67 protein-coding genes and 3 pseudogenes (1 of these 70 running past the window's edge) are annotated in these 51,910 nt (G+C 61.3%); 27 read left to right on the top strand and 43 right to left on the bottom strand.

Annotated elements, in window-relative coordinates:
* The first annotated feature begins 86 nt into the window (after positions 1-86).
* Positions 87-611: a DUF4142 domain-containing protein gene (locus AC1D0N_RS06355; RefSeq protein ID WP_477242527.1), complete on the top strand. Its 525-nt coding sequence runs from the start codon at positions 87-89 to the stop codon at positions 609-611.
* Between the two features lie 10 nt (positions 612-621).
* Positions 622-930: a cupredoxin domain-containing protein gene (locus AC1D0N_RS06350; RefSeq protein WP_477242525.1), complete on the top strand. Its 309-nt coding sequence runs from the start codon at positions 622-624 to the stop codon at positions 928-930.
* 52 nt (positions 931-982) lie between these two features.
* Here AC1D0N_RS06350 and AC1D0N_RS06345 read toward each other — a convergent pair whose 3' ends face one another.
* The 4 genes and pseudogenes from AC1D0N_RS06345 to AC1D0N_RS06330 form a co-directional block, all read right to left on the bottom strand.
* Entirely contained in the window at positions 983-1,852 is an 870-nt protein-coding gene (locus AC1D0N_RS06345; RefSeq protein ID WP_477242523.1) for a LysR substrate-binding domain-containing protein, read from the bottom strand.
* Between the two features lie 83 nt (positions 1,853-1,935).
* The gene (locus AC1D0N_RS06340; protein ID WP_477242521.1) at positions 1,936-3,057 is read right to left on the bottom strand and encodes a branched-chain amino acid ABC transporter substrate-binding protein; all 1,122 of its coding nucleotides are present in this window, start codon (positions 3,055-3,057) and stop codon (positions 1,936-1,938) included.
* A gap of 46 nt (positions 3,058-3,103) precedes the next feature.
* The gene (locus tag AC1D0N_RS06335) at positions 3,104-4,426 is read right to left on the bottom strand and encodes an aminotransferase class I/II-fold pyridoxal phosphate-dependent enzyme (RefSeq protein ID WP_477242519.1); all 1,323 of its coding nucleotides are present in this window, start codon (positions 4,424-4,426) and stop codon (positions 3,104-3,106) included.
* Positions 4,427-4,706: 280 nt separating this feature from the next.
* A pseudogene (locus AC1D0N_RS06330) lies at positions 4,707-5,480 on the bottom strand (crotonase/enoyl-CoA hydratase family protein); the annotation flags it as partial.
* An 81-nt stretch (positions 5,481-5,561) separates the two neighbouring features.
* Here AC1D0N_RS06330 and AC1D0N_RS06325 point away from each other — a divergent pair.
* Entirely contained in the window at positions 5,562-6,155 is a 594-nt protein-coding gene (locus AC1D0N_RS06325; protein WP_477242517.1) for a TetR/AcrR family transcriptional regulator, read from the top strand.
* Here the strand turns inward: AC1D0N_RS06325 and AC1D0N_RS06320 are convergent.
* Positions 6,152-7,378 carry an anion transporter gene (locus tag AC1D0N_RS06320; protein ID WP_477242516.1) on the bottom strand — a complete coding sequence of 409 codons (1,227 nt, stop codon included), beginning with the start codon at positions 7,376-7,378 and terminating at the stop codon, positions 6,152-6,154. The two genes, AC1D0N_RS06325 and AC1D0N_RS06320, sit on opposite strands and share 4 nt — an antisense overlap.
* Positions 7,379-7,958: 580 nt before the next feature.
* Between AC1D0N_RS06320 and AC1D0N_RS06315 the strand changes: the two genes are divergently transcribed.
* Entirely contained in the window at positions 7,959-9,029 is a 1,071-nt protein-coding gene (locus tag AC1D0N_RS06315; protein ID WP_477242514.1) for a sensor histidine kinase, read from the top strand.
* Positions 9,030-10,085: 1,056 nt separating this feature from the next.
* On the opposite strand, the gene AC1D0N_RS06310 is transcribed toward AC1D0N_RS06315, so the two are convergent.
* The 3 genes from AC1D0N_RS06310 to AC1D0N_RS06300 form a co-directional block, all read right to left on the bottom strand.
* Positions 10,086-10,610: a hypothetical protein gene (locus AC1D0N_RS06310; protein ID WP_477242512.1), complete on the bottom strand. Its 525-nt coding sequence runs from the start codon at positions 10,608-10,610 to the stop codon at positions 10,086-10,088.
* 414 nt (positions 10,611-11,024) lie between these two features.
* Positions 11,025-11,516 (bottom strand): pyridoxamine 5'-phosphate oxidase family protein, encoded by a 492-nt coding sequence (locus tag AC1D0N_RS06305; protein WP_477242510.1) that lies wholly within the window; start codon positions 11,514-11,516, stop codon positions 11,025-11,027.
* A 27-nt stretch (positions 11,517-11,543) separates the two neighbouring features.
* Entirely contained in the window at positions 11,544-11,717 is a 174-nt protein-coding gene (locus AC1D0N_RS06300; protein WP_477242508.1) for a hypothetical protein, read from the bottom strand.
* 405 nt (positions 11,718-12,122) lie between these two features.
* Between AC1D0N_RS06300 and AC1D0N_RS06295 the strand changes: the two genes are divergently transcribed.
* On the top strand, positions 12,123-12,416 hold the full coding sequence (locus tag AC1D0N_RS06295) for a hypothetical protein (protein WP_477242506.1): 294 nt from the start codon (positions 12,123-12,125) through the stop codon (positions 12,414-12,416).
* Between the two features lie 113 nt (positions 12,417-12,529).
* Here AC1D0N_RS06295 and AC1D0N_RS06290 read toward each other — a convergent pair whose 3' ends face one another.
* A complete protein-coding gene (locus AC1D0N_RS06290; protein ID WP_477242504.1) occupies positions 12,530-12,781 on the bottom strand; it encodes a hypothetical protein in 252 nt (83 codons plus the stop codon).
* A 235-nt stretch (positions 12,782-13,016) separates the two neighbouring features.
* Between AC1D0N_RS06290 and AC1D0N_RS06285 the strand changes: the two genes are divergently transcribed.
* Positions 13,017-13,391, top strand: coding sequence for a hypothetical protein (locus tag AC1D0N_RS06285; RefSeq protein WP_477242502.1), 375 nt, complete (start codon positions 13,017-13,019; stop codon positions 13,389-13,391).
* A gap of 169 nt (positions 13,392-13,560) precedes the next feature.
* Positions 13,561-15,405 (top strand): CHASE3 domain-containing protein, encoded by a 1,845-nt coding sequence (locus AC1D0N_RS06280; RefSeq protein ID WP_477243105.1) that lies wholly within the window; start codon positions 13,561-13,563, stop codon positions 15,403-15,405.
* 17 nt (positions 15,406-15,422) lie between these two features.
* Here AC1D0N_RS06280 and AC1D0N_RS06275 read toward each other — a convergent pair whose 3' ends face one another.
* The 4 genes from AC1D0N_RS06275 to AC1D0N_RS06260 all read right to left on the bottom strand — a co-directional run bounded on the left by AC1D0N_RS06275 (position 15,423) and on the right by AC1D0N_RS06260 (position 18,324).
* Entirely contained in the window at positions 15,423-15,596 is a 174-nt protein-coding gene (locus AC1D0N_RS06275) for a hypothetical protein (protein ID WP_477242500.1), read from the bottom strand.
* A 47-nt stretch (positions 15,597-15,643) separates the two neighbouring features.
* Positions 15,644-17,041, bottom strand: coding sequence for a PAS domain S-box protein (locus tag AC1D0N_RS06270; protein WP_477242498.1), 1,398 nt, complete (start codon positions 17,039-17,041; stop codon positions 15,644-15,646).
* Between the two features lie 271 nt (positions 17,042-17,312).
* On the bottom strand, positions 17,313-17,477 hold the full coding sequence (locus tag AC1D0N_RS06265; protein ID WP_258602338.1) for a DUF3309 family protein: 165 nt from the start codon (positions 17,475-17,477) through the stop codon (positions 17,313-17,315).
* A 277-nt stretch (positions 17,478-17,754) separates the two neighbouring features.
* On the bottom strand, positions 17,755-18,324 hold the full coding sequence (locus tag AC1D0N_RS06260; RefSeq protein WP_477242496.1) for a hypothetical protein: 570 nt from the start codon (positions 18,322-18,324) through the stop codon (positions 17,755-17,757).
* 206 nt (positions 18,325-18,530) lie between these two features.
* On the opposite strand from AC1D0N_RS06260, the gene AC1D0N_RS06255 reads away from it, so the two are divergent.
* From AC1D0N_RS06255 to AC1D0N_RS06235, 5 genes are all read left to right on the top strand, one after another.
* Positions 18,531-18,698 carry a Thivi_2564 family membrane protein gene (locus tag AC1D0N_RS06255; protein ID WP_477242494.1) on the top strand — a complete coding sequence of 56 codons (168 nt, stop codon included), beginning with the start codon at positions 18,531-18,533 and terminating at the stop codon, positions 18,696-18,698.
* Positions 18,699-18,750: 52 nt separating this feature from the next.
* The gene (locus AC1D0N_RS06250; RefSeq protein WP_477242492.1) at positions 18,751-19,092 is read left to right on the top strand and encodes a hypothetical protein; all 342 of its coding nucleotides are present in this window, start codon (positions 18,751-18,753) and stop codon (positions 19,090-19,092) included.
* A 110-nt stretch (positions 19,093-19,202) separates the two neighbouring features.
* Positions 19,203-19,382 (top strand): DUF3606 domain-containing protein, encoded by a 180-nt coding sequence (locus tag AC1D0N_RS06245; RefSeq protein ID WP_477242490.1) that lies wholly within the window; start codon positions 19,203-19,205, stop codon positions 19,380-19,382.
* A 39-nt stretch (positions 19,383-19,421) separates the two neighbouring features.
* On the top strand, positions 19,422-19,715 hold the full coding sequence (locus tag AC1D0N_RS06240) for a hypothetical protein (protein WP_477242488.1): 294 nt from the start codon (positions 19,422-19,424) through the stop codon (positions 19,713-19,715).
* A 195-nt stretch (positions 19,716-19,910) separates the two neighbouring features.
* The gene (locus tag AC1D0N_RS06235) at positions 19,911-20,378 is read left to right on the top strand and encodes a GFA family protein (RefSeq protein ID WP_477242486.1); all 468 of its coding nucleotides are present in this window, start codon (positions 19,911-19,913) and stop codon (positions 20,376-20,378) included.
* 87 nt (positions 20,379-20,465) lie between these two features.
* On the opposite strand, the gene waaF is transcribed toward AC1D0N_RS06235, so the two are convergent.
* A complete protein-coding gene (gene waaF, locus AC1D0N_RS06230; protein ID WP_477242484.1) occupies positions 20,466-21,584 on the bottom strand; it encodes a lipopolysaccharide heptosyltransferase II in 1,119 nt (372 codons plus the stop codon).
* A 174-nt stretch (positions 21,585-21,758) separates the two neighbouring features.
* On the opposite strand from waaF, the gene AC1D0N_RS06225 reads away from it, so the two are divergent.
* Complete coding sequence (locus AC1D0N_RS06225) at positions 21,759-21,902, top strand: hypothetical protein (protein WP_477242482.1); 144 nt, start codon at positions 21,759-21,761, stop codon at positions 21,900-21,902.
* Positions 21,903-22,038: 136 nt separating this feature from the next.
* Here the strand turns inward: AC1D0N_RS06225 and msrA are convergent, their stop codons facing one another.
* Positions 22,039-22,557: a peptide-methionine (S)-S-oxide reductase MsrA gene (gene msrA / locus AC1D0N_RS06220; RefSeq protein WP_477242480.1), complete on the bottom strand. Its 519-nt coding sequence runs from the start codon at positions 22,555-22,557 to the stop codon at positions 22,039-22,041.
* A gap of 129 nt (positions 22,558-22,686) precedes the next feature.
* Between msrA and AC1D0N_RS06215 the strand changes: the two genes are divergently transcribed.
* The gene (locus AC1D0N_RS06215; protein WP_477242478.1) at positions 22,687-23,472 is read left to right on the top strand and encodes a hypothetical protein; all 786 of its coding nucleotides are present in this window, start codon (positions 22,687-22,689) and stop codon (positions 23,470-23,472) included.
* Positions 23,473-23,492: 20 nt separating this feature from the next.
* Here AC1D0N_RS06215 and AC1D0N_RS06210 read toward each other — a convergent pair whose 3' ends face one another.
* The 7 genes from AC1D0N_RS06210 to AC1D0N_RS06180 form a co-directional block, all read right to left on the bottom strand.
* The gene (locus AC1D0N_RS06210; RefSeq protein WP_477243104.1) at positions 23,493-23,816 is read right to left on the bottom strand and encodes a hypothetical protein; all 324 of its coding nucleotides are present in this window, start codon (positions 23,814-23,816) and stop codon (positions 23,493-23,495) included.
* Complete coding sequence (locus AC1D0N_RS06205; protein WP_477242476.1) at positions 23,816-24,019, bottom strand: hypothetical protein; 204 nt, start codon at positions 24,017-24,019, stop codon at positions 23,816-23,818. Before AC1D0N_RS06205 ends, AC1D0N_RS06210 begins: the two co-directional genes overlap by 1 nt.
* Entirely contained in the window at positions 24,004-24,243 is a 240-nt protein-coding gene (locus AC1D0N_RS06200; RefSeq protein WP_477242474.1) for an ABC transporter permease, read from the bottom strand. Before AC1D0N_RS06200 ends, AC1D0N_RS06205 begins: the two co-directional genes overlap by 16 nt.
* A gap of 119 nt (positions 24,244-24,362) precedes the next feature.
* Positions 24,363-24,566 (bottom strand): hypothetical protein, encoded by a 204-nt coding sequence (locus AC1D0N_RS06195; RefSeq protein WP_477242472.1) that lies wholly within the window; start codon positions 24,564-24,566, stop codon positions 24,363-24,365.
* The gene (locus AC1D0N_RS06190; protein WP_477242470.1) at positions 24,563-25,252 is read right to left on the bottom strand and encodes a glycoside hydrolase family 108 protein; all 690 of its coding nucleotides are present in this window, start codon (positions 25,250-25,252) and stop codon (positions 24,563-24,565) included. The genes AC1D0N_RS06195 and AC1D0N_RS06190 overlap by 4 nt, the downstream gene beginning before the upstream one ends.
* Before the next feature lie 83 nt (positions 25,253-25,335).
* On the bottom strand, positions 25,336-26,070 hold the full coding sequence (locus AC1D0N_RS06185; protein ID WP_477242468.1) for a glycosyltransferase family 25 protein: 735 nt from the start codon (positions 26,068-26,070) through the stop codon (positions 25,336-25,338).
* A 135-nt stretch (positions 26,071-26,205) separates the two neighbouring features.
* Positions 26,206-27,141, bottom strand: coding sequence for a hypothetical protein (locus AC1D0N_RS06180; protein WP_477242466.1), 936 nt, complete (start codon positions 27,139-27,141; stop codon positions 26,206-26,208).
* A 968-nt stretch (positions 27,142-28,109) separates the two neighbouring features.
* Between AC1D0N_RS06180 and AC1D0N_RS06175 the strand changes: the two are divergent.
* Positions 28,110-28,334, top strand: a pseudogene (locus tag AC1D0N_RS06175) (CatB-related O-acetyltransferase); the annotation flags it as partial.
* A 152-nt stretch (positions 28,335-28,486) separates the two neighbouring features.
* Positions 28,487-29,371: a glycosyltransferase family 8 protein gene (locus AC1D0N_RS06170; protein ID WP_477242464.1), complete on the top strand. Its 885-nt coding sequence runs from the start codon at positions 28,487-28,489 to the stop codon at positions 29,369-29,371.
* Here AC1D0N_RS06170 and AC1D0N_RS06165 read toward each other — a convergent pair.
* Together AC1D0N_RS06165 and AC1D0N_RS06160 are read right to left on the bottom strand one after the other, a co-directional pair.
* A complete protein-coding gene (locus AC1D0N_RS06165) occupies positions 29,323-29,847 on the bottom strand; it encodes a DUF7338 family protein (RefSeq protein ID WP_477243103.1) in 525 nt (174 codons plus the stop codon). The genes AC1D0N_RS06170 and AC1D0N_RS06165 overlap by 49 nt on opposite strands.
* A pseudogene (locus tag AC1D0N_RS06160) lies at positions 29,847-30,014 on the bottom strand (DUF7338 family protein); the annotation flags it as partial. The gene AC1D0N_RS06165 and the pseudogene AC1D0N_RS06160, both read right to left, overlap by 1 nt.
* Before the next feature lie 93 nt (positions 30,015-30,107).
* Between AC1D0N_RS06160 and AC1D0N_RS06155 the strand changes: the two are divergent.
* On the top strand, positions 30,108-30,377 hold the full coding sequence (locus tag AC1D0N_RS06155) for a hypothetical protein (protein ID WP_477242462.1): 270 nt from the start codon (positions 30,108-30,110) through the stop codon (positions 30,375-30,377).
* Positions 30,378-30,861: 484 nt separating this feature from the next.
* Here the strand turns inward: AC1D0N_RS06155 and AC1D0N_RS06150 are convergent, their stop codons facing one another.
* Entirely contained in the window at positions 30,862-31,512 is a 651-nt protein-coding gene (locus AC1D0N_RS06150) for a hypothetical protein (RefSeq protein ID WP_477242460.1), read from the bottom strand.
* Positions 31,509-32,999 (bottom strand): phage terminase large subunit family protein, encoded by a 1,491-nt coding sequence (locus tag AC1D0N_RS06145; RefSeq protein WP_477242458.1) that lies wholly within the window; start codon positions 32,997-32,999, stop codon positions 31,509-31,511. Before AC1D0N_RS06145 ends, AC1D0N_RS06150 begins: the two co-directional genes overlap by 4 nt.
* Positions 33,000-33,170: 171 nt before the next feature.
* On the opposite strand from AC1D0N_RS06145, the gene AC1D0N_RS06140 reads away from it, so the two are divergent.
* Positions 33,171-33,605 (top strand): ester cyclase, encoded by a 435-nt coding sequence (locus tag AC1D0N_RS06140; RefSeq protein WP_477243102.1) that lies wholly within the window; start codon positions 33,171-33,173, stop codon positions 33,603-33,605.
* 558 nt (positions 33,606-34,163) lie between these two features.
* Entirely contained in the window at positions 34,164-35,063 is a 900-nt protein-coding gene (locus AC1D0N_RS06135) for an ankyrin repeat domain-containing protein (RefSeq protein WP_477242456.1), read from the top strand.
* A 151-nt stretch (positions 35,064-35,214) separates the two neighbouring features.
* On the opposite strand, the gene AC1D0N_RS06130 is transcribed toward AC1D0N_RS06135, so the two are convergent.
* The 4 genes from AC1D0N_RS06130 to AC1D0N_RS06115 form a co-directional block, all read right to left on the bottom strand.
* A complete protein-coding gene (locus AC1D0N_RS06130; protein ID WP_006334414.1) occupies positions 35,215-35,805 on the bottom strand; it encodes a flavodoxin family protein in 591 nt (196 codons plus the stop codon).
* 296 nt (positions 35,806-36,101) lie between these two features.
* Complete coding sequence (locus tag AC1D0N_RS06125) at positions 36,102-36,863, bottom strand: terminase large subunit domain-containing protein (protein ID WP_477242454.1); 762 nt, start codon at positions 36,861-36,863, stop codon at positions 36,102-36,104.
* Positions 36,760-37,110, bottom strand: a complete 351-nt coding sequence (locus tag AC1D0N_RS06120; RefSeq protein WP_477242452.1) for a hypothetical protein — start codon at positions 37,108-37,110, stop codon at positions 36,760-36,762. Before AC1D0N_RS06120 ends, AC1D0N_RS06125 begins: the two co-directional genes overlap by 104 nt.
* Positions 37,103-37,525 (bottom strand): hypothetical protein, encoded by a 423-nt coding sequence (locus AC1D0N_RS06115; RefSeq protein WP_477242450.1) that lies wholly within the window; start codon positions 37,523-37,525, stop codon positions 37,103-37,105. The genes AC1D0N_RS06120 and AC1D0N_RS06115 overlap by 8 nt, the downstream gene beginning before the upstream one ends.
* A gap of 69 nt (positions 37,526-37,594) precedes the next feature.
* Here AC1D0N_RS06115 and AC1D0N_RS06110 point away from each other — a divergent pair, with 69 nt between their 5' ends.
* The 5 genes from AC1D0N_RS06110 to AC1D0N_RS06090 all read left to right on the top strand — a co-directional run bounded on the left by AC1D0N_RS06110 (position 37,595) and on the right by AC1D0N_RS06090 (position 39,849).
* The gene (locus AC1D0N_RS06110; protein ID WP_477242448.1) at positions 37,595-37,927 is read left to right on the top strand and encodes a hypothetical protein; all 333 of its coding nucleotides are present in this window, start codon (positions 37,595-37,597) and stop codon (positions 37,925-37,927) included.
* A 467-nt stretch (positions 37,928-38,394) separates the two neighbouring features.
* The gene (locus tag AC1D0N_RS06105) at positions 38,395-38,841 is read left to right on the top strand and encodes a Ros/MucR family transcriptional regulator (RefSeq protein WP_477242446.1); all 447 of its coding nucleotides are present in this window, start codon (positions 38,395-38,397) and stop codon (positions 38,839-38,841) included.
* A gap of 46 nt (positions 38,842-38,887) precedes the next feature.
* Entirely contained in the window at positions 38,888-39,082 is a 195-nt protein-coding gene (locus AC1D0N_RS06100; protein WP_477242444.1) for a hypothetical protein, read from the top strand.
* A gap of 22 nt (positions 39,083-39,104) precedes the next feature.
* The gene (locus AC1D0N_RS06095; protein WP_477242442.1) at positions 39,105-39,476 is read left to right on the top strand and encodes a hypothetical protein; all 372 of its coding nucleotides are present in this window, start codon (positions 39,105-39,107) and stop codon (positions 39,474-39,476) included.
* A gap of 76 nt (positions 39,477-39,552) precedes the next feature.
* Positions 39,553-39,849, top strand: coding sequence for a hypothetical protein (locus AC1D0N_RS06090; protein ID WP_477242440.1), 297 nt, complete (start codon positions 39,553-39,555; stop codon positions 39,847-39,849).
* A gap of 27 nt (positions 39,850-39,876) precedes the next feature.
* Here AC1D0N_RS06090 and AC1D0N_RS06085 read toward each other — a convergent pair whose 3' ends face one another.
* Together AC1D0N_RS06085 and AC1D0N_RS06080 are read right to left on the bottom strand one after the other, a co-directional pair.
* Entirely contained in the window at positions 39,877-40,290 is a 414-nt protein-coding gene (locus AC1D0N_RS06085; protein WP_477242438.1) for a DoxX family protein, read from the bottom strand.
* Between the two features lie 331 nt (positions 40,291-40,621).
* On the bottom strand, positions 40,622-41,371 hold the full coding sequence (locus tag AC1D0N_RS06080) for a tryptophan 2,3-dioxygenase family protein (protein WP_477242436.1): 750 nt from the start codon (positions 41,369-41,371) through the stop codon (positions 40,622-40,624).
* 149 nt (positions 41,372-41,520) lie between these two features.
* Here AC1D0N_RS06080 and AC1D0N_RS06075 point away from each other — a divergent pair, with 149 nt between their 5' ends.
* Positions 41,521-41,988, top strand: coding sequence for an Lrp/AsnC family transcriptional regulator (locus AC1D0N_RS06075; RefSeq protein ID WP_477242434.1), 468 nt, complete (start codon positions 41,521-41,523; stop codon positions 41,986-41,988).
* A 173-nt stretch (positions 41,989-42,161) separates the two neighbouring features.
* Here the strand turns inward: AC1D0N_RS06075 and AC1D0N_RS06070 are convergent, their stop codons facing one another.
* From AC1D0N_RS06070 to AC1D0N_RS06050, 5 genes are all read right to left on the bottom strand, one after another.
* Entirely contained in the window at positions 42,162-42,359 is a 198-nt protein-coding gene (locus tag AC1D0N_RS06070) for a hypothetical protein (RefSeq protein ID WP_477242432.1), read from the bottom strand.
* Positions 42,360-42,462: 103 nt separating this feature from the next.
* The gene (locus tag AC1D0N_RS06065; protein WP_477242430.1) at positions 42,463-42,879 is read right to left on the bottom strand and encodes a hypothetical protein; all 417 of its coding nucleotides are present in this window, start codon (positions 42,877-42,879) and stop codon (positions 42,463-42,465) included.
* Positions 42,880-43,235: 356 nt separating this feature from the next.
* Complete coding sequence (locus AC1D0N_RS06060; protein ID WP_477242428.1) at positions 43,236-44,402, bottom strand: SdrD B-like domain-containing protein; 1,167 nt, start codon at positions 44,400-44,402, stop codon at positions 43,236-43,238.
* Positions 44,399-45,292 (bottom strand): HTTM domain-containing protein, encoded by an 894-nt coding sequence (locus AC1D0N_RS06055; RefSeq protein ID WP_477242426.1) that lies wholly within the window; start codon positions 45,290-45,292, stop codon positions 44,399-44,401. The genes AC1D0N_RS06060 and AC1D0N_RS06055 overlap by 4 nt, the downstream gene beginning before the upstream one ends.
* Complete coding sequence (locus tag AC1D0N_RS06050) at positions 45,276-45,635, bottom strand: hypothetical protein (protein WP_477242424.1); 360 nt, start codon at positions 45,633-45,635, stop codon at positions 45,276-45,278. Before AC1D0N_RS06050 ends, AC1D0N_RS06055 begins: the two co-directional genes overlap by 17 nt.
* 338 nt (positions 45,636-45,973) lie before the next feature.
* Between AC1D0N_RS06050 and AC1D0N_RS06045 the strand changes: the two genes are divergently transcribed.
* Positions 45,974-46,339: a VOC family protein gene (locus AC1D0N_RS06045; protein WP_477242422.1), complete on the top strand. Its 366-nt coding sequence runs from the start codon at positions 45,974-45,976 to the stop codon at positions 46,337-46,339.
* A gap of 14 nt (positions 46,340-46,353) precedes the next feature.
* Here AC1D0N_RS06045 and AC1D0N_RS06040 read toward each other — a convergent pair whose 3' ends face one another.
* From AC1D0N_RS06040 to AC1D0N_RS06025, 4 genes are all read right to left on the bottom strand, one after another.
* Positions 46,354-47,316, bottom strand: a complete 963-nt coding sequence (locus tag AC1D0N_RS06040; RefSeq protein ID WP_477242420.1) for a prohibitin family protein — start codon at positions 47,314-47,316, stop codon at positions 46,354-46,356.
* Positions 47,317-47,673: 357 nt separating this feature from the next.
* Positions 47,674-48,297: an HD domain-containing protein gene (locus AC1D0N_RS06035; RefSeq protein WP_477242418.1), complete on the bottom strand. Its 624-nt coding sequence runs from the start codon at positions 48,295-48,297 to the stop codon at positions 47,674-47,676.
* A 24-nt stretch (positions 48,298-48,321) separates the two neighbouring features.
* The gene (locus AC1D0N_RS06030) at positions 48,322-48,705 is read right to left on the bottom strand and encodes a Rieske (2Fe-2S) protein (RefSeq protein ID WP_477242416.1); all 384 of its coding nucleotides are present in this window, start codon (positions 48,703-48,705) and stop codon (positions 48,322-48,324) included.
* Positions 48,705-49,790, bottom strand: a complete 1,086-nt coding sequence (locus AC1D0N_RS06025) for an amidohydrolase family protein (protein WP_477242414.1) — start codon at positions 49,788-49,790, stop codon at positions 48,705-48,707. The genes AC1D0N_RS06030 and AC1D0N_RS06025 overlap by 1 nt, the downstream gene beginning before the upstream one ends.
* 170 nt (positions 49,791-49,960) lie before the next feature.
* Between AC1D0N_RS06025 and AC1D0N_RS06020 the strand changes: the two genes are divergently transcribed.
* On the top strand, positions 49,961-50,806 hold the full coding sequence (locus AC1D0N_RS06020) for a LysR family transcriptional regulator (protein ID WP_477242412.1): 846 nt from the start codon (positions 49,961-49,963) through the stop codon (positions 50,804-50,806).
* A 49-nt stretch (positions 50,807-50,855) separates the two neighbouring features.
* On the opposite strand, the gene AC1D0N_RS06015 is transcribed toward AC1D0N_RS06020, so the two are convergent.
* Entirely contained in the window at positions 50,856-51,239 is a 384-nt protein-coding gene (locus tag AC1D0N_RS06015; RefSeq protein ID WP_477242410.1) for a hypothetical protein, read from the bottom strand.
* 214 nt (positions 51,240-51,453) lie between these two features.
* Positions 51,454-51,910, bottom strand: the 3' portion of a protein-coding gene (locus AC1D0N_RS06010) for an EAL domain-containing protein (protein WP_477242408.1). Its footprint extends 1,643 nt past the window's final position; the window shows 457 of its 2,100 coding nt (coding positions 1,644-2,100); its start codon lies off the right edge, out of view; the stop codon is at positions 51,454-51,456.

The following is a 51,910-nucleotide window of genomic DNA, read 5'->3' as shown; positions in this document are numbered from 1 at the left end:
AACATTTGCCGCCGCTCCGCATCCAATGACCGTCAACTGAAAAACACGGCCCGGCGCGATCCCCGCGTCCGGGCGAAGGAGATGCAATGCTTATTCGTCGCACCACCGCCCTGGCCGCTTTGCTGTTGCTTGGCACTGCCCCGCTCGCTCAGGCCGGGGACAAGCCAACCGACCCTGTGATCGCCCACATCGCCTACACAGCCGGCGTCATCGATGTGGAAGCCGCCAGGCTGGCGATCGAGAAATCGAAGACTAAGGAGGTTGTCGACTTCGCCAACGACATGGTACGCGATCATGAAGCCGTGAACGTGCAAGCGCTCGACCTGGTCAAGAAGCTCAACGTCACGCCGGAGGACAACGCGACCAGCCAGGCGCTAACCACAGCGGCGGCCGCGGAGCGGGCCAAGCTCGCCAAGCTCGAGGGCGCTGCCTTCGACAAGGCCTATGTCGAGAACGAAGTCGCCTATCACAAGCAGGTCAACGGCGCGCTCGAAACCCTCCTGATCCCGTCAGCGGAGAACGCAGAGCTGAAGAGCCTGCTGGAGACCGGCTTGAAGATTTTCCAGGGGCATGAGCAGCACGCCGAACATGTCGCCGGCATGTTGAAGTAAGGACAGGAGCATGTCGAAGCGGTATCTGGGGATTTTACTGGCGTTGACCATTGGCATCGTTCCGGCACAGGCCGAAACCATCCAGGTCACCATCGACAAGCTCGTCTTTTCGCCAGCCGCCGTCGAGGCAAAGGTCGGCGACACGATCGAGTGGGTGAACAAGGATGTGTTCGCCCATACGGCGACCGTGAAGGGCGGCTGGGAGGTGATGATCCCGCCGAAGGCAACAGCAAGCCTGACGCTGAAGACGGCGGAAGCGGTCGATTATTTCTGCCGCTTCCACCCCAACATGAAAGGCCGTCTCGACGTGACGCCATGATGGTTTGAAACCGGCGGCGAAGCGATCGCTCTGCCGCCGGTTGTTGCAAGCTTCAGTCCTGGCTCGCTGCGCCCTGTGCAAGCAGCCACTCGATCATTTGCGCGGCCTGGGCGGGCGGGCGGTCCGGCGCCAGGATTGAGAGGCTGAGGCCGGTCGGGACGCGCTGCGGGAACGGCGCCACCAGCGAACCGGCGGCGAGTGCGCGCGACACAAGCGCCTCATGCCCCATCAGAACGCCGGCGCCGTCGACGGCCGCCTGCAACGCCATGCTGTAGAGCGAGAACTCGGAGCCGGACTCTATCGACGGGCCTTTCAGTCCGGCAGCCTCGAACCATAGGCTCCAGTCGCCGGTCCAGGTGGTGTCCCAAAGCAGCAGCTGCGATGAGAGATCCGCCGGCGTTTTCAGCTGCCTGGCGAGCGCCGGCGCGCAGACCGGAAAGATCACGTCGTCGCAGAGCTTGAACGCGCGGCTGCCCCCAGGGGCATGCCTGGTCAGGAAGATGGCGAGGTCGAAGGGTTCACGCCTGAAATCCGGCGGCTCCTCCAGCGCATGGATGGACGGGCGAAGGGCGGGAAGCGCAGCGCGAAGTGCCGGTAGATACGGAGCCAGCCAGAGCTGGGCGATGGATGGCAACGCTGCGATGCTTACCTGCGATTTCGGAGCCCAGATGCGCAGTTCCTGGACGGCAAGGCCCATGGCATCGAACGCGGTGGAGAAGGCAGGCAGGGCCGCGCGCCCAGCCTCGGTCAGATGCAGCCCCTGGGCATGGCGCACGAACAGCGGCGAGCCGAGCCATGCCTCCAGGGCCTTGACCTGATGCGACACCGCCGCCGGGGTGACGCCAAGCTCGTCGGCCGCCTTGGCGAAGCTTTCATGGCGGGCGGCTGCTTCAAAGGCGCGCAAAGTGTTGAGAGGCGGCATTCGAGGTCGCGGCGGATTTACGGCCATCGTCCGACGTTCCCGGAAAACGTCGGCGGCCGATCTGGGCCGCCGACGCGGTGTTTCTATTTGAGGGCGACCGGGGTCAGCTTGCCGTCGACCTTCTGCCACTCAAATACGACGAAGCCCGGCTGCTTGATATCCCCCTTGTCGTCATAGGAGATCGAACCGAGCACAGTCGAGATGCCGGCGCCGGAATGAAGATAATCGGAAGCGGCCTTAGGATCGTCGGCCTTGGCCTTGGCAATAGCCTCGGCAAGAATCTGCGTTGCCGCGTAAGCATAGAGGGTCACCGCCTCGGTGGGCACGTTTTTGGCCTTGAGATCCGCAACGGCGCCCTTGGCTTCGGCAAACGTTGCCGGGTCGGGGAACGACGTCATCAGGGTTCCAACAGCACCGTCACCGCCGATTGCGCCAAACTCGCTGTTGGAGATGCCGTCGCCGCCCATCAGGATGGTGGTGACGCCTTGATCGTGCATCTGACGCACGATCAGGCCTGCCTCCGTGTGCTGACCGCCATAGTAGACGAGCTCGGCGCCCGATTGCTTGATCTTTGCGACGAGCGGGCTGTAGTCCTTCTCGCCCGGGTTGACCTCTTCATGCAGGACCTCCTTGCCGCCACCGGCATTGTAGGCCTTGGCCATTTCATCAGCGAGGCCTTTGCCCGCCGTCGACTTGTCGTCGACGATCGCGATCTTCTTGTCCTTGAAGCGGTCGAGAACGAATTTGGCGGCGATCGAGCCTTGCTGATCGTCACGCCCGCACGCCCTGAATGCGTCCCACAGGCCGCGTTCCGTCACGGTCGGGTTAGTGGCCGTCGGCGTCACAAACAGAACGCCATTCTCCGCATAGACCTCGGAAGCGGGAATGGTGACGCCGGAATTATAGTGCCCGACGACATAGTGGACGCCATCGGCGACGAATTTGTTGGCGACCGAAACGCCTTGCTTCGGGTCGGAGACATCGTCACCGACCGACACGGAAAGCTTTTGTCCGAGAACGCCGCCATTGGCGTTGATGTGTTCGACTGCGGTCTCGACACCGACGCGGTACTGTTCTCCATAAGCGGCGTTCGGTCCCGACATCGGACCAGCGACGCCGAACACGATATCCGCCCTCGCGGCGCCGACAGCGGCGGCTGTCATTAGGGCAGCAGTCATCATCTGCACGATCATGCGCATTTTCATTCCCCTGTTTTTTAGAGAAAGGCGGGTTCTCCCGCCGCTTCAGGCGTCAGTTCACAAAGTGAAGCTTGTTGAACCGGCGCCGGAATGCCGTGACATCTGCCGCGACCTGTTCGCTGGCGTCATTGCCGCGCAGCCCCCTGGCGATGAGAGACGCGAGCTCGGGCATGTCGTCCTCGGTCATGCCCCAGCGGACGATCTCCGGTGTACCGAAGCGCAACCCGTTCATGTCGCCGTCGACGGCGTCTATGGGCAAGCCGATGCCGCAGGTCAGGATGTTGGCTAGCCGCAACTTCTTTGCCGCCGCCTGGCCACCACCGAACTCCGCCGCCTTGACGGCGAACTGGTGCGATGTCGTGTAGCCCATGCCGGTCGAAAACACCGGCAGGCCGCGATCGGCAAGGCTTTCGGCCAGCGCCTTTGCGGTCCGCGCCATCGTCGCGGCGTAGGCTTGGCCGTGGTCTTTCCAGTCCAGAAGCGTAATCGCCAAGGCTGCCGACTTGGCAGCATCGAAGTTGGCGGTCATGCCGGGAAATGCAATCTTATCGAGCTTCTCGGCGACGGCGGCGTCGTTGGTGACGATCAGCCCGGACGCCGGACCGCCGAGACTTTTGTAGGTGCTCATCGTCATCAGATGAGCGCCCTCCTCCAGCGGCTGCTGCCAGGCGTGTCCGGCAATCATGCCGCACAGATGGGCCGCATCGAAGAGAACCAGCGCGCCGACCTCGTCGGCGATCGCCCGGATCTCACGAATGGGATGGGGCAGCAGGTTGAGGCTGCTACCGATGGTTATCATCTTCGGCTGTACCGTCCTTGCCATGTCGCGCAATTTGCCGACGTGGACGGTGTAACCGTCGGCATCGACCGGAGCGGTGTGGATATCGAGCCCGTAGAGCCCGGCGCAGCCGGCCATATGGTGGGTTACATGGCCTCCGATCGCCGGCGACGGGACAATGATGCTGTCGCCCGGCCTGGCTGCAACCATGAAGGCATAGAGATTGGCGATCGCGCCGGAAGGCACTCGGATCTCGGCATAGCTGGCGCCGAAAACTTCGGCCGCGAGTTCCGCAGCGATCACTTCGATCTGCTCGATGCCCTCCAGTCCCATTTCATATTTGTCGCCGGGGTAGCCGAGCGACGGACGCGACCCCAGGCCGGAAGCGAGTGCGGCTTCGGCCTTCGGGTTCATCACATTGGTCGCCGGATTGAGGTTGATACAGTCGGCTTCGTGGATCGACCGATTCAGCTCGATGCCGCTATTGATTGCCGCCATGACGGCATCGGTCTTCTGAGCGCTCGTCGTCTGCGCCAGCTGCTGGGCGAACTCGTCGCAATGCGATGGAACCCAGGGCCTGCGAGCGAGAGCGACCATCGATGTCTCCATTGCCATTCGCCGATAATCCGGCTGCCAATAGCGCCTAAGGTGGAGCCGTCGGTCGCCATGACGCAAGCGAGTAGTTCTAGCGCCTAGGCTTAGAAAAGCTAGGTCTACCCGCCTCGCCCCTATTTGGAACGCCGCTTCCATTCGACATCGAAGGCCATGCGCCGGCGACGGCAGCGCCTTGGTCCTGTTCGGCAACCCGATCCTGCTCCAGCGACGCCCGCCTGGCTTCGTCCGGCCGGGTGATGTGGGTCCACGAGCCGTCACAGCCCGGCTGGCGGCGCGCGATCCAGGCGTCCAGCCCTTCGCGCAGATCGGCGGTCGGAGCCATGCGGGCGAACTGCTCGGCCTCGACAGCCAAGCCTTCGGCGATGCTCTGGTTCAGGCCGCGCGCCACCGCTGTGAGGATGCTGGCGACGGCCAGTGGTGAATGCCTGGAGATACGCCGTGCCAGGTCAAAGGCTGCCGGCATCAGCTCCTTATGCGGCACCACCTCGTTGACGAGGCCGAGGTCGAGGGCCCGGGGTGGCGGAAACCAATCGCCGGTTAAAAGCAGTTCGAGCGCCCGCTTGCGCCCGGCCAACCGCGGCAGGCGCTGTGTGCCGCCGAAGGTCGGCGGCATTGCGAGATTGATTTCCGGCTTGGCGAACAGCGCGCGGTCGCTGGCGATGGCGAGCGGCACGGCCTCAGCGATTTCGCAGCCGCCGCCGAAGGCAATGCCGTTGACGGCGGCGATGATCGGTTTGCGGAAGGCTTCCAGCCGCGCGGTCAAACGCTGGCCGCGCATAACGAAATCGCGTAGTGCGACCTCGGCCCCGCGTGCGACGCTGGCGGAGAATTCGTGGATGTCGCCACCCGCCGAAAACGCCCGTTCGCCGGCGCCGGTCAGGATGACCGCGCGGATGGCGCCATCGACCTCGACGGCATCGAGGATCGCCAGCAACCGGTCGATCAGCGCGTAGTTCAGCGCGTTGAGTTTTTCGGGACGATTGAGGGTGAGCACGGTTACCCCTTCGCGGGTTTCGCTCAGGACAAGATCGGTCATTGTTGTTTCCTTTCCAGATTGCCTCGGAAAAGGATCAGGCTTTCGATTGCATGTATATTCACTAGTCGGTATACATGACGCATGCCTGAAGCGCTGAGCCCCACACGCAAACGCATTGTCGATGCCGCGACTAGGCTCTTCTATGCCGAGGGAATCGGCCGCGTCAGCGTCGATGCCATCGCCGAGAAAGCGGGGCTGACCAAGCGGACGCTGTATTATCACTTCCAGAGCAAGGACGATCTGATCGCCGCCTACCTCGAAAGCCGCGACCAGCCCAATCTGAAACAGATGGCCGGCTGGTTCGAGGCTGCCGAAGGTGATGCCGACCGCAAGGTCGAGGCGATCTTCAGCAATCTGGCGCGGTCGGCCCGCCATCCAAAGTGGAAAGGCTGCGGCTTCCTGCGCACGGCGGCGGAACTCGCCTCGATGCCAGGCCACCCTGCGGTCAAGGCGGGATCGCGACACAAGGCAAACTTCGAAAAATGGCTGGCGGCAGAATTGTTGGGCCGCGGTATCGCCGAGCCGCAGATGCTGGCGCGCGAGATCGTGCTTTTGATGGACGGCGCCTTCTCGATCATGCTGGTCCATCGCAACCCCGACTATATCGAGGCGGCCGGGCATGCCGCCGCGACGCTGGTTCGGGCGAGATCCGGGACTGGAAACTCCAGCTCTTAGAACCCGTACGCCAGCCACGCGGTGCCCGCGGCAAGGGTGATCAGGGTCAGCGGCAGGCCTACCTTGAAGAAGGCGCCGAAACTGAGAGCCGTGCCGGCGCGCCGCGCCTGCTCGGCGACAATCAGGTTGGCGACCGAGCCAAGCAGCGTGAAATTGCCGGCCAGCGTCGAGCTCATGGCGACGACGAGCCACGCCCGTTCGGGATTTTCGAGGCCGGGGATGAATGGCCTGAGCGCCAGCACGGCCGGCACATTGCTCATGATGTTGGACAGCACAGCGGTGAAGCCGGATAGGCGCCAGACATTGTCCAGCCCAAGATTTTTTGCCGAGGCGATGATGTCGGGCGTCAGCAGCGTCTTTTCGGCGCCGGCGACGACCACGAACAGGCCGGCGAACATGAACAGCAGCGGCCCGTCGATCTCGTGGTAGATGCGCGCCGGCTTGATGGCGCGGGTGAGCAGCAGGATGGCGCCACCGATGAGTGCCGCCTTGGCGACCGGAACGCCGGCGAAGAAGGCGACCGCCAGCCCGATGCAGACGACAACCGCCTTCAGCACCTGCCCCGGCAGCATGCGGCCGCGATAGACTTCGGGGCTCAACTCGGCCGGCCGCTGGAATTCGGCGCGGTAGACGATGCGGACGAGGACGACGACGGCGACGAGGCCGAACAGGGCGACCGGCGCCAGGGCGGCCGAGAAGGCCGGATAGGAAATCCCCGACAGCGCGCCGATAACCATGTTCTGCGGGTTGCCGGTGATGGTGGCGACGCTGCCGCAGTTGGATGCGGTCGCGGTGGCGATCAGATAGGGGATCGGATTGCGGTTGATGACGCGGGTGACGTGAACGACGATCGGCGCCATCACCAGGCAGATGGCGTCGTTGACCAGGAACGCCGACAGCACGCCGGTCAACAGCGTCACCATCACCAGCAGCATGAAGGGCGCATGCGCGTGCTCGATGGCGTAGGCGCCGAGCGCCCGGAAGGCGCCCGACACTTTCAGGTGCGCCACCACGATCATCATGCCGAGCAACAGCGTGATGGTGTCGAAATTGATGGCGCGGTAGGCGTCTTCCATGCTCAGCGCGCCGATGGCGATCATCGCCGCTCCCCCGAGCAGCGCGATCCCTGCCCGGTCGAGACGCAGGCCGGGTATCCTGCCGATGGCGACGCCGGCATAGGTCAGGATCAGGATCAGCAAGGCCGCCGCGCCCGTCAATGTCATTGGCAGAACACCCAGTTCAAATCGGCCCGGCTCCGGGCGAGATCCCTCCCCGCCCGATCATTTCGTCCATGCAGCTTTAGCAAGGCCCCCGCAAAGTGAAAGCGCTGATGGCGACCGATCGTGAAAATCAGGGAGCAAATCGCCCGCCGCGACAGCCGATTTGCGCCAGTGAAACTTGCCGGCCGTCAGCCCCTTGGCTTTAGCCACGGCCAGCCATTATCGCTAGCTGGCTTACCAATATTTTCGGCCGTTCGGATGATTCAGATGGGCCAGAACGTTAAGAGGGAGCACCGGATTTCGGAGAGGAGGAAGCGATGCACCCGACGGAATGCCCGCGCTGCCATGGCGCCCGCAAGGTTTTCATATGCGCGCGATGGGTCGATTCGAAAGGACATTGCTGTCCTGGCGGGACACACCGGCTCAGTTGCCCCGGCCGCACCGTTGCTTGCCGGGAATGCGCCGGGCGGTGATGTTGAGCCGACAATGACTAAGCTGCATTCAATTCGCGACTCCGGCCCGGCAATGGTGTAATAGAAGAGGTTGAGCGGAGGCAAAAATGCCTCCAGATCGGCTTTGAGCCTTGTTCCACCCCATTGCGAATATCGAGGATGCGCAGACGCTGGCGCAGGCGATCGTCAATACGATCGTCGAGCCATTCCTTGTCCTTGACGAAAAGTTTCATGTGCTGGCAGCCAGCCGCTCCTTCTATCAGACCTTTAAGGTCGACCCCGAGGAGACCCACGGCGCCCTGCTCTATGCACTGGGCGACGGCCAATGGGATATTCCGGCACTGCGCCTGCTGCTGGAGACGATCATCCCCGAGAAGACAGCCATGGACGGCTTCGAGGTCGAGCATGATTTCCCCACTATCGGCCGCCGCACGATGCTGCTTAACGCCCGCAAGGTGCTCTACGATCACAGCTCGACTATTACCATTCTGCTCGCCTTCAACGACATTACGGCGCGACGCGCCATCGAGAAGGAAAAGGAAGAGCTTCTCGCCCGTACCGAGGATCTGCTGCGGCAAAAGGATGTGTTGCTGCGCGAGATGGAGCACCGGGTTGCCAACAGCCTGCAGATCATCGCCAGCATCCTGTTACTGAAGGCCCGCTCGGTCACCTCGGAGGAAACCCGCCAGCATCTGAAGGAGGCTCACCAGCGGGTGCTGTCGGTGGCCGAAGTGCAGCGCCATCTCCACACCGAGGCTGGTGTCGAAGAGATCGACGTCGTGTCCTATCTGTCCAAGCTGTGCATCAGCCTGGCCTCTTCGATGGTCGGCGATGTCCAGCCGATCGCGGTCAACGTCACGGCGGATGGCGGCAGGATTGACTCGCAAAAGGCGGTGAGCCTGGGGCTGATCGTCACCGAACTCGTTCTCAACGCGATCAAATATGCCTTCCCCATGGAGAAGGCGAAGGCGCTGATCCAGGTGACCTACGAGACCGATGGCAGCGACTGGAAGCTGACGGTTTCGGACAATGGCGCCGGCAAGCCCGCCAGCATCGTCGCCAGTGCGGGCCTGGGAACCGCCATCGTCGAGGCGCTGGTCAAGCAACTGGAGGCCAAGATCGAGGTCATCAGCGACAAGAACGGCACCAGCGTGTCGGTGACCAGGGCGACGTTCACTTCACGGGTGCCGCGCGCGGCGTAGCGTGATCCATTTCATGGCGGGGCGCCTTAGCCAAGTTGTCGGATCGGATTGCGCCAAGAGATGTCGGCGTACGCTCATGCAAGGGCGATGGGCCATTAAGGGCCAGATTCAGATTCTGGGCGGCTGTATCGCACCTGACACGTGAAGGGCCAAAGTTTTTGGTGATCCGTCGCGCCTGAGCCTGAGTGATCCCATGCTTCCTGGCGAAATAGGCGGGTTCATAGGGCTTTTGCACCGGTATCTCGCTTGCCAAGCCGCTCCGCGGCTAACGCCATCTTTTCCTGGCATCGACAGGCAGAGGGCGTCCTGCTCCAGGTCGAAACGTATAGGTGGCGGATGGATCTGGCTTGTGAGCAGGATGCCCAAATCCAAATGGTCCGCTGAAATCGCCTTCAGCCGGAGGATCGTTGGATAGTGACGGTTGTTCCGGAGATTCACCGACTGAACCGGTGTGGTTGTGATCTTCCATTTCGAACGCACCAGCTTGCTTCATTCAGCTAAAAAGATCGGCAGGCCGCCTGGTTCCCTCGATGTCGCCAGCATGGTTTCCAAAACCTTACAGCTTCGGCTGGGGAGCGAGCGGTTCGGGTGGCCATACCTCGGCGTCGACCTCGAAGTCGGCAAGGACTGCCAAGAATGTGCGAGCGGTGTGGGCCTCGCTGGCCATGCTTCGTCCTTCCAAAGGAACCAGAATGCCATGCGGATCGTTGATTGAGATAAAGTGACAGGCACGAGTGATGCCCTGTCCAGGGCAAGAGCGGCGAACGGCGAAACGGCCGGGCGCTCTCATGGAGGCTTATATGGATATCACCACAATTCTGGTCATCGTTCTCATTGTCTTGCTGCTGGGCGGTGGCGGCTTCTACGGTCGCGGACGCTGGTACTAGACGGGAAAGCAATCATCGGGTCCGGAACCTCTCGATTCCGCGCAAAGAATAGAAGAATACCGGAAGGCACAACCCAATGGACAACCAGCACAACAGCATTTTGGAGGCTCGTTGGCTTCTTGCCGTACCGCTTTCGCTTGTTCTCACGGTGCTGTTGGCCGGCTTGGTCCTAGCCTGATTCACATAGCCGTAGCGGCAAATCGTCATTCTTTCGCAGCCTAACACTAGCCGTTGCCAAATAGTCATAGGCTTGCAGCGATATCTCCCGGATATTGCCGAAGGATCGGGTTTCGTACACCCGATCGGCCCGCGCCCTCCGCCAGAGGCGCGGGCTTTCTTGTGTAGAAGCCCTGGCGCCGTCTTCCTGGTCGGCGCGTGTGACATCATCACCCACAACTTCGATATCGGCCGACGCCCCGTCACACTGGAGGGCGTCACCGAACGATGCCCGATTTGCACAGTAATAGTCTCTGGAAGGAACGGATGCCCGTATCGTCCGTTTATCCTCCGATACGCGCACGGTTTTGGACTGTGTTGCGTTTGGCAGGTTGAAAAGGAGAAGAAAATGGCTGACGGCCCAACTGTTGTTAATACAGGCGGTGGTGGAGGCGGAGGCACCACAGCCATCGCGATTGTTGTGGCGCTCATTGCGATAGCCGTACTGCTGGTTGTTACGGGTGTTATCGACATCCATGGCGGCCGCGGAGGCGACATCAATGTCAAGATCGACGCGCCTGCGGCATCAGCACCGGCGGCCCCAGCCGCACCAGCCCCGGCCGAACCTGCTCCCGCACCGGCTGCACCAGCTCCGGCTGCACCAGCGCCGGCCCCGGCTGCACCAGCACCGGCCAACTGATCGGCCGTTCCAACAGCCTTTAAAGGCAGAAGCGCAGCCCACCGGTGTCAAAGCCGGTGGGCTTTCCTTTCTATGCCGGTTGATCCGAATTCCGCAGGATCGTGCAGTTATCGAGAAACTATGCCTCGCATGGAACAAACGCCTCGCTGAGGTGTTGATGGATGGATCGAACCGCCCAAGCGTTCGGTCGTTAAAGAGCCCGCTTCCAATCCCCCGGAATGCGGGTTTTTTGCACCATCTCGGCTAGGTGGTTTAGCGATAGGCCTGCCGTCCCGAGATGGTCTCGATCGTGATCTGATAGAACAGATGGCTGCCGGTACCGGCCTGCGCCTCGCCAGGCTTCAGCGCGCCGGGCTCCCACCAATTGGCGTGCTTCTGCAGCAGCGACCAGGCAAATTGGCGATCATGGTCTGACGTGGGAGCCTGCTGGTCCCTGGCAGGAATCGTGCTGTCGAGAGCGGGCGCCTTGGGCAGGTCCTGGAACAGGCCCTCGACGACGACGCTCTTCCAGCCATGGACGCCGCCGACATCATCGACCTGCAGGCAGACATGCGGATTCTGGCGCATCCACTCGACCTTCTTGCCGAGCAGCGAGAAGCTGAAAATGAAATTGTCGCCGAAGGCGAAATGAATCGGAACCACGTAAGGCCGGTTATCTTTGACGCAGGCCAGGCGGCCAAGCCGGGCCGACTTCAACAAGGAAATGCATTCGGGCCGCGTCATCTCTGAGATGTTCATCGCCATTGTTCTTTCCGTTGCTGTTCGTCGACGTCAGGCACCACGATCGATGCGCCGGATGGCGCGTATCGCCTCGCCTTCGGCGACCCCGATCAATGCGTCGATGGCCTGGATCGCCTCGATCTGGCCGCGCGCCGCAACCGTCCTGCGTAAGGCGTGCAGGTCGTCGCGAATTTCGCAGAGCGTGGTTCGGATCGTGAGGGGCATGGGCCGCCTTCCAGGGACACAACAGCCTGAGGTAGCGATCGGTTCCGCCCGGAGTGGATTGACTCGCCAAAGCCCTGAAATGGCGTACGCTGAATCGCATTGGATTCAGCAGCCAGGGATCTGGTATGCGAACTCACCGGCCATGAAGGTGTCGACGAGACCATCGTCGACCGGATCGTTGGAAGATAGCGACTAGACGGCCGGCTAAAGATGCCGCGCGTGACGATCTGAGACCATCTGCCCGGCGATGGAAGATGTTCCGTTACGGAATAGATAATTCTCCTGATGCCATACCCAGCAATAGTATTCTCTCAATAGAGAAATTCGGGGAACCTTTGCACCAATGATCCGTTCTGCTTTCGATCGCTGCTTGGACGATCTCAACAGCAACAGGAGGAATTGATCATGAACTTCAAGATGATTTGCATGGGCGCGATGGCGCTTGCGATGACCACTGGTACGGCTCTCGCTGCCGGCACCACCGGGACTACCGCGCTCGATGATCCGGCAAAAATGTCGCCGTTCTTCACCGATGCCGGCATGAAGACCATGAAGTCGGCTGACGAATTCAAGGCCGCCTGGATGGCGATGAAGGAAGAAGACCGTGCCGGGATAATGAAGGAATGCGGCGACGAGGCGATTGCCAAGGAGCACGACAATTTCTGCAAGATGACCAAGCAGATCGGCGGCGCCAACTAACCGTCGGCTTCTTGCAGACGGAAAATGGCGGGCCTTAGGGTCCGCCATTTTTTCTCTCCGATACCGCCCTGGCATCGACGGATGCGCTTGCGCCCGCCTTGGCGATTGGCGGGCTAGTCTGTGCCGGACGATCCGTCGACGGCCCCCTCGCCGTTCGCAGCATTGGCCAGAATTCCAAAGTCTTGCGACTTGGTCCCCGGTCCTGCCGTCAGGAACCCGTCGGCATCGAGCCCGCGCCGCAGCAGCTCCCTCACGGCTGCCGACCGGCTCGGCATGCGCTTGTCAAAACGCCAGTTTTCCAGCGCCGCCAATTCATCGGCGGTCAGCATGATCTGCAATCGTTCCGGTCGTTCCAGTTCAGCCATCTGCGCCTCCAGCCGCCAAGACCAAAAGTACGGTGAGTTAGTATGTCCCTCACTACGAGTAAAATTAGTGATCTCTGGACAGGACGTCAAGAGCTGCTGATACGTCACCGTCACACAAGGCCAATGGTGAGGAACAGGCGTCACTTGCACAATCAACATGCTCTACTAAATACTTGATTTTATTTGATAAATTGTTTATTTTGCTTGCCATTCCAGCGCGGCCGGCGCATGGTCGATGGCGAGGGACAAACCATTCCAGAAAGGAAGGTTTTCCATGAGATATGGCTATTCGGCTCATCTGCGGGACGACGTCAATTCGGAGGTTCAGGCGGCATGGCGCTCCCAGGGAATAGTGAATATCGCTGTGGTGGCTGAGGCCATACGGCTGAAAAACCTTGCCGAGAACGTCGCACTCGAGGATATCGAGTACATGGTGATGCAGGCTGCCCAATTCTACGGAGCGGCCATGGAACTCGAAGGGCTGACCGCCATCGACGTGACGACCTTCAATCCGCTGTCCGAGGATGGCGTCACAATATTCGGCAGTCTCGATGCGATCGAAGACAGACCCATTGCGTACGATCGGCGCCCGCTGGATCAAATCCAATAGGCGGTGACCGTCACCTGACGCTCCCTGGCATCAAGCCTGTTGTGGAAGATCGTCGTCCAGCATCCTGCGGCCGCCCCTTGCGTTGGGCCGAGGCGGCCCTTACCACATGCATTCGGCGAGGATTTCCTATGGTACAGCATAGCAGATGATCACGAGGCTGCGGCGCGCGATGCGTTGGCAATCGCTTCCGCTCATCGTCGGCTTCGCCATCCTGGCGTTGATCGTTGGCTCGCGTGCCATGCTGGTGGAAACACAGAGCGCCAATCGCGCCGCCGCGCGCAATGCGATCGAATATCAGCAGTTGCTTGCCGGTCTGCTCTCGCTGGCGCAGGACGCCGAGACGAGCCAGCGCGGTTACCTGCTGACTGGGGAGAAATCGTACCTGGAGCCTTATCAACAGGCTGTGGCCGCAATTCCCGGACAACTCGCCCGCATCGACGAGATGACCGCCGGAAACCAGGAAACCGTCCAGCAGATCGATGGCATAAAGGACGCGCTGGCTCAAAAACAGGCGGAACTGGCAGAGACGATCCGCCTATACGAAAAAAACCAGGCGGCGAAGGCGCTGGAGATTGTCCGCAACGGGCAAGGCAAGGCCGCGATGGATCAGATTCGAACCAACATGGATACGATCAGACGCATCGTCAGCGCGACCCTGCACGCCAGGGACGCCCATACCGACCAGATTGAACGCTGGCTGCGCATCGGATCGTTCGCAGCACTGCTGGCGATTTTCGTGCTCGGCGTCTACACGGTCCGGGAATCGCGCCGCCGCTTCCGTGAGGTGGCTGTTGCCCAGGACGAGTTGACCCGCAAGAACACCGCGCTGACGAGAGAGATCCAGACGCGCGAGAAGGCCGAATCCCAAATCCGCCAGATGCAGAAGATGGAAGCTGTCGGCCAACTTACCGGCGGCATTGCCCACGACTTCAACAACATGCTGGCCGTGATTATCAGCGCCATGAACCTTGCCCAGCGCAAGCTCGCGCGCGGCGAAAACGATATCGACAAGTTTGTCGAGGCAGCGACTGACGCTGCGACCCGAGCCGCCAATTTGACGGCTCGGTTGCTCGCCTTTTCGCGCCAGCAACCATTGGCGCCGCAAATCGTCGACGCCAACCGGTTGGTAACCGGCATGTCAGATTTGCTGCGCCGGGCATTGGGCGAAGCGATCCGGATCGAAACGGTCCTGGCTGGCGGGTTATGGAAGACACATGCCGATCCGAGCCAGATCGAAAATGCTATCCTCAACCTGGCGGTCAATGCGCGCGATGCTATGGGTGAAGAGGGCAAGCTGACCATCGAAACTGCCAACAGCCATCTCGACGACTCCTATGCCGCCACCCATGCCGAGGTGAAAGCCGGCCAGTATGTGATGGTCGCGGTAACCGACACCGGCACCGGAATGACGCCGGACATCATCGCAAAGGCATTCGAGCCGTTTTTCACGACCAAGCCGATCAACAAGGGCACCGGTCTTGGTCTCAGCCAGGTCTTCGGTTTCGTCAAGCAGTCAGGCGGTCACGTCAAGATCTACTCCGAGCCGGGCGAAGGCACGACAGTCAGGATTTACCTGCCCCGCTTCTTCGGCGATGAAGAGACCGCACCCTCCGCCGGAACCGGAGAGGCAGTCGCCAGGCCGGCGACTGAAACCATACTGGTGGTCGAAGACGATATGCGGGTGCGGGTCTCGACAACCGATGCGCTGCGCGAACTCGGTTACACCGTTGTCCACGCCGGCGGCGGCGAAGAAGCATTGCAGAAACTCGGCGAGACCCCGGGCGTCGCGCTCCTCTTCACAGACATTGTCATGCCGGAGATGAATGGCCGCAAGCTGGCCGAAGAAGCCGTCAGGCGCATACCAGGACTGAAGGTGATCTTCACCACCGGCTTCACCAAAAATGCCGTGGTCCACAATGGCATTCTTGACCACGATGTGCATTTCCTGGCCAAGCCGTTCACCATCGAGCAACTGGCCGCGAAGCTGCGCGACGTGCTGAATGCAAAGGCATAAACCTTCTTCGATGCCTGCTATTTTGCCTGCTTCAATATCCGCGCCTCACGCAGCAACGATGGTCGATCTGTACCGATCATGGCGATGAGGTCGTGTGCCTGATCAAGGGTAATGCCGGTTTCCTCTGTCAGGATAAGAGCCAGTCGCTTCTCCTTCGTCTGGCGGACACTGTTTTGTCTTTCCTCAGCCATCGCAATCCCTTTGGTATCTACAACCAAGAGTGGAGGCGAAGGTTCCTTCAATCGATCGCGGTATCGAGTGACGTCTGGACGAAGCGCAACGGCGCTTCCAACGTCCAGACAACGCCTTGCTTTTGAAACTCCAGCTGTCCGGTGCCGCTGAGCGCTTGCGGCGCGACGCGTTTGAGGACGATTGATCCGAAGCCGCGACGCGTGATCTCGTCCAGCTGCGGCCCGCCGAGCTCCCGCCAGACAAGCCGGAAGGTGTCGGCGCCATCGGCGACAGTCTTTATGTCCCACTCGACCTCGACCTGTCCGCCATGACGCGACAGCGCTCCGTGTTTTGCCGAATTCGTGGCGAGTTCGTGGAAAGCAATGCCGAGATACTGCACGGCGTTCGGCTGCAGCATGATCACCGGTCCGGCCAGCGACAGACGGGCCTGCGCGGCGAAAGGCTTGATCTGCGCCTCGACCAGCTCGCTGACCGTTGCGCCGCGCCATTCGGCGTTGACGAGAAGGTCGTGGGATTGCGAAAGCGCCATGATGCGCTCCCGTACCTGTCCGAGGAAAGCCTCCGGCGTGCTCATCGATTTGCTGGTTTCGCGGATCATCGAGATGATGACCGAATACTGGTTCTTCACGCGATGATTAACCTCGCGCATGAGCAGGCGGATGCGCCGTTCGCTCTCCTTGTGAGAACTGATATCGCGCGCGATCTTGGAGGCGCCGATGACCCGGCCGATGCCGTCGCGGATCGGCGAGACCGTCAGCGAAACCGGAATGAGCCTGCCGTCCTTGCGCTGGCGGATTGTTTCGTAGGATGGCACCCTCTCGCCGGCGCGTATGCGGCTGATGATCAGGGCTTCCTCGTCGAGATGATCGACGGGAATGAGCATGGTCACCGGCCGGCCGATTGCCTCGGCAGGCGTGTAGCCGAACAGGCGTTCGGCCGCGTCGTTCCAGCTGGTGATAGTGCTGTTCAGATCCTTCGAGATGATGGCGTCCATCGTCGATTCGACGATCGCTGCCAACCGAGTGCGGGCTTCGTCGGCCTGACTCTGGCTGCGCAGATCGAGCAAGGTGTTGATAGCGCCAATCACGCGGCCCGCTTCATCGCGCAGCAGGACGGGATGAGCCTTGAAAGGAATGAGTTCGCCATTCGGCCGTTCGGCGATCGCTTGGCCCCAGCGGACATCGCGCTCTTCGAGCAAGGCGACCGCCATCGGACATTCGTCATGCGCCATTGTCCGTCCATCGAGATGACGCAGTTTCCAGGAACCGCACCACTGGTCCTCGCCAATGACGGGCCGATGCCCCCAGAGGTCGGCTGCGGCCTCGTTGAAGAAGGTGATGTGACCTTGTCTGTCCGTGGTGTAGACGGCGACGGGCATCGCCTGCAGCAAATCGACGGAAGGTACTACTGGAATCCCAGCGTCCGCTTGTTGGATGATGTTCACTTGTTCCCCGCCCGTACGTTTCTAACGGATTGCTACCACCGTTAAATGCACGTGAGGGGTTTGGGTTCCCGCCGCGCCTTTCGGCGCAGCGGGTTGCCAAGCTGCGGCGGCCCAACCCCAAACGCCGCAGCCCAACAACAGAAAGGAACCTATCCAGCCGGCCGCGGTCTATTAAATTTGACATATCGGAGTGGAAATCACCTCAACCGGTGAATGCAAAAAACCCGCCGCTCCCTTAGGCACGGCGGGCCTGAAATCGCTGCGAGGGACGCTAGATGCGTCCGAGTACGACCAGAATAATGACAATGAGGAGGACGAGGCCGAGACCGCCACCGCCATAATAGCCGGTGCCGTAGAATGGCCCGCCACCAAAGCCGCTGAAGCCGCCCAGCAAGGCAATGACCAGAATGATGATGAGAATAGTGCCGAGACCCATGGTGTTTTCCTCTGCCAGTTGGCGCTGTTGCAACAGGTGCGTTCCTCCGCCTGTTGATCAGCATAGAAACTCGCGAAGCGCGTTCCTGTTCCACCTGATGACACGGGCACGGCCCCGGGGCCAGAAAAGGGCACAAGAAAACGCCCGCTGGCCGGGAGCCAGCGGGCGATAGGCCTTTCAGCCCTTGACCGCCTGGAGGGACCCAGCGATCAGAGAAATAATGCACGGGGCGGGATGAAGTTGCGTCCGTTAGACAAGGAATTTGCCGGACAGCATCCTAGCGTGGAAATTCGGATTCAGAAGGGATCGACGCCTTTGCGGATTTCTTCCCTGTTTCTTCGGCCAAGGGAATTTCCGCGTCGCTTGACCAGCCCGCGGTCTCAGAGTCGCCGCGACGCGCGTCAGCGCCCGATCGTGTCAATATCGCGGTTGCCGCATCCTCCTGCGCCTGCCCAACCCGGGCCATGACCATGGTTCCACCGCCCCTGACATGCTCGGCGTAGACATAGGCATCGGCTTCATCGATGCCCGCAACGGCAAAGGCCTCCAGCACGCCGCCGGCCATACCGCCTGCCGCAGCGCCGGTCAGCGTCGATACCAGCCACCCGGCGCCGACAACAGGCCCAAGACCCGGAACTGTAATCGCGCCGATGCCGGCCAGAAAACCGCCGATGCCACCGACCGCGGCTCCGATACTGGCGCCTGTGGCGGCCGGACTGCCGCTGCGCTGCGAACCGTCCGGGGCTATGATGCTGATCTCATCTGTCGGGATGCCGGCACCCTCGAGCTCACGAACCGCGACTTCGGCGTCGCCATAGGTGTCGTACAGTCCAGCTATCGTTTTCATGTCGATTTCTCCCGGAGCGCGCAAAATCGGCGCGGATCCATGGACTCAAGCAACATGCGGACGAATTGTTCCATGAGGGCTATGAGAGAGGAGCGAACGGAAGCCATCCCGTGGCTGCGCCAGCGGCTTGAGGAACCAATCCGACGCTGCACCGTTTGCTGCAGCGTACTTCATGTTTTTTCAAAACAGCCAACGGAGTGAGGGACATGGCTTCATCAGTTCTCATCAGCATCCTGATCACCTTTCTGGTGATCATTCTTGTGCTCTATCTCGTCCAGCGCCTGCCGCTCGATGGCCGCACGAGACAGATCGCCCAGATCGTCGTCATCATCATCGGTATTATCTCGATGCTGAAATACCTGGCTGTCTTCTAGGAACCGAGCGGGGGCTGCGAGCGTTTCCACCTTACATCACAAGGAGAAACCAATGGCCGACACCCAAGCAGGCGCCGCGAAGGCGTCCGACGATATGCAGGATGCGATGAAGAAGCAGATCGCAGAGCTTCGGCGCGAGATCACCAAGATCAATCGCATGCTGTCCGAGCAAGCCGAAGAGGCTGCCGAGACCGCGCAAGGCTGGTATGAAAGCGCGGCCGACAAAGCTTCGCGCACAACCCAGCAATTGCGCAGCCAGGCGCAGACGGTGTCGGATACGGTCCAGCAGAATCCCGGCACAATATCGTCGGCGATGGTGCTTGGCGGCATGCTGGGTGTTCTCCTCGGCATCGCCATCGCCAAGAGTTCGGAGCCCGAGCGCCGCTGGTTCTAAGCGTGATTGAACAGCGCGGGTGGCGGTTTCGGCTATGGACTTCGACTGCGGATCGGCGTCCATAGCGAATTGACCGACAAACCTGCAATCTATCAGTGCGAGAGCTTCCCATGACCGACGACAAATCGAAGACCAAGGCGGACCGAAGACTGGTATCCGGCGAAGAACCATACGAAGTCGCTGCCTTCGCTAAAAAGTATGGCATTCCGCCGAGCGAGGCCAAGACGATCATCAAGCGTTACGGGCCGTCGAGGCGGAAACTCGACGCCTATATGGCGACGAGGATCTAGCCGGCTCGCCATGCGTCTCGGGCGCTGCAGGTGATTGCCATGTTGTTTCGATCAATCGTGTTGACAGCCGGAGCGATCCTGCTTGCTGCAACGACCACGGCCTACGCCCGTCCGGATACGCGCTCGATGACCTGCGAACAGACGCAGATCCTGATCCAGAGCCATCGCTCGGCGGTGCTGACCACCGGGCCGAACACCTATGATCGCTATGTCCGCCAGTTCGGCAATGAATGCGACTGGCCGGAGGTGCCGACCGCTGCCGCTGTCCCGACACGCGACGGTCAATGCCGGGTCTATCGATGCCAGGAGCCGGTCTTGGATTTCCCCAACTGACCGGATCGCGGTCGGCGTGCAGCCTGTTGTTGCATGCTCGGCGGCCGGGCCTGAAATTGGCGCCGGTGCGTCATCGACGCCTTTTGATATCTCGCGTGGAACCGTTGCGCCTCGAGCGAATTGATTCTGCGCGAGGCTGGCGTAGCGCGGCGACCGACATCTTGACCGCGTGAGCCAAGCCAGGAGGGAGCAGCTATGTCCAACGACATCCGCAGAAGTGGCAGCTGCCTTTGTGGCGGCGTGCAATTCGTGGTGACCGGAGATCCCTTGCGGACGGGTCTTTGCCATTGCAAAGACTGCCGCAAGACCAGCGGATCAGCCTTCTCGGCTTTCGCGGTCTGGCCGCTGGCAGCATTTGAAACGAACGGTATCGTCAACAGCTACGGCGGCAGGAGTTTTTGCCCGACTTGCGGCGGCCGCGTCAGCTTCGTCGGTGAAGATGAGGTCGAAGTGATGGTCGGCAGTCTCGATCTGGCGCCGTCCGAAGGACTGGAACCTGCCTATGAGCTGTGGATCGGGCGCCGCGAGCACTGGCTGCAGCCCCTGCCCGAGGCACAACAGTTCGAGCACGACCGCATCGACGGCGACCAGACGGACGCGCAAGATTCCACCGCGGACAGCGAGACGTCTTCCGGCAGTGAGCCATTGCGTAAATCGGCCTAAGGAGCGGTCAAGAAGCCGGAGTCGTTTGCGAGGCGGGCGCGATGAACATGAACGAGCGATCCTGACGCCGTGCGTTTGCTGTGCCGTTCAGGTGCGGACTTCGGTTGAAAGACCGGCCAGGGTCTCCCGCACGCGGTCTTCGCTGACGCCGAGTGTGTCCGTATTCCAACTGGGTGTCGACAGCGGTGGCTCAAGAAAGCGGACGTGGCTGTTTACCGGCCCATGCACATAGGGACGGTTCATTCCGTAGATAAGCGCGCACGGGACATTCAGGGCGGCGGCGGCGTGCGAGATGCCGCCGTCGACGCCAAGGAACATGGTCGAGGCAGCGATTTGGCACATTGCTTCGGCAATCGACGGGGTCGAGGTGAAATCGACCGCCTCAGGAATGGCTGTGCGGATCTGCGCGGCGCCGGCGCGCTCTCGCGATCCACCGACGATCCAGATCGCCCAACCGCGATCATGATAATCCTTGGCGATCGAGATGAAGCGCTCGACAGGCCATGACCGAAAATTGTCAACATCGGCAGTGTAGAGCGAGAGCGCTGGCCGGTCGGCATCGATTTTCTGACGCCGGCGCCAGTCATCCAGTTCTGCTGGATCGACCACCAGCTGCGGTGCCGGCCATTGCGTGTCGGCAGCCGGCTTTTCGCCAAGCGAGGCAATCGAGCAGACCTCTTCGAAGATCCGCCTCTTGCGCGGGCCGAACTCCCAAAGATGCCCGAGCCAATCGCCCGGGAGACGATTAAGCAGCCCGAATTGCCACTCCTGCGGATAGCCGATGCGTTCGGGTATGCCGGCCATGAACGTCATCAGCGCCGCCTTGGTGGTGCTGGTCATCAGATAGGCCGTGCGGTAATTCTGCTTACGCAGTTCGCCGACCAATCGGCGGCGCTCCCCAATGCCGAGTCGCAGGTGACGCTTGTCGAGTGCCCAGCCTTTCCTGACATGAGGCATAAGCCGTGCCAAAGGCAGCGCCACGGACGACGTGATCACATCGATAGGGCGATCCGGAAATTTTTGGGCAATGATCTGAATGGCGGAGTGGCAGCGGACGAAGTCGCCGACCGCCGAAAAGCCGACCAGAAGGATTGGATCGCTGGTTGTCAAGGAAGTGCTTCGCCATCGAGGATTCGGGCATACAGGTCCAGATAACCCCGTGCCACCTTTTGAATTGGAAACCTCGTAGCAGCAGATTCGCGGCATTGTCGAGGCGTTTGCGGGTGCTTCTTTGAGACCAATGGAGAATTCGCAATCGCACTTGAGGCTGCTAGAGAGCTTACGGCGCCGACTGTCTCGGGCAACGCTCCCCGCGGCGGGAGGGCAAGACGTTCGGGACCAGGTTACGGACTCGTTAATCAGCGCCTGCTACTATGCCCAATGACCAAGAATCTCGGAAACACCTCCAGGCACAACCCCACACCGGCAAAGGGCTCTGCCCTGGGCTGGCTGGCGCCTGCTCTGTTTCCGCTGGCGGTGGTCGCGCTTGGATATTGGATCGGCAAGCAATTCTTCGGCTTCTAGAGCGTACGTCTGGTCACGGCGCGAGAACGAGCCAGCCTTTCGCCGGCGGCGCGGGCTGGTCGGAATACGAGCCTCAAACGCGAAAAACCGCCGCACCTTTGGATGCGACGGTTCCAATTCAGGTCGATCCGGCGCGTTATGAAACGGCCTTTTCGCGAACAGGAAGCTTCCAGCCCGGCCTGACAAAATGGCAGGTGTAGCCGTTGGGATATTTTTCCAGATAGTCCTGATGCTCGGGCTCCGCCTCCCAGAAGGCGCCTGCTGGAGCAAGCTCGGTGATGACCTTGCCTGGCCACAGGCCAGAGGCATTCACATCGGCGATGGTGTCTTCGGCAATCCGCTTCTGTTCGTCGCTGGTGTAGAAGATCGCCGAGCGATAGCTCATCCCGACATCGTTGCCCTGGCGGTTGCGCGTTGTCGGATCATGGATCTGGAAGAAGGATTCAAGCAGCGTGCGAAAGCTGATCCTGGCGGGATCGAAGTTGATCTCGATGGCTTCGGCATGGGTGCCATGGTTGCGGTAAGTGGCATTGGGCACATCGCCGCCGCTATAGCCGACACGCGTCGAGATGACGCCCGGGTAGCGCCGTATCAAATCCTGCATGCCCCAGAAACAGCCGCCGGCAAGGACTGCGCGTTCGGTGGAAGTCGCCATATCACGTCTCCTTCGGATTTCTCCTAAAGTGGGGATTGTCGGCTCTTTCGTCCAGCCGTCGTGCCCAACTATCAAAGCCGGACTTGTTGGGGCCGAGTTCCGCGGATAGACACGGCAGTGGGGAAGTCGATGGTTGGGGTTGGGCGTTCATTGCCAAAAAACGGTGTCTTGTCTGTCGATTTTGCAACCAACTGCTATGAGAACGATTGGCAGATCGTGCTTGGAAAAGACTACCTGCGCGTCGTGGTCGAGCGTAGCGTTCACACTTTTTCAAAGCGCCGGCTGATCATCAACAATGTCAAGGCGCGCGGTCCTGTCGAAGCAGCTGCAAAAGCGGCAGTCGCTCGCGGCGACCTCGACGAGTATTTGTTCTCGGAAGACTGCGCTGACGCCGCGCTGAGGTTTTTGCACATCGACAAGGCATCTTTCGGCCGTGGCCACTTCTACTCGATCGGCCCGCTGGTGGCCGTTCACGCCAGCACCGCCGACTATCTGCTTTATTATACGGGCGACTCTTACCCGAAGCGCCGCTTCCGGTGGATCGAACCTGCCATTCAGCTCATGGAAAGCAGAAGCGATTTTATCGTTGCGAACCTGAGCTGGAACGACCGGTTTGAAAAAGCAAAGTCGGAGAGTTTCGGCCAGGAAGGCGATTTCCTCCTCGGCTACGGCTTCTCGGACCAATGCTTTCTGGCCAAGATGTCGGTCTTTCGCGCGCCGATCTACAATGAGTCCCATCCCACACCGGAACGCTTTCCGCCCTACCCCGCTGCGCCATTTGAACAACGTGTTGATGCCTATTTGCGCAATCACGACGCAAAGCGTCTGACACATCGGTTCCAGAGCTACACCCACAAGAACATTCCAAAGGGCGGGCTGATGAGGGCCTGGCGACGGCTACGGCCTCTTGCCTAGGTACGGCAGCCGCCATCGGTTCACTCTTCCCTCGCCGCCTTGTATCTCCGCACGGCCACCTCGAAGACAATATCCGAGATCCACATCGCCGAGACGCCGATCAGGAAGGCGGCGGCGAGCGTCGTGGTGTCGTCGGCTGGGTTGGGCATCGGCAGGCCGGTTGCTTTGAAATAGGACACGGTAGGCAGCGTCAGATAGGCTGCAGCCAGCGCGCCGCAGATCGGCGAAGCCACCATTTCGCGCAGCTTGTAGCGATGGCGCGACAACGCGCGCAGCACGCCGCCGGCAAGCCCCGCGGCAACGACGGGGCCTTTTATGCCGAGCATATCGAAGAAATCGTGCATCATGGCCTCCACCCGCAAAGTCGTTGACCCTTGCGGTTGTGCGCCAGCAGCGCCCTCGCCTCGGCGTCTGACAGCGCGTCGACAGCCTTGGCCGACAAGCGGAGCGGCGATGAGATCGCGCAGAGGCTGCCCTTGGTGGTCGTACAGCCGGAGAGCCCCACGATAAGGGCTGCGGCCAGAGCGAGGCTCAATCCTTTGCCCATGATTTCAGCTCCTTTCGAGCGGTTTCAGCGGGCAGCGCCCCGATATCGTACTGGATCCGGTTGGCAATCTCGCGCGCTGCCGTCTCAGTGGCGGCCTGCCGGGCGCGCTCTGCGCTGGCGCCGGCGAGCCGCTGGTGAAAGCCCCAGCCAAGCGCGGCAATGATGGACGCCAGCATGCCGAGTAGCGCCGGGTTGCCTATGAAGAAAGACAGGAGCGCGGTCATTGCCAGCACCACAGAAGCGCAACGCCGATCGCGGCTGCAAGAAGGAGTGCGCCAACCGCCCAAGGCAGCGCCTGACGGAGGACTTCGGTGACAATCTCGAGCATCGCGACTTTCTCCTGTCACTTCGACCAGTGGAATTTGTGGGCAAGCAGATACCAGCCCTCGGCGGCGCCGCTGATCGCCAGACCAACGCCGGTTTCTAGGGCCATCTGAACATCGGGATCGTCAGACAGCGCCGCGGCATCGCCGGCGCCGAGCAGGCCACGCGCGACGAGGACGCCGGCGCCGTAGCGCAGCGCAATGCGGATAAGGACAGCAGTCATTTCGGGTTCCTTCCGAAAACGGATTTGAGGATTTGAAACAGCACGCGCCAGAGCAGATTGGGCTCGGCCGGAGCGGCGGGAGGCTGCGAATCAGGACCAGGCAGTGCAGGTGGTTCGGCTTGCTGTTGGGTTTGCTGCGGGGCCGTCGAAGCTGCCGGAGCCGGCTGGACGAAGCCCCCCGACATCAACAGCGCCCGCGACCTCACCGAGCCGACCCGATCGCTCCAGCCCTTGCCAAAAATTGGCCAGGTCGGCAGCCGCTTCAGAAAGGTCAGGCGGGCGTCACAGAGATCGTCGATAATCGTCCCCGCCGGCCTGGCGCGGACGGCCCGCAGCGTGGCCGGGCCAAGCCTGCCATCCTGCGCCGTGCCGACGGCGGCCTGAAGGTATTTCGTCGCCCTGCCCGGCCCGCTGTTCACGGCGAAGTCGAACACGGCATAGTCGACCCCTTCCGGAAGCTCGGCGCCGGCAATTGTGTCCCAATAGAAGCGGCGATAGACGGTTGCCACCTGCTCGTCGGTGATCTCTCGCAATTCAGCCTTGGTCGCGTCGGGCTTCACGAAGCGGCGGAAATTGGCAAGGGTGACGCCCTTCATGGTGGCGCCGCCGGGATCGGCCGGATTGTCGGACCAGCCGCCTTCGGATTTGAGGACGAGCGCAAGCGCCCGCGAAAAATTGCGGTCCATGGTGTGCCTCTTGATGTTGCCGGAAATGAAAAAGGCCGCATGAAGCGACCTTTCGGATGCGTTGAGGGTAGGCCGGAAGGCGCCTAGCTGCGCGCGTTGTGGCCGAAGAAACGCCGTGTGGCTTTCTTCCAACTCCAGGCAATCCGTTTGAACCACAAGCGGCGAGCAGCGCCCGCTACAGTGCTCTGAAAAGCACCGTTCTGGCTTCCCTGTTCAACGATCGGCCGCTCGAACCAGAGCATTTCGATGCCCAGTTTCTCATCGATATGTTCAATCTGATGGTCGATCGGTTTTGACAGCTTGTGCTCGACCAACCAATCGAGTCGAGCCTTGGCAACCGAGCGTGTAATCAGATAGGAATCCGCACAACGCGCATGCAGCGCTGGGTAGAGCCTTTGGCCCTTCCGCAACTTCCATCGCGGCACGTAGTAGTTGCTGCCACTGCCGAGATAGACGACAGCCTTTCGGTCCGGACTGCCGAACTCGGCTACGCACTCGTTGAATTTGCCGACGAAGTCGGCGTCGAGGAACACATCGTCCTCAAACACCAGGCAAAACGGCTTGTCTGTTTCGAGAAACGCCTGCCATATGCCGACCTGTTTCAGGGCCAGCGAGATTTCTGACGGCAGCAATTTGTCCGATCCGACAAACGATGCTCTGACATCCTCCGTCACATCAGGAATATCCCAGTCGAGGAAGAAGTCGACCGGCACACCGCGCCGACCGAACTCCTTCAAAATATGGCGTTCCCGATCTTCGTAGCCTCGTTTGACGTGGCATACGCGAACGAAGACCTTGTCGGCTGGAAACTCTGGCATGGCTGGTGTCTAGTGTTTCGGATCACGAAAATCCAGAGGCGACGTCCAGGCTCTTATCCACGGCCGCGAGCAGCCCTTGGTATCGTGGACGTAAGCTCTGGCTTTGGCTTGGCCCGGCAGATTTTTGACAAAAGATCAGGAATTGTTGGCAATCCGGCCCTGGGCCCCACCAAGAAAGCGATCCCAGACATAATCGCGCAACAGTTCACGATGTTGCGGCGTGCGATGATGACGCGACTTCTGGCCGGCGTAAGAAGAGCCTCCCAGATGGAAAAACGCGGCGTCGAGCATCTGATGCTCACCCCTTGCGCCTGCCAGCACGACGGCAACGGGCTCCTCGAGTGCCTCTGCAACATCGGTTTTCGCCAAATGGGAATAGAGCGGTGGCCAGTTGCCGCCGCCTGTGTCCAGGCCGAGTTCCATGCGTGGGCTGAAGTCCAGATTCAGTTTCTCGACGGCCGCAAATCGGAAGAAGCAGAAGCCCCCCCAAAGATGCCATTTGGTTTCGTTTTCGCTCGGCTTGTAGCGAAAATTCTCACTGGCTGGCAGCTTGAGACCGTAGACGACCTTGCCTTCCATCCGGGCCGGAATGTCGAAGGGGGCAACCGGGAAGCAATCGTGATCGATAAACCCAAACAATTCCGGCCGAAGGTGCCTTACGATGTTGTGGAAAACCCAGGTCAATGCCGTTCCGTGCGAACGCGACCAATGGCGCTCGCGACGGTTGGGCAAGCCGAGATATGGCACGCCTCTGGCGGAACAGATTTGTTCAATCGAATGTCTGGCGGCATCGTCAGTTGAATTGTCGATGACGACGAGCGACAATCCCGGCGAATGCATCTGCCACGCCTTGGTCAGTGCGTCGATGACCCAGGGCGTGTTGAAAGCTATGGTGAAGCAAACGCTGGACGTCCCGGTTTCTTGCAAAAGCCGCGAGAATTCCCGCCCCCGGCTGGCTCCCTTGGCCCGAAAAACCAGATACGAGAGTTTGTCGCGGATGGATTTCGCCTTGCCGACGAATTCAGTGCGGTTGATAAAATCGGCGGTTCTCTTCAGAATTTTGGATCTCATCGCCAATTCATTTCGCTATACAGGGTCGGCAGTCCAATGGATTTCCCTGCTCAGCACCAAGTGCGCCAGTTTGTCAATTGCGCGAGCGGATGCCTTTCCGCAGTCTGCCGGGACACGGAACTGGTGTTTTAGAAAAAACTTAATTACCTTCCATTAAACTCCAAAATGCGAGCGGGGGCTCGCTGGAGCAATGGCGTTGCCAGACAACGCCCGGGGTTTGGGGAACATGGGTTCGTCGTTTTCAGAAATGGTCGAGTGCCACTGCTGCGGCGGCACGGGCAAGACGTTCGAATGTCCGAGATGGCGCAGTTCGAACGGGAACTGCTGTCCCGCCGGGACGCATAGTCATAAATGCCCCGGCACGAGCGTGAGCTGTTCGGAATGTGCAGGCACGGGCGGTATGGAATGCACGTCGCCCTCCGGACGACGGGACGTTCTTCGCTCCGAGTATTGATAGGCCCGTTAGGGAATTGGCCTAGGGGCGCGTCGTTCGGCTACGCTCCCCAGTTGCATAGAAACACACTCCACTGGGACTGGCCGGATTGTGCGAACAGCGGCCTTCGTATTTCAGAACGAGCGCATGCGCCCGCGCAAAGCTGCGGCCCGTCTACGCCTCCTGGGTTGTGGATTGGGGTGATCGCGGCTACGTCGTGCTGGCGCTGCAGATGGAGTTTCGGATGTCCAGGTTGTCCAGATGGCTACACGAAAGGAGCCCTTTTCGGCGTAGACTGCCTGCTGGCGTAACGGTTGGTCGGCACACTTATGGTGTAAGTCACGAAAAGCTATTTTACGTTTCCGAGGGCGCTCCCCTGACGGTGGGAGCATTTTGTTCGATCGCTGCCAAGGTCCGTTTTATGTGCTCGGGGGGAAACCATTCGGTCAGTAGCGCGACGACTTTCCCAATTCGCAGCCGAATGATGGACAAGCCCGATCGGGTTGAAAACGGCGGCAAACCCTGCGGGGTGACCATCGCCGACGATGTATGGATTGGTCTTGGCGCAACGATCATGCCTGGCGTGCACATCGGGCACGGCGCCGTCGTTGGCGCCGGGGCAATTGTCACAAGAGATGTAGCGCCATATGCAATCGTCGGGGGCATCCCGGCCAAGCTCATCCGTTATCGCTTTTCAGAGGACGTCATCGCAAAGCTGCTGGCGATCCAATGGTGGTTGTGGGATGACGAGAAGATAAAACGAGAGGCTGACGCTCTGAACGGGCCGATCGAGGCCTTTATCGAACGGCATTTCGCATCTGGGAGGCCCTGATTTCGCGCTCGTGTTTCTTTCTGGCTGCAGACGGCAAATATTTTCGATACGCCTGTTTGACGGCGCGCCGGATACTGGACGTGTCCGCCCCTATCGACGGCTTCATTCTCCATCTGGGGGTAGATGATGCCGATATGCGTGTGGCCAAGCGCATTCTTCCAGAGCGAGTCAAACTGATCGACGTTTCGGCGTTTATGCAGGAATCGGGATTTCGCGTTCCCGGCGGACTCATCTCCGCCTGCATCCGGCTTTTCGCCGATCTGTTTCCGTTTTTCGATTCTTATGAGCGCATAGCCTACACTGACTGCGACGTTCTCTTTAATCGAGATATCGGCGATCTCGTCGGCCAAAAGCTGAACGCGCCACTGTTGGCGGCTCATGACGACTACATGTATTTCCGGCCGAGCTATCGTCAAATGATGTCGATGCGGCCGGGGGCACCGTATTTCAATTCAGGCGTCCTCGTTTTCGACATGAAAGCCGTGCGCGAGCAGGGCTTGTTGGAGCTAACTCGGCAAGCCGTGGCCGAAAAAGGACAGGGAGATCAAGGCGCGCTCAACATCGCTTTTGAAGGTAAATGGCAAACGATGCACCCGAACTGGAACCTGATGTCCAATGGCACCTCGGACTATCGGTTCTCGCAAGCATTTGCTCGCCATTTCACTGCCGGGAAGCCTTGGGGAAACCAGGTCGGCGTTGAACTCGATGCGCTCAAAGTCTGGCGTGAATTGGCGCAGGATACTCCCTGGGGGAAGCCTTTTCAGCAGAAAATCCCATTCGAGCGAGGCGTGACGAAACGTTTCTTCCGCAAGTTCGACCCCCTTACGGGGCTTCTTGCGACCAAGGACGTCCAGCGGCGGCGAGCTCGCTATGACGGCAAAAAGATGCACGAGATCTATGCCCAACAAGCGGACGCTCATATGCTGGCCGCGCCTTTTCCGGAAAGACTTGGCGGCTTCGGCTGAGCGCCGCCAGCGGTGCTGCGGCGGTACCGGCAAGACTTTCGAGTGTCCGAGATGGCGCAGTTCGAACGGGAACTGCTGCCCTGCAGAGACACATACTCATAGATGCCCCGGGCACGAGCTGCGCTGTTCGGAATGTGCGGGTGACCTTGAGCATCCCGACGTTCAGCTTCGCGTCGGGTTGCTTCCAGCCGATCCAGAGTTTGACGAAGCGACCGCGTCCTAGCTAGCGGAATGTCGCGGCGGTAGCTGAAATAGCGCCGGCCCTTGGCAGTTACATAGACCAGGGTGAACCCGGCCGAGCCGCCGGTATCGAATACGCCGAAGGGCGGAGTTCTGACTTCGGTCGTGACCGGGCCGACGTAGCCGAGCACATAGGCGCTGAAGCCGTAGCCAGGGTTGCGGCAAAGCCACCACATGGCGGTTTTGAACCGCGCGAAGAACGTTGCTGGAGCGGATAGCCGAAGCTCTTCAGCCAGGCGTCGTCATAGATCGTGTCATCGTGCGTATGGACCCAGCTCAGATGGCCGGGCAGGCGATCAAGCTTGAGTGCAGCGGCGAGGAACGCCCACAACCAGCACGTCAGGATGACGAGCAAATTGAATGCGAAGCCTATCGGGGCTTGGAGAGCCCAGCGGAAGCACATCATTGGTTCTCCGATCAGATGGTCGGCCAGCGCTTTCCGGCCGAGCGAGCAGCTTGGGTTTCAGTTCGGAAGGATTTGCGGTAGGAAAGAGCGATGTGGCTCTATGTTCTTACGGCTGTAACAGTCGCCCTTGCGGTCGCGTCATGGCGTCAACGGCGCCAGGCAAGAGTCTTAACTTCCAGCGAGCGAGAACAGATGAAAGCACTGCCCCTGTTCACGGGGAAGTGGGCAGAGGACGAATGGGCAAAATGGCGCGCCCTGATGGATGCCGACTTGGTTCAGGTTTCCGACGTGGAGGGCGATTTCGGCCCGAGCTATATGTTGACCCTCACCTCGGCCGGCGAGAGAGCCTTAGGACTCTGAACCGCCAAGCGAATTGGCTTGGACGAAGAAGTCGTCGATCTGCGCCGACGAGAAGCCGAGCGTAGTAAACCCATCCTGCATCATCGGCTCGTTGCGAACAAAGGAACTGCTGTACTCGAAAGAGTCCTTCACAAGCGGGTCTTGGGCAGCGACCCAGCTCTTCACCTGGTCAAGAAGCTTAGATATCCGAAGCTGCTTTCGGAACTGACGGGCTGACACTCTGTCGGAAGGCTGAAGGTCCGAAAAGGTCGTCGACAAATGTCGGATGACCACCCACCATCTCGATCGATGTCCCAATGATGCGCTTCCCTGAGGGGACCGGTTCGGCCGGCATCACAGTCGCCAAAGAGAAACCCCCGGCGGGGTCGGACCACCCCTCAACTGCGGGAGAGAGCCATCATCCATCGGGCAATTCGACCCAGCTTCCTTCGGAGACAGTTGCCACAATTGCGTCGTTTCTGATCAGAGCTAACAAACTCGCCTCCTATCGCAGAGCCATGAGGACCATTAGTTGCCCGCCTCCCGCGTTCGCGGGGTCCGCGGTGATGCTTCGGGCGGTTTGAGCCGAGGCGAATACGTCGCATGCACCGCTAAAGCAGGAGACGCTTTCGGGCTGCACATCAAACCTCTCGGTCAAGTTGGTCCACGCCATCGAGTCCGATGTCGACCCATTGTAGGCCAGACCTCCGATCCATCCGCCCGCATCGCAGTTGATCGTGGCCACCATCGGATCAGACGCGTTGGTATTTACCCCCGTAGGCGTAGTGTTGCTCTTCAGGTTGAAGAGCGGGATGACGCAACATGCGGCACGAACCATCGTCACATTGAAGGTGACGTTTACATTGCCCGTCGCACCACGCGGGGCGGAGTAGAACGCTAGAACGGTCGAACCGTTCAACTGCTTGTAAAGCTGGGTGCAGGTTTGGCCGCCAACATCGAAGGCCGTGAAGTCCGGGACCGAACCCGACCGCCCCATTATTCCAATGATCGGATAGGCGTCGACCGTGACACCAGAAGTCAGTCCGGTGAACGCAAAACTTGTCCCATCTGTGGTTATGATTTGATTGAGCACTGTTCCCTGGGTGACCGCGGGAACCGCCACGGGCGGGGTGACGACCGGAAACGGAAAACTCATTGGAGCGCCTGCACGTGAAGATGCGTGCCTCCCTGCCCTTTGGAGATAAACAGCCGGAACTTGCTGCCGTTAGTGGTCGTGAACGCGTCGCCAGTCACCTTGGTGAAACCCGAAGTCGTAATCGCCCCAGCGGAGGCGCCATTGGTGTAGTCGATCACCAGCGAGTAGGAGCCCGAAGCCGAAGGCGCTGCCAATGTGTGGGCGCCGTTGTTGGTTGCCGACCTGAAGTTGCCCCCTGCTGGCGACGGCGTGTAGGTGCCGCTCGACTTTGTGCCATCGGAAACATCCGTGCCGAAGTAGCCAGCTGTCAGCGTTGTGTCCGCATCCTTCCGAACCATCGAGGCGACGATTTCCGACAATGTGTCGAAAGCCGAAGAGACGCCGCCAAGCACCACATCGATCGCCGCCTTCACAAAAGCCGTGGTCGCGATTTGCGTGGTGTTAGTTCCGGCCGAGGCAGTCGGGGCAGCAGGAGTTCCGGTGAACGTCGGGCTAGCCTTCGGGGCGAAGGTGGTATCGACGTAAGCCGTGGTCGCGATCTGCGTCGAGTTCGTACCCGCCGAAGCCGTCGGCGCCGTAGGCGTTCCGGTCAGCGCAGGGCTTGCCTTCGGAGCCAGGCTGGAAATGGCCACGCCGCTGTCTTTGCCGAGCTTGCCCGTAGTGTTGGCGAAGGTGACTATGTTGTCGGTCACTGACGATGCCGGGCCGCTGAAGTCGCCAGTGCCAGCACCGTCGGCGCCCTTGTCGCCGGCACGGTCGAAGATGAGCCAGCACGCATCAGCATTGGACAGCGTGCCTGCCCCGCCAACGTAGGTTAGCGTCAGCTTCCGGTAGCGTGTCGCGGCCATCAGATCGTCGCGCAGTTTCACCACCTGGCCGTCCTTGCGGTGGTAGAGCCGGAATTCTTCGAACCACGGCAACAGCGTCGAAAACACCTTGAAGCGACCGGATTGCATGCGGTCGAGCATCTCCATCAGCCCGGCCTCGACCGAGACCGAGCCGTCGGCGAACTGGGCATGGCGGGTCAGCATGTTCAGCCCGTGCGCCGAGTATTGTTTGGCCAGCGCCACGCCGGCGCCTTCCAGCGTCTCGCGGCGACCGTCGCGCGGCCACGCCCAGGGCAGCCATTCGCCCCACGGTTTCAGCGTCAGCGCCTGCATGGCGGGCGTCTGCTGCGAGGCCCGGGCCGCCTTGGCGACATAGACGACATCGGCCTCGGTATCCCAGGCGAGTTCGACCGCGGCCGAGGGATGGTCCCAGCCGAAATCCAGTGCGCCTAGCCTAGGCCAGTAGCGCGGCAGCCGGAACGGCTCGCAGGCGACCAGCTCCTCGGCGATCGGGAAGATGCGGCCGGAGCCCAGCACCGGGATGCCCTTTGCCCTGGCTTCGCGCTCATGTGCGGGATAGGCGGCGACGATCGCCGCGCGCTCGTCAGGCGAATAATGCTCGGCATCGTCGATGGTCATGAAGGTGACGTGACGGGACATGGCTCACCTTCCCGGATTGATTCAGGATGCGGCGTTAGGGTGTTGTTCTGGCAAGAGCTTTTTGGAGGCCGGAAGGATCGGCTGTTCTGCACCGCGGCACTCTTCGGTCGGCGTCACGGCATGGATCCCAGGGTCTGCGCTGCGTCGCTCCGCTCCTTGCTCCGCCCTGGGATGACGAAGCTGAACTGGATCGCTACCTTGCAGCAGCAGACAAGAGCAATTGCCGTGGCCGACCTCGCTGACATCTACCGCGCCTACATTGACCGCCTGAACCGGCAGGACTGGCCTGCTCTCGGCCGGTTCGTCGACGATGGCGCGATCCACAATGGCCGGCGGCTCGGGCTAGCGGGCTATCGCGCCATGCTGGAGGGGGATTTCGATGACATCCCCGACCTTCACTTCAACATCCAGATGCTGATTTGCGATCCGCCCTTTGTCGCCAGCCGGCTGGCCTTCGACTGCACGCCGAAGGGAATTTTCCTCGGCCTCCCCGTCAACGGCAAGCGCGTCTCCTTCACTGAAAATGTCATCTACGCGTTCCGCGACGGGAAGATCGTCGAGGTCTGGTCGATCGTCGACAAGGCGGCGATCGAGGCGCAGCTTTAGGGACAAACCCCGTCACTCTGAACGAGCGCCCGACCCAATGCGGTCTCTCAGTCGCGAGCGTCGCATGCCGAAGCTGCGTTGGTCAGCCGCAGAGGCAATGGCATTTTCAATGGAACGCTAATATACATGGACGCTCGAACCAGCAGCGCCTGCCAAATGCATTGGGAATGCCATGCGAAGGTTCATTTTCACGGCAGCGTGTATCGCCGTCTCAGCATCGGCAAACGCCCATGACTGGTACCAGGACAAGGTTGACCCACAGACGAGATTGAAGTGTTGCGGTGGTTCTGATTGCCACCCCATACCCAGGTCTTCGGTACAGTCCACGATCGACGGGGGCTACATTTACCTGCCGCAGAACTACAACATCTCACGCAGCCGCACACAGGAATCCCCCGACGACCAATACCACATCTGCGAGGGTACCTACGTCGTAACCAACCAGCTGTATCTGCGTTGCTTTTTCGCACCCCGCGTCAAGGTCTCTCTGGGGCGTGATCAAACACGCATGTCTGCTTCCGACAACGCCCGTCAAGAATTCTCATCAGGGAGGATACAATGATCAAGCGGGGACGCATGTGGGTGATAAGGGCTTCGTCGGTCCTTTGGTTTCTTGCACTCCCCGCCCAGGCGAGCGACCTGGGTGATCTTGTCAAGAAAGGCGACGTCGCAGCGGTGACGTCCGCCTTGGACAAAGGCGCCGCCATCAACGAAGTTGACGGTGTCACGGCGCTCTACATCGCCTGCGAAGCCGGAAATGTCGAACTGGCAAAACTTCTGATCGATCGTGGGGCGGACGTTAACCTGCCCGTCAGTTGGCAAAGAACGCCGCTCTACGCCGCCAACAAGGGTGGGTACGCCGACATCGTGAAGCTGTTGCTCGAGAATGGGGCCGATCCAAATCAGGTGGCGAAAGCGCAGACCCCGCTGCACGTGGCTGCCGAGAATGGCTGCCTTCAGTGCGTCATCTATCTCGTCGGTGCTGGAGCAGAGGTCAATGCACTGACATCGAATGGGAGTCCGCCCATCCATCTGGCCAAGCTCAGGGGTCACGACGACGTCGTGGCCTACTTGCACAGTCATGGCGCCGGACGACCGGCCCTTGCGCCGATTTCGCCACGGCTTGCATCGGCAAACGCTGAATCGGGCAAGGAGATTTTCGGCAGGACGTGCGGGGCTTGTCATCTTGTCGTGCTGGGGGTCAAGAATCCCAAGCCCAATCTGTGGGGGATCGTCGGGCGGCGGAAGGCTTCGCAAAGCGATGTCCAGTATTCGTCGAGTCTAAAGGACGCTGGTGGCGATTGGACCTTTGAGGAACTCAATTTCTTTATCTCAAACCCCGCACTCACTTTGCCTGGAACCGATATGAGTTTCCCGGGTCTGCCGGACGAGAAGCAGCGAGCAGACCTCATCGCTTACCTCAGGACCTTGAGTGACACACCGTTGCCGCTTCCCTGATTGCTCCGCCGAGCACGAGGAGCTCTTGCTATTTCAGGACGCAAAGCGGTAACCGGCCGAGACTCTGGTGTTCCGAAAGTCGGGTGGGAAGATAGGTCATGTTTGGGCCCCTCGTGTCTCACCACGCGAGGAGGCAAGAGATGTGCCGGTATCACCTGCTCCCGACCCACTGCCGGATCTCGTCAGCCAATTGCTCGAGAACGCCCATCGTCCCGGCGGGGAGCGGGTCCGGAAACCGTTGCTCGGGATACGCGAGCGTTCCCCCCAGATGGACCGGCTGGACGCAGGGCATCTCGTGCTGTTCGAAAAACTTGATCATGTTGTCCGCACATAGGCGCACACTCGGATCGTCCGCGGGATCGGTGGCGCCGTTGACGATGACCGCTCCGAGTTTTCCTTTGAGCTGTTGTCCGTCGCGCCACAGGGGATCCGATCTGTCGAGCAAGACGACGCCCAGGGCCGGCGGCATTCCGAAGCAGGTAGGAGTAGCCATCAGAATCACGTCCGACTCTTTCATGAGTGACAGAACACGATCGATCCCGTCGCCGTGGTATCCGAACGTTTGATAACACTGCTCGCACCCGAGACAGTCGATACGCTCATCGGCCAGACGCACCTGTTCCACGACCTTCACCCGCCGATCTCTCTCGAGCGAGCGAAGAACCTCGCCGAGCATCCGCGCTGAGTTACTGGACGCGCGTGGGCTACAGTCTATTCCAATGATGGTCGTCGCTTTGTCCATGTGAGTATCCCTAGTAAGGCGTGACACGGGGCGAAGTCTTGAGTATCCCCACCGATGGCTTCAAAGTCGAGGATACTCGCTCTTTGCCTTTGAATTTTCCGGATCACAATATTGCCCCCTAAGGTCGGTGAGCTGATCCGATCCGTCGAGGGCTGCTCGGGAAATATCCCACCATGCGGTCTGGCATTCATCGTTGCCGGCAGCCGCCCGAACTAGCCCTGACCGAATGGGGGCGCGAAGGTGACGCATCCCGATGGCGATAGGGCGGGGAACGAAGTCCTCGGACGGACCGACCACTAGCCCTTCGCCATACCCTCTACCTCACTCGCCGACAAAAACAACAGCACCACATCGGACATGCCGAGCAGCGGCGTGAAGGTGACGATGGTGATGCCGCCGGTGGCGTTGGTTCGGGTCAGGCCTTCGGAGTAGATGTCGAGCGGCGGCTCCTCGTCGAACCAGACGCCGTGCAGGGTTTCGCCCTGCCACTTCTCGCGGCCTTTTTCAAAACTCTTGAACGACAGCACCGATTCATCGGCCTGGACATCGCCGCCACCGCCATGGCGCACGACGACGCTGTCGAGCGCACCGGGCGCGCCGCGCCCCATGGTGGTGCTCAGGATGGCATCGCCGGGGATCATGCCGGTGCCCCACGCCGCCTGCTGCTGCGGCGGGCCGACCAGGATGCGCTGCGGGTTGTCGCGCGTGCCCTCGCCGGTGACGCCGGCCGCCCACAGCCGCACCGCACTGTCAAAAACCTTGCCTTGCCACCACGCGGGATAGCGGCCGGTGAGGTGCATGGCCCATTCGGCGCCGCCGGCCCGGGTCTTGCCGAGCTGGTTGCCGGCCATGAACAGCCGCTCGCGGTGGGTCGCTCCGGCGGCGTGAAATTCGGCCTGCCTGAAATAGGGCTGGTAGGCGGCAAGCAGGTTCGTGCGACGCCGGCGGTCCAGTTCAGCCAGCAGGCTCAGATATTCCTTCCGCGCCGCTGCCTGGCTTGGCGAGGAACGGCCGGAGGACGGCTTCGAGGCCGCGGATGCGGCTGCGGATCTCGTCATCGCTCAGCGCGTCCAGATGGTTGATTTCAACATGTAGATCCTTCGGCAGCACCGACAGCACGATCTTCAGATACTGGTCGGGTTTGTCGGCCCGCACTGCGGCGATGACGCCGGCGCCGTGGCTGCGGAAATCGGCGCGCACCGCCTCGACGAAATCATCGCCTAACGTTTTCTTCGGCCGCTTGCGCCCGGATTTGCTTGGGGATTTCGGCGCGGGCTTGCGGGACGGATTTTCGGTGTCAGCCATGTGGCAAAACCGCGGCGGGCTCCGCAGCCGCCTTCGCCGGCCCGACCGCCTTGCTCTTGCGGGATTTCCGGCGTGCCGGCTTTGCCTTCTTCCGCGCCGGCTTAACGGGTTCTGCCGCCGCTTTGGCTGGCGTGCCGCCGCCCTGCCCGGACTTTGCCACCGCTTCAGGTGGGGATTTCAGGCTAGCCCTGGCGATGCCGACCGCCCTGCCGTTGACGCCTTGCGATCCCAGAGCAAAACCAAAGCCGCCGACCGCATCGACCGGACCGCCTTTGACCATGCCGATCAGCACACCTGGCGCGACTACCTCGAAACGGCCAGCGCGCGCCTGCGGCGCACTTTCGAACTCGCCGATGGCGCTGACGACCTCGCGGCCGTCATCGTCGATGATGATTGTGGCGTATCGCACAGACATAGCTGTTCACCTCTGCACAGAGTCAGGGAACACAGTCCCTCTCTCGCGAGCTACCTAGGAATCTCTAATATGCGATTCATCGTCGTACAGGAGCCGACTGACACATGGGCCGTATTTGACACGGCGCTGGACGAGCCCGCGGATTTCGCCAGCAAATGCCTCATTGGTTTGACGCGGGACAGCGCCAAGTGGTTCGCCGCAAGGTGCAATCAGGAAGCGTCGCGGAGAGGCGGTCGCCGTAATCAGACGGCAATCGTCGCGCCGGCGTGCCCGCGGATCCGACTGGCCTTTACGCCTATTCATGGGGATGAGATGTTTGATGCCTCATTGCACATGATGGACGCCCCGCCAACGGTCAACGGCGGCAACACAAGTGGCTTTTTGGTCAACGAGATCGCCTGAAAACACAAAACCCGCCTGGCGGCGGGTCGTTGGCGCAAATCAGCACCATGGACAAATATTAGCATAGCTGCCGTCACCCGGTCAAGGATTTTCTAGGAATAAATTCCAGAGGCCCTCGAAACCCTTGCTAAGGTGATCGCCGAAAGTCGGTGCCGATGTCGCCGGATTGGGTGCCTGACCACGACACGTGCACTTCGGTTGGAAAGTCCGATTGTCTCCGGCGACCCGGCCTGAAACAAAAAACCCGCCTCGGCGGCGGGTCGGTGGCGCAAATCAGCACTATGCCCAAATCAATAGCATAGATGCCGTCACCGGGCAATCGAGTCACGGCATGGAATCGATCAGAACCATAGTTGATAGCGCTACCATAGCGATAGTCAAGCCGTATGCATGTGTCCTAAAGTGCCATGCCACAGCGTAACCTTGCCTGATATTCTTGCCTTGGTTGGGAACAGGGGAGCAACGCTATGTCTGGAGAAAGCAACCAGCGAAATATAGGTTTGACCGTCGATATCGTCGCGGCGTTTGTCAGCAACAATTCAGTGCCGGTGGATGATTTGCCGGCGCTTATCGCCAGCGTCAATGCCGCCCTTGGCGGCCTGGATCTGCCTGTCGCTGCCGAGCAACCGGCGCCGGAACCCGCCGTCAACCCGAAGCGGTCGATCACGCCGAACTTCATTTTCTGCCTCGAAGACGGCAAGAAATTCAGGTCGCTGCGGCGCCACCTTGGCTCGCGCCACGGCATCACGCCGGAGGTCTATCGCGCCAAATGGGGGCTGCCGGCGGATTACCCGATGACGGCGCCCAACTACGCCGCCAAGCGATCGGAACTGGCCAAACAGTTCGGCCTCGGCGTCAGGTCGGTTGAGGCACAAGCCGAGAAAGCCCCCGCCAAGCGGGGCCCCAAGGCGTAGCAGCGCCGGCGCCATTGCGCCGCCCGTTTGCCTGTGGAGGACGACCATGGTGATTGGAGAGCCCGATGACGTCCGCGTCGAACGGATCGACCGCCGATGGGCAGTGCTGGTGACAGAGCAGGGCAAGCTGACCCGGCACCCGTTCGACACCCAGGCCGAGGCCGAGGCCTTCGCCGACGAGCAGCGGACAAGGCTTGGTCTTCCCGCCAGGCCGCCGGTGGACGATCCCAGGACCCCGTAAACCTGTGGAAATGCCTCGATCCATGGACATATCGGCCGCTCGGGCTGTTGCGACCGGCTGGTCATTAGCCAGCGCTTATGGAATGATTTTGCCCGGGACTTGGGAGGGCAGGATGGACAAACCAGCCATGGCATCCATGTTCAGGATGCGGCATGCACCAGCAAAGGTATCGGGCGTTCGCAGCATCGGCGCGGGCCAGGCCGATCCGGTCATCGGCATGAGGCCGCTGGGCGAGGCGATCCGCTTCGTCATCAACGCCCACCCCCACTACGACATCAGCGCGGTGGCGATCAGCTGCGGCGACGGTCCGCGCCTCGGCAGCAGGGAGGTGAAGGCGCTGTGGCTCGAATATGGCCATCGCTGGATGGAAGAAATAGGCGATCGCCAATTTTGAAATCCGGACACTGAAGCGCCGTCTGGATCGGAACGGGCGTTCGCGCGTTTGGTCCATACCCAATGGGAGCAAAGCAATGAACGTCGCCAATCTGCAACTCGAAGGCCTGCTGATGGCCATCGCCTCGATCAATCAGGTGCTGGTCCGCAAGGGCCTGCTGTCGGTCGAGGACATCGACATCGCCTTGCGTAAGGCCGAGGCCAGCGAAACCAGCGAAGAACGATCCGGCGGCATGTCGGCCTCGAGCCGCGATGCCGTCAACTTTCCGATCCGGCTCTTGGAACTGGCCAACCAATGCCAGCCGGAGACGGATATGCCGTCGTTTTCAAAACTGGCGCGTATGGTCGGCCAGATAAAGGATCCTCTGTCATGACCGACTCGGCGATTGCTCGCCGCACCATCATGCCCTGCCTAGCTTCGACGCCAGAACGCTGCCCGGTCCATGCACGGCAGCGAAGAGCAGGCCGGCGGCGAACGGGAAATGCGACATGAAGGCGCCGAACTCGGCCTGGTTCCCGGCCCAGTGCGAAGGACCGTGGAAGGCAAAGCCGAGGAAGACCACGTAGACCGCGCCGATCACCGCTGCCGGGGTCAGGAACGCGCCGGTCAGGAAGGCAATCACCAGCAGCGTTTCGAGGATTGCGGCGCACCAGGCCAGGAACAGCGGGAACGGGAAGCCGGCGGCGGCGATGTAGCCGGCGGTCATGCCCATGTCCATGAGCTTGAAGGCCACCCCCATCGCGAACATGGCCGCGAAGATCAGGCGGGCGATGAGAATGGCAACGGTCTGCCAGGTCGATTGGGTGGTTTCCATGATGTGTCTCCGGGACTGGGTTTCGACCCAAGGACGGGCGACACGGTGCGGGTCCGACATCGGGTTGGAAATAGTTCTGCCGAGCGGAGTGGCAACCTCTTTTGATGCTGGAGGGACAGCGCCCCCCTCTGGCCTGCCGGCCATCTCCCCCACGCGGGGGGAGATTGGATGTCACTCCGGCTTTCGCCAATCACCAACGTTGGAGGAAGAGCGTAGTCGACGAAACTGCCGATCTCCCCCCTCGTGGGGGAGATGTCCGGCAGGACAAAGGGGGGCGCGAAGGATCGCGAGGTTCTGGTCTTGCCTCCCCGACCGCCAGCGGCGAAGAGCCCTACCCCACCTTCTCCGGATGGCTGATCGAGTCGCGGACCACCCCGTACTCGCCGCCCCAGCGGTCGGTCATGTCGCAGCGTATGTCCCACAGTTCCGGGAAGAAACGATGGCGCGCACCGGCGGCCAGCAGTTCGACCGGGCGGCCTTTCAGCGATTTCGAGCCGAGCCCGATCGAACGGTGGATGAGGTAGAGGTGGTTGGCGCGGAACTTTTGGAACAGCTCGTCGAATTCGATCAGCGCCTCGGCGACGACGTAGGAGTCACCGTGATCGTATCTGGCATCGTAGACATCCTCGACCGTTAGCCCGCGGCCATCGAGATAGGCGGCCTTGAAGGTCCGCCACAGGTCCGGCGGCATGCGCAACAGCAGCTTGAAGCCGGGCGATTCCTGACCGCTGCCATTGCCGAGTTGCAGCCTTATCTGCTGGTACTCCTTGGGCGACATTGTTTCGAGCAGGTCGAGCTGCGCCGTCATCATCCGCATCAATCGGTGCACGCGGCCCATCAGCGTGACGATGCGGTGGGTGTTCTGTTTTTCGAGGAAATCGATGACATCGACCAGCGTATAGGTGATGAGCTTCATCCATAGCTCCTCGACCTGATGCACGATCTGGAACTGCAGCTCGTCGGCATTGACCATTTCGGCCAGCGGCTTCTGGCATTGCAGAAGCGTGTCGCATTTTAGGTAGACGCCGTAGTCGCGCATCTCCGGGGTTTCGATGCGGGCATAGTAATCCGGCTTGTTCATGCAGCTGCTCCTTGCCCGGCCCATCGCCGCAGGCTTTGTCTGGCGACAGTGTAGCTGCTTTGCGCTTGAACATTGTTCCTTTCTGTTATTCAAATGGCCGAAATTGAAGGACGAATGTCCGACTATTTAGCAATTTCAGGGAACGATTCATGTTGGATGCCCTCGACCGGAAGATCGTCGCCGCACTTGAGCGCGATGCGCGAATCTCGTTTGCCGTGCTCGCCGACGAGGTCGGATTGAGCAAGACGCCGTGCTGGAAGCGGGTCAAGGCGCTGGAGGATGCCGGCATCATCCGCGGCTACACCACGCAGATCGACCCGGCGAAACTCGGCTTCGGCATTGAGGCCTTCATCCAGGTGTCGATCGATTTCGAAGTGTCGGACGCCTTCGAGGCGGCGGTGCAAAAGCACCCGCTGATCCGGCGCTGCCACGCCACGACCGGCGAGGCCGACTATCTGCTGCAGATCGTCACCGTCGACATGATGGCGCTGGACCGGATGCTGCGCGAAGAGCTCAGCCGCCTGCCCGGCGTACGCCGCACCATCACCTCGATGGCGATGCGCGAGATCAAGAGCGATATTTCGTTCGCCAATGCGGCTGCGCATGCGCTGATGTGAGGTGAGGCGCACAGATCAGATGGTTTGAGACGTTGGCGCAGCAGCCTGCCCGCCAGGGGTGAGATTGGCTGTCTCGGCGTCGCTCCTTTCCTGCAACGTTGGAGATTGGTGAAGGCGCCGCGGCGAGCCCCTGACTTTTTTTGGGGTGGTCGAAAAACAGGCGTCGAAGCGGTTTATAGACCGCGACGGGGTATGCGGATGGTGGATGTGGTCTCAATCAGAATCGGCATGGAGCCTGCCGGGTCGGCAGGACGCTCAGGGTTTTTCGCATTGATGGCGAATGCCAATATCGTGCCCCGTTCCTTCCCGCAATTCAGGAGCATGCTGGCGGCGGCGCTGCTTGCCTCGACCATGCTGCTGCCGACGGCCATGGCAACCCGCGCGGCGTCGGTCCTGCCGGAGCCGCGAGACGGATTCCACCGGTCGATAGATCCGACAGTCCAACTGCAAGAGGCCAAGCGCGCTCTTCTGGCGCTAGCCGTAGGTGGGAATGGCGGTAATGGTGGAAACGGCGGCAATGGTGGCGGCGCCGGTGGAAATGGCGGCAACGGTGGAAACGGCGGCGACGCCGGTGGAAATGGTGGTGCCGGTGGGAACGGCGGTAATGGTGGCAACGGCGGCAATGGCGGTGCCGGTGGGAACGGCGGCAATGGTGGCAACGGCGGCAATGGCGGTGCCGGTGGAAATGGCGGCGACGGCGGTGCCGGAAATGGCGGCAATGGCGGCGCCGGCGGGAATGGCGGCGACGGTGGTGCCGGAAATGGCGGCAATGGCGGCGCCGGTGGGAATGGCGGCGACGGCGGTGCCGGAAATGGCGGCAATGGCGGCGCCGGTGGGAATGGCGGCGACGGCGGTGCCGGAAATGGCGGCAATGGCGGCGGCGACAGCCATCACAACACCACCACCCCCGGCCGGTCGGACGGCGGCCGTTCCTGCGGAGTCTCCCAGAGAACGTCTTGCTGACGCGGCTTGGGCTTAAAGCGCGTCGCGCTGAAGCGGATTCAGGTGACGCGCTTTAAGCCTTTGTTTTTGTGCATGTCGTCCCCCCCAAAACCGCTGCGCACTTTTGGGCGACAAGCACTGGGCCGCCTCAAAACCACCGGCGACGGCCGGAATGCAGCGTCAGGGTGCTGCGTAGACTTTAGAGCAGTTCACCGTTTCATGGAACCGGCGAACCGCTCTAACTCTTTGTTTTGACGCAATTCCGGACGGAAAACCGCTGCGCACTTTTCCTGGAATTGCTCCAGCTACGGACCGGTGCGATAAGCGAAATCGTCGATCGCGGCCTGCCAGTAATGCTGCGTCCGGATCTCGAGCCGCGTGATGCGCCTATAGTCGGCTGCGAAGTAGACCAGCCCGTTCGCGGACAGCACAAACGAATCCTCATAGGCGGGCTCATCGCCCCGCCAGGCCTTCAGGACAAGCGTCTCGCCCTCCGCGCCGTCCCAGCCGGCGCCGAAATAGGCGCCCGTGAAATCGAACGGCTTGTCGCTGAACACCTGCGCTGGATGGCCAGAGCTGTTGTAGGCGATGAATTCGCCCGACATGGTTGTGTTGATGTAGCCCGGGCCGTCGGTGAAGCGCTGGTGCATGGCGACGAGATTGTACCAGTCGAGCCCGCCATAGCCGGACGGAACCTCGAACACGCCCGACGTCGTCATCAGGTCGTCGAAGCCGACGACGTGCCGGTTGGGCAGCGGCTCCTCGGCAGGTCCGCCTTTGCCCGAAAACGCGGAGAGCACCACCGGCGCCGCGCCGACCACAATTTTGCGCCGCTCAGTCACCCCGTTGGCCGAAAAAACGACCAGCCATTGGCCTGGTGTCACGGCTGCGCTGAAGCGCCCATCCGGGCCGACCTTGGCGGCGGCAGTGGCGCCGTCCGGCCCGGTGAGGGAGACGCGCGACCCGGTGGCGACCGCACCGCTGATCGTCAGGTCCGCCGCAAGCCCGACCGGGTGCGTCGTGCGCGAGGCAATCATGTCGCCTGGCGATCCCGGTGAAACGACGTACTCGCTTTCCTGCGAGGCGTTGCCGGTGGTGACGGAGTAACCTGGCGGAGGCACCACCTTGAACGCGTAATGGCCGGGATCGACGACTTCGAGATCGCGCTGGATGACCGACATGCGGAAGTTGGCGAAGCCGCTCACATTGGTCAATCGCATGATGGTGTCGCCCTTCGGCTTGTCGAGTTCGACAGCCACACGCGACATCGGCCGGTCGCCGAGATCGTAGACGCCGTTCCGGTTGAGGTCGCGGAACACCAGCAGAGACGTGTTCATCTGGCCACCGTTGAAGGAACCCCATGCGCGCCTGGGATAATAGTTCTGCGCACTGCCGGCACGCGCCGCGCCGCAGACGATGGCCAGACCGATTGCCACTGCCACGACCGGGGAAAACAACAAACCACGCTTCACGAAATTTCCTCTTTAAATCCGGTCCCCTGGAGACGCGCGATGACCTTGTCGACGGCATCCGCATCGAAATAGGCAAGATAGAGCAGCGCCATGGTGACGCTGAACGTATAGACCGGCAGCGTCATATAGATGATGGCGTGGAAGGCCAGGCCCGGCAGCAGCAGATAGCGCCTCGTCGCGCGAAACGGCAGACCGAAGGCAAGGCAATATTCGAGCGCGACCACGGCGACGGACACGATCGTGGTGAGCCAGGCAAGGCCGGCTGGATAGTCCGAGCCCGCGTAGTACCAGAGGAATATCGCCTCGATCCGCGCGCCGCTGAGAAAGGCGTAGCTCGACTTGTCGAAGGCGGCGAAGAAATAGAGCACCGAGAGTTGCAGCACGATCAGCCGCAGCCCCCACAGATTGCCGCGCTCTGCCGGCGGCGCAACGCCGGTGCGCTCGGCGCGCATCACCGAGAGGTAGCGGTCCAGCGAATAGGAGCGGCCGCAAGGGGTGAGCGCGATCAGCAGCGCTGCGACGGCAAGCAGATAGGCATGATGGTGCGTCCAGGGTTCGCGACCGAGCTGGAAGCCGAAATAGTAATACATCGTCAGCCCGACCGCGCCCGTCCAGACGGCAGCGACGCGGCTGTGATAGCCGACGAAGAGCAGCACGGTCGCGACGAAGAAGTTGACGGCCAGAAACAGGCCCACCGGCGACTGGTCCATATAAAGCAGCAACTCGCCCGCCCAACGCGACCAGAACAGCATTGCCAGGCCGATGCGGATCAAAGCGGACGAACGCGACGAGCCCTCCGAACAGACCGCCCAGTCGACGAAGCGTGCGGCAATAGCGTGCATCAGACGCCAGCCGGGCCAGTCAGCGATGGCGTCAGCCGGCACAGGCATTTTCGGCATCGGTATGGATGATCTGCCAGCCGCTGCGCGCCGCCTGCCGCGCGCGTACACGGATGTCGGCGCCCCGCCCAGCGGCCGTGCAGAGCCGCTTGATGACGGAAGCCAGTTCGTCGCGGCTTTCGATCCGCTTCAGCTTGCCGTCGCGGGGCGCGCCGAGCATCTCGAACCGGTCGAGCGGGACAAGCGCGCCGTCGGGCCGGCGGATTTCGAAGGAAGCGTCGATCACGCCCATTCCGATCGCACTGAACATGGTCCAGGAGCGCAGCAATGGCGTTCGCACTCCGAAGACCTGCTCCGCGGCCGGACCGGCGATCATGAACGCGGCGATCGCCATGAATGCGAAAAACCGTAGGCGTCCTGCCGACACCCGCCCGGCAGACTCCGCACCAATTCTGATTGAGACGACATCCGCCACCCGCGCACCCCCGTCTCGATTATAGAACGGTTCAACGTCCGTTTTTCAAGCCACCCCAGAAAAAGTCAGGGCTCGACGAGCGACGCGAAGGAGCGCTCATCAAGGCCCGGACATCATGCGCTCAAGCATTTGGTTATAAGTCGCGCATCGCCCGAGCCGCTCTGTCGCGCATGTCCAATGAGCAGGATGCAGACGCCTTGCCGCAACTTGTCCCGCCAGCTATTTCTCGCGAGGGGCGTTTGTGAGGGAGCCTGCGGATGGTATCCGTCCGGTATCTGGTCCGCGATGTCGAAGCGTCCATCGCGTTTTATACGAGCCATCTGGGCTTCGCGTTGAAGCAGCAATTCGGTCCGGCGATGGCCATCCTGACGCGCGGCGACCTCTCGCTCTGGCTCGCCGGCCCCATGGCCTCGGCTGCAAAACCGATGCCGGACGGCCGGACACCCGAGCCGGGCGGGTGGAACCGCATCGTGCTCGAAGTCCAGGACTTGCCGGCAATCGCCACTGAGATGCGCGAGGCCGGCGTGCAGTTCCGCAACGAGATCGTCGAAGGTCCGGGCGGGCGGCAGATTCTTTGCGAAGACCCGTCAGGCAACGTCGTCGAGCTGTTCGAGCCCAGGTAGGTCGCGAGCCGCCCTCAGTTCGGTGCGACGGCCGGCGCGCTGAGTTCGAGGAACGGCACGGTCGAGCCCGGGATCATCGACGTCGGCAATTGCCCGTCCCACTTCTCGGCCTTGGTCAGCTCGACCAGCAGCGGGTTGTTGGCAAGGGCGGCGGCACGCGCCTTGATGGCCTCGGCCGTCGCCTCGCCTTCGACCCTGGTCTTGTAGGCGCTGGCCTCGGCTTCGGCCTTGACGCTGTCGGCGCGACCCTTGGCCTGGGTCACGGCAATGTCGGCCTTGATCTTTTCCTGCTGCAGGTTCTGTTCCTGCTTCTGGACTTCGACCTGCGCCGTCATCCTGGCTTCCACAGCCTGTTCGTAGGCGTCGGAGAAGTCGATGTTTTCGACCTGGACGCTGTCTATCATCACCGGGCCGTCGGTCACCTTGGCGATGGCGTCGGCGACATCCTTGTTGAACTTCGCCCGGTTCTGGATCACCGACACCGCATCATACTGACCGAACACGGTCTTGATCTCCTGCGGCGCCTTTCTGGCAATGACCCGGTCGGCCAGCGCTTCGATCGAGCCGTAGTTGGTGTAGACGTTGCTGACCTCGGCCGCCGGCACGTGAAAATTCACGGTGACACGCATGTCGGCGGGCTGCTGGTCGCGCGAATAGGCCTGCATCGCCGGCAGGCCGCTGCAATCATTCTCGTTTTCGCAACCCCATTTGATGACCTGCTGGCGCAGGCTGATCTTCTCGACGCGCTGCAGCCAGGGCAGCTTGAAATGCAGGCCGGGATCGACGACCGAACTCAGCGCGCCATTGGTCAACAGCACGCCGCGGTCGCCCTGGTCGATCGTGTACCAGGAGCCGAGAACCGCAAAGACGGCCAGCGCGATGACGACCAGTGCGATCAGGCCGGAGCCGATCGAGCGGGACGCGACCGCCGCGACCCTGTTTTGCGGACGGTTCGAAGTGCCTTGCGTGTCGGTCATTGCCCACCCCCGTTTGATTGCCCATACCATGCATCGACCACGAGTGTGGCGGCAAGATTGCAATCATGTGGATATGGCGGACTTCTCGCGCCAGCTTTTGGCGTCGGGGATCAGCGGGATGGCTCTGACTGGTTTATGGATTTGCCTGGCTCGTCCGCTATGGCCCGATCCTGTCCGGCGCGCTCCTCTTTTTGCCGCTCGGCGTCGGCTTTGCGCTTCGGGCAATCCTCGTAGTCATGGTCGCGCGAGCCGCAATAGGAGCAGCATTTTGCCGGGGTGTCGGGGCGAAACATCGTGGCCATGCACAAGAATGCACGAAAACCCATCCGGTTGCAGCAGCATCTGCGGGATGCGGCGCTACGCCCTCGCCCGGTCGGCGGCGACCGCATCATCCGACATCGCCACGCGCATTCCGGGTCTGGTCACCGCCGGGTCATAGCTCCTGCGGGCAAAGACCTGTCTGACCAGCGGTGCGAAGAATTCCAAGGGCATGGTCGAATAATTCGGGTCGAAGCTCGACTGGTCCCAGCGCTCGCAGAATTCGGCGCAATCGTCGAAATAGGCGCTGTCGCGGAAGGCATCGCGCTTGTGCGGATTGGCGCCGACATGCTCGCCGTAATAGATGAGCTGGAAGTCGCCATGCTTTTCGACCACCCAGGCGCATTGCTCGCGCACGAACGGCCGGATGATGGCGGCGGCATATTCGTCGTGATTGTAGGGCGCGTAGATGTCGCCGATATCGTGCAGCAGCGCCGATACCACCCAGTCGATGTCGGCGCCGGCATTCCAGGCCCGGGTCGCGGTCTGCAGCGAATGGCCAAGCCGCGTCACCTTGTAGCCGGACAGGGATTTGTCGAGCTCGACCATGGCCGCCAGCAGGCGGTCGGCGGTGCCGGCGGCGTATTCGATCTCATGGTCGGTCAGGAAAGCGTAGTCCTCACGGTCGCCATCCTTCATCTGAGTGAATTTCACGGTTTCCATTGTCGTCACCTTCTGCAACCGGAGCTAGCGGCCGAACTCGAGATAAATGTCTTCGCCGCTGACCTCGACCGGAAACGTCTTTGCCTTCAGCCTGTCGTCGACGAGGCATTTTCCCGACCTGATCTCGAACTCCCAGCCGTGCCAGGCACAACGCACGATTTCGCCTGCCCGCTCGTAGACGAACTCCGCCCGGTCGGTCTGTCTGGTGGTTCCGCATACCGGCCCTTCGCAAAGCCGCCCGGCCCGGTGCGGGCAGATGTTGAGCAAGGCGGCATAGCCGTCGTCGAGCTGGAATATACCGATGCTGATGCGGCCGAAGGCGACGATCCTGGGTTGCCCGATCGCGACCTCGTAGACCTTGCAGGCAAAGGTGCGGCCTCGGACTGGCGCAGCTGCCGTGGCCGTCATCACGCGACCCTCGCGGTGGCGGCGGGGGCCTCGATGCGCTTGTAGACCTCCAGCGCATTCAACCCCATGACCTTGTCGCGCCAGGCCGGCGGAATGTGGATGTTGGTCGGCGCGTCGAAATCCCAGTGCGGATAGTCGGAGGCGAAAAGCAGCGTGTTCTGGCCATCCATATGCTCGAGCGTTTCCCAGAGATGCCGGACGTTTTGCGGTTGTTCGAGCGGCTGGGTGCTGAAGCGGATGTTGCGGCGGCAATATTCCGACGGCAGCATCTTCAGCCAAGGCGTCTCCTTGCGCAATGCCTTGAAGTTGGCATCGAGCCGCCACATCAGCGACGGCACCCAGGACACGCCGCATTCGATGACGACGAAGTAGAGGTCGGGATATTTCTCGAACACGCCGTTGGAAATCATGCTGACGACATGGGTCATCGCCGGCTGGCTGAGCAGCGCATGGGTTTCCCAGTAATAGGTCGTCGGGCCGCTGGCGATGGCATTGTGGTTGAGGCCGCCCTGGCCGCCGAAATGGATGGCGAAGGGCAGCCCGACTTCGGCGCAGGCCTCGAAGATCGGATGATAGAACGGATCGCCGTAGGGACGTTGCGAGCCGTGGCTGGCCAGCACCTGGACGATGTCCTTGTGGGCGCCGAGACGACGGATCTCGGCGGCGGCGCCATGTGGGTCGGTCGGTGAAATGATGATCGATCCCTTGAAGCGCCGGTCCTTAGGCAGCCACCAGTCGATCATGTAGTCGTTGTAGGCTTTCACCAGCGCGTTGGCGTAGTGATAATTGGCCAGCGTCGAGGCTTCCAGCGGCTCGTCGGCAGTGAGGATCGCCACATCGATATCGTAGAGATCGAGGTGCTTTTCCTTCATGATCAGGTAGTTGTCCTCCTCGGTCTGCGGCCGGATGTCGTGGCGCGAAAACCCCTCGGGGTGCAGCCACGGGCGGTGGCCATGCGGAAAGCTTCCCGCCGGGCCAGGCTTTTCGCCGCGCACCAGGAAATCGCGCCAATAGGGTTCGAGATACGGAAGCAGCACCTCGGCACTGGACCAGTAATTGTGGACGTCGGTGTCGACGATGAACATGGATGGATGACCTGCCGCGGCGATGTTTGAAAGGTGCTCCAAATCTGCGCTTCAGAGCGAGAACCGGCAACGCAACCCGGCGGGTGATGTTAATCGAAGAATCCGATTAGCCATTGTCGATCTGAGCTAAAAACGGTAGCTGTTGCAAGACTTTCTGCGGGGTGGCGAATATGCAGATCGAACTGCTCGACACGTTTCTGGACCTGATCGAAACCCGCAACTTCAACCGTACCGCGGAACGGCTGGGCATCACCCAGTCGACCGTTTCGAGCCGCATTCGGTCGCTCGAGGCGCTGCTCGACAAGCAGCTGTTCATCCGCGGCAAGAGCGGGACGGAGCCGACCGTTGCCGGCATCCGCTTCGAGGACCATGCGCGCGCCGTCAAGCTCAGATGGCTCGATGCCCGCCGCGAGATCCAGTCGGTCGGCAAGTTCGACCAACTGATCCGCATCGGCATCCAGTTCGAACTCTACGAGCGCGTGCTGGAGGGGTGGCTGGAATGGGTGCGGACGACGCTGCCCAAACTGGCGATCTATGTCGAGATCGACTATTCGAACCAGATGATCCTGGACCTCACCACCGGGAGCCTCGACCTGGCGGTGCTCTACTCGCCACAACATCTTCCCGACATGCATTACGAGCAGATCGCCGAAGAGAATTTCGTCATGGTGTCGACGCGCGGCGTTGCCTTCGATGCGGTCACGCCTTCGGACTACATCCGCGCCAACTATTCCGCCTTCTTCAACCGCGCCCACAGGCAGATGTTGCCGGAACTGGAAAACGTCCCGGTGTCGACGGGAAATGGCGGCGCCGTCGCCTACCTGCTTCGAAGCCGAGGCGGCACGGCCTTCGTCACTGAAACGGTGGCGACGAAATTGCGGCAGGAGGGTGTGGCGCAACTGGTTGCCGATGCGCCAAAAATCTCACATCCGATCTATTCGGCTGTGCATGTCAGGCACCACCATTCCCACACGCATCTACGACTGCTGAAGGCGCTCAAGCAGATGACGGCTTGAGGCCTCCCGCCTGGGGAAAGTCGTTCCCGTTGGGACCCTGGCAGGCGGATCAGTCGTCACCCCCGCCATCGCCGCCACCACCATCGCCGCCGCCACCGCCGCCGCCATCGCCACCCGCGTGATCGCCGTCGTGGTCGCCGCTCTCGTGGTCGCCGCCGTTGTGATCGCCGCTCTCGTGACCGCCCTCATCGTCACCCTGGTCGCCGTGATGCTCGCCTGTGTCGACGCCATCGTGATCGTCGCTGCTGTCATCGCTTTCCGTGGCGACATGTTCGTTTTCGCCAGTGGTGGTCGCGTCCTGGCTGTCATCATCCGGGATGGTGACCGTTACTCCGCCTCCATGGTCGGAGACCTGGGTCGCGAACGCATTCGTCGCCACAAAGACACCCAGCAGGCCGATCGAGGTCGTTACCAGCAGAGGGAACTTCTTCATCGTCGTCTCCGATTTCGGCACGCCAGCCACTGTCACTGGCACCGGCTTTATCCTCCCGACCGAATTATGACGCCCTTAAACGGGTCGTATCAATTTTAGCAGTTGCTTATTTTCTGGCGGTGCGGCCGCGCGATGCTGAAGGCCCGGCGAACATGAAGTTTGCGCTTCGATCGAAGCCTGACCACCCCCGGGCGCGCCTCAAGCGACCGGCCAGCTACGCTTGCCGCCGCTCCGGCACAGCCACTTGGGCGGTTGCTCGCACCACGATCGCCTCCAGCGGCTCGGGCCGGTGCAGCAGAAAGCCCTGGCCGGAGTCGACGCCCATATCCCTCAGCATGTCGAGCGCTGTCTGCTGTTCGATCTTCTCGGCCACCACGGAGCAGCCGAGGCTTCTGGCAATGCTGGTGATGGCCAGCACGATCTCGCGGTCGAAGCGGCTTTGCACGATGTGCTCGATGAAGGAGCCGTCGATCTTGATCGTGTCGACGGGAAAGCGGCGGAGGTATTCGAACGAGCTCATGCCGGCGCCGAAATCGTCGAGGCTGACGCGGCAGCGCCGCTCGCGTGCCTTGCGCACGAACTGTTCGGCGGCGTCGAAATTGGTGACGGCCGCGGTTTCGGTGATCTCGAAACCGATGCCGCAATGCGGCGTCCCGGTCTCGTCAATGACG

The sequence above is a fragment of the Mesorhizobium sp. P2_E10 genome (assembly GCF_056404235.1).
The sequence above is the reverse complement of the archived record's forward strand: the minus strand, read 5'-3'. Positions and strand labels throughout refer to the sequence as shown.

Bases quoted from the DNA above. Each gene is read 5' to 3' on its own strand.
- AC1D0N_RS06245 (WP_477242490.1), top strand. From the start codon at position 19,203: ATGACCGACGACAAATCGAAGACCAAGGCGGACCGAAGACTGGTATCC.
- AC1D0N_RS06100 (WP_477242444.1), top strand. From the start codon at position 38,888: ATGGTGATTGGAGAGCCCGATGACGTCCGCGTCGAACGGATCGACCGC.
- AC1D0N_RS06345 (WP_477242523.1), bottom strand. From the start codon at position 1,852: ATGCCGCCTCTCAACACTTTGCGCGCCTTTGAAGCAGCCGCCCGCCAT.
- AC1D0N_RS06090 (WP_477242440.1), top strand. From the start codon at position 39,553: ATGAACGTCGCCAATCTGCAACTCGAAGGCCTGCTGATGGCCATCGCC.
- AC1D0N_RS06310 (WP_477242512.1), bottom strand. From the start codon at position 10,610: ATGGATGTCGATAACACCCGTAACAACCAGCAGTACGGCTATCGCAAT.
- AC1D0N_RS06095 (WP_477242442.1), top strand. From the start codon at position 39,105: ATGGACATATCGGCCGCTCGGGCTGTTGCGACCGGCTGGTCATTAGCC.
- waaF (WP_477242484.1), bottom strand. From the start codon at position 21,584: ATGCCGCGAATCTGCTGCTACGAGGTTTCCAATTCAAAAGGTGGCACG.
- AC1D0N_RS06215 (WP_477242478.1), top strand. From the start codon at position 22,687: ATGGTTGGGGTTGGGCGTTCATTGCCAAAAAACGGTGTCTTGTCTGTC.
- AC1D0N_RS06320 (WP_477242516.1), bottom strand. From the start codon at position 7,378: ATGACATTGACGGGCGCGGCGGCCTTGCTGATCCTGATCCTGACCTAT.
- AC1D0N_RS06210 (WP_477243104.1), bottom strand. From the start codon at position 23,816: ATGCACGATTTCTTCGATATGCTCGGCATAAAAGGCCCCGTCGTTGCC.
- AC1D0N_RS06355 (WP_477242527.1), top strand. From the start codon at position 87: ATGCTTATTCGTCGCACCACCGCCCTGGCCGCTTTGCTGTTGCTTGGC.
- AC1D0N_RS06055 (WP_477242426.1), bottom strand. From the start codon at position 45,292: ATGCCTGTGCCGGCTGACGCCATCGCTGACTGGCCCGGCTGGCGTCTG.
- AC1D0N_RS06120 (WP_477242452.1), bottom strand. From the start codon at position 37,110: ATGGCTGACACCGAAAATCCGTCCCGCAAGCCCGCGCCGAAATCCCCA.
- AC1D0N_RS06020 (WP_477242412.1), top strand. From the start codon at position 49,961: ATGCAGATCGAACTGCTCGACACGTTTCTGGACCTGATCGAAACCCGC.
- AC1D0N_RS06300 (WP_477242508.1), bottom strand. From the start codon at position 11,717: ATGCCCCTCACGATCCGAACCACGCTCTGCGAAATTCGCGACGACCTG.
- AC1D0N_RS06045 (WP_477242422.1), top strand. From the start codon at position 45,974: ATGGTATCCGTCCGGTATCTGGTCCGCGATGTCGAAGCGTCCATCGCG.
- AC1D0N_RS06225 (WP_477242482.1), top strand. From the start codon at position 21,759: ATGACCAAGAATCTCGGAAACACCTCCAGGCACAACCCCACACCGGCA.
- AC1D0N_RS06130 (WP_006334414.1), bottom strand. From the start codon at position 35,805: ATGGACAAAGCGACGACCATCATTGGAATAGACTGTAGCCCACGCGCG.
- AC1D0N_RS06235 (WP_477242486.1), top strand. From the start codon at position 19,911: ATGTCCAACGACATCCGCAGAAGTGGCAGCTGCCTTTGTGGCGGCGTG.
- AC1D0N_RS06295 (WP_477242506.1), top strand. From the start codon at position 12,123: ATGAACTTCAAGATGATTTGCATGGGCGCGATGGCGCTTGCGATGACC.
- AC1D0N_RS06195 (WP_477242472.1), bottom strand. From the start codon at position 24,566: ATGACTGCTGTCCTTATCCGCATTGCGCTGCGCTACGGCGCCGGCGTC.
- AC1D0N_RS06340 (WP_477242521.1), bottom strand. From the start codon at position 3,057: ATGAAAATGCGCATGATCGTGCAGATGATGACTGCTGCCCTAATGACA.
- AC1D0N_RS06070 (WP_477242432.1), bottom strand. From the start codon at position 42,359: ATGGCCGTCGGCAGCAGCATGGTCGAGGCAAGCAGCGCCGCCGCCAGC.
- AC1D0N_RS06030 (WP_477242416.1), bottom strand. From the start codon at position 48,705: ATGACGGCCACGGCAGCTGCGCCAGTCCGAGGCCGCACCTTTGCCTGC.
- AC1D0N_RS06035 (WP_477242418.1), bottom strand. From the start codon at position 48,297: ATGGAAACCGTGAAATTCACTCAGATGAAGGATGGCGACCGTGAGGAC.
- AC1D0N_RS06350 (WP_477242525.1), top strand. From the start codon at position 622: ATGTCGAAGCGGTATCTGGGGATTTTACTGGCGTTGACCATTGGCATC.
- AC1D0N_RS06205 (WP_477242476.1), bottom strand. From the start codon at position 24,019: ATGGGCAAAGGATTGAGCCTCGCTCTGGCCGCAGCCCTTATCGTGGGG.
- AC1D0N_RS06135 (WP_477242456.1), top strand. From the start codon at position 34,164: ATGATCAAGCGGGGACGCATGTGGGTGATAAGGGCTTCGTCGGTCCTT.
- AC1D0N_RS06075 (WP_477242434.1), top strand. From the start codon at position 41,521: ATGTTGGATGCCCTCGACCGGAAGATCGTCGCCGCACTTGAGCGCGAT.
- AC1D0N_RS06080 (WP_477242436.1), bottom strand. From the start codon at position 41,371: ATGAACAAGCCGGATTACTATGCCCGCATCGAAACCCCGGAGATGCGC.
- AC1D0N_RS06145 (WP_477242458.1), bottom strand. From the start codon at position 32,999: ATGTCCCGTCACGTCACCTTCATGACCATCGACGATGCCGAGCATTAT.
- AC1D0N_RS06305 (WP_477242510.1), bottom strand. From the start codon at position 11,516: ATGGCGATGAACATCTCAGAGATGACGCGGCCCGAATGCATTTCCTTG.
- AC1D0N_RS06115 (WP_477242450.1), bottom strand. From the start codon at position 37,525: ATGTCTGTGCGATACGCCACAATCATCATCGACGATGACGGCCGCGAG.
- AC1D0N_RS06150 (WP_477242460.1), bottom strand. From the start codon at position 31,512: ATGAGTTTTCCGTTTCCGGTCGTCACCCCGCCCGTGGCGGTTCCCGCG.
- AC1D0N_RS06185 (WP_477242468.1), bottom strand. From the start codon at position 26,070: ATGCCAGAGTTTCCAGCCGACAAGGTCTTCGTTCGCGTATGCCACGTC.
- AC1D0N_RS06280 (WP_477243105.1), top strand. From the start codon at position 13,561: ATGCGTTGGCAATCGCTTCCGCTCATCGTCGGCTTCGCCATCCTGGCG.
- AC1D0N_RS06290 (WP_477242504.1), bottom strand. From the start codon at position 12,781: ATGGCTGAACTGGAACGACCGGAACGATTGCAGATCATGCTGACCGCC.
- AC1D0N_RS06110 (WP_477242448.1), top strand. From the start codon at position 37,595: ATGCGATTCATCGTCGTACAGGAGCCGACTGACACATGGGCCGTATTT.
- AC1D0N_RS06050 (WP_477242424.1), bottom strand. From the start codon at position 45,635: ATGGCGATCGCCGCGTTCATGATCGCCGGTCCGGCCGCGGAGCAGGTC.
- AC1D0N_RS06040 (WP_477242420.1), bottom strand. From the start codon at position 47,316: ATGACCGACACGCAAGGCACTTCGAACCGTCCGCAAAACAGGGTCGCG.
- AC1D0N_RS06125 (WP_477242454.1), bottom strand. From the start codon at position 36,863: ATGACGAGATCCGCAGCCGCATCCGCGGCCTCGAAGCCGTCCTCCGGC.
- AC1D0N_RS06025 (WP_477242414.1), bottom strand. From the start codon at position 49,790: ATGTTCATCGTCGACACCGACGTCCACAATTACTGGTCCAGTGCCGAG.
- AC1D0N_RS06260 (WP_477242496.1), bottom strand. From the start codon at position 18,324: ATGAAAACGATAGCTGGACTGTACGACACCTATGGCGACGCCGAAGTC.
- AC1D0N_RS06200 (WP_477242474.1), bottom strand. From the start codon at position 24,243: ATGACCGCGCTCCTGTCTTTCTTCATAGGCAACCCGGCGCTACTCGGC.
- AC1D0N_RS06250 (WP_477242492.1), top strand. From the start codon at position 18,751: ATGGCCGACACCCAAGCAGGCGCCGCGAAGGCGTCCGACGATATGCAG.
- AC1D0N_RS06190 (WP_477242470.1), bottom strand. From the start codon at position 25,252: ATGGACCGCAATTTTTCGCGGGCGCTTGCGCTCGTCCTCAAATCCGAA.
- AC1D0N_RS06325 (WP_477242517.1), top strand. From the start codon at position 5,562: ATGCCTGAAGCGCTGAGCCCCACACGCAAACGCATTGTCGATGCCGCG.
- AC1D0N_RS06335 (WP_477242519.1), bottom strand. From the start codon at position 4,426: ATGGTCGCTCTCGCTCGCAGGCCCTGGGTTCCATCGCATTGCGACGAG.
- AC1D0N_RS06265 (WP_258602338.1), bottom strand. From the start codon at position 17,477: ATGGGTCTCGGCACTATTCTCATCATCATTCTGGTCATTGCCTTGCTG.
- AC1D0N_RS06085 (WP_477242438.1), bottom strand. From the start codon at position 40,290: ATGGAAACCACCCAATCGACCTGGCAGACCGTTGCCATTCTCATCGCC.
- AC1D0N_RS06065 (WP_477242430.1), bottom strand. From the start codon at position 42,879: ATGGCTGTCGCCGCCGCCATTGCCGCCATTTCCGGCACCGCCGTCGCC.
- AC1D0N_RS06015 (WP_477242410.1), bottom strand. From the start codon at position 51,239: ATGAAGAAGTTCCCTCTGCTGGTAACGACCTCGATCGGCCTGCTGGGT.
- AC1D0N_RS06140 (WP_477243102.1), top strand. From the start codon at position 33,171: ATGACGAAGCTGAACTGGATCGCTACCTTGCAGCAGCAGACAAGAGCA.
- msrA (WP_477242480.1), bottom strand. From the start codon at position 22,557: ATGGCGACTTCCACCGAACGCGCAGTCCTTGCCGGCGGCTGTTTCTGG.
- AC1D0N_RS06105 (WP_477242446.1), top strand. From the start codon at position 38,395: ATGTCTGGAGAAAGCAACCAGCGAAATATAGGTTTGACCGTCGATATC.
- AC1D0N_RS06180 (WP_477242466.1), bottom strand. From the start codon at position 27,141: ATGAGATCCAAAATTCTGAAGAGAACCGCCGATTTTATCAACCGCACT.
- AC1D0N_RS06255 (WP_477242494.1), top strand. From the start codon at position 18,531: ATGGCTTCATCAGTTCTCATCAGCATCCTGATCACCTTTCTGGTGATC.
- AC1D0N_RS06240 (WP_477242488.1), top strand. From the start codon at position 19,422: ATGTTGTTTCGATCAATCGTGTTGACAGCCGGAGCGATCCTGCTTGCT.
- AC1D0N_RS06155 (WP_477242462.1), top strand. From the start codon at position 30,108: ATGTGGCTCTATGTTCTTACGGCTGTAACAGTCGCCCTTGCGGTCGCG.
- AC1D0N_RS06275 (WP_477242500.1), bottom strand. From the start codon at position 15,596: ATGGCTGAGGAAAGACAAAACAGTGTCCGCCAGACGAAGGAGAAGCGA.
- AC1D0N_RS06285 (WP_477242502.1), top strand. From the start codon at position 13,017: ATGGCGAGGGACAAACCATTCCAGAAAGGAAGGTTTTCCATGAGATAT.